This is a genomic window from Bacillus sp. REN16, assembly GCF_020731355.1.
In the GTDB taxonomy this organism is placed as follows: Bacteria; Bacillota; Bacilli; order Bacillales; family Bacillaceae_L; genus Ferdinandcohnia.
This window is the reverse complement of record NZ_JAJFZK010000002.1, coordinates 1-57,106: the sequence shown is the minus strand read 5'-3', so window position 1 is coordinate 57,106 and position 57,106 is coordinate 1. Positions and strand designations below refer to the sequence as shown.

General features: G+C 37.5%; 63 protein-coding genes and 1 tRNA gene. 33 read left to right on the top strand and 31 right to left on the bottom strand.

Annotated elements, in window-relative coordinates:
- Positions 1-53 precede the first annotated feature (53 nt).
- Positions 54-281, bottom strand: coding sequence for a NifU family protein (locus tag LKW28_RS02285; RefSeq protein ID WP_420708795.1), 228 nt, complete (start codon positions 279-281; stop codon positions 54-56).
- Positions 282-499: 218 nt separating this feature from the next.
- Between LKW28_RS02285 and LKW28_RS02280 the strand changes: the two genes are divergently transcribed.
- Entirely contained in the window at positions 500-829 is a 330-nt protein-coding gene (locus LKW28_RS02280; RefSeq protein ID WP_229138716.1) for a YuzD family protein, read from the top strand.
- Between the two features lie 49 nt (positions 830-878).
- Here the strand turns inward: LKW28_RS02280 and LKW28_RS02275 are convergent, their stop codons facing one another.
- The gene (locus LKW28_RS02275) at positions 879-1,946 is read right to left on the bottom strand and encodes an NAD(P)/FAD-dependent oxidoreductase (protein WP_229138715.1); all 1,068 of its coding nucleotides are present in this window, start codon (positions 1,944-1,946) and stop codon (positions 879-881) included.
- A 347-nt stretch (positions 1,947-2,293) separates the two neighbouring features.
- Between LKW28_RS02275 and LKW28_RS02270 the strand changes: the two genes are divergently transcribed.
- From LKW28_RS02270 to LKW28_RS02250, 5 genes are all read left to right on the top strand, one after another.
- Positions 2,294-2,530: a YuzB family protein gene (locus LKW28_RS02270; protein WP_229138714.1), complete on the top strand. Its 237-nt coding sequence runs from the start codon at positions 2,294-2,296 to the stop codon at positions 2,528-2,530.
- Positions 2,531-2,791: 261 nt separating this feature from the next.
- Positions 2,792-3,157 (top strand): iron-sulfur cluster assembly accessory protein, encoded by a 366-nt coding sequence (locus LKW28_RS02265; RefSeq protein WP_324254998.1) that lies wholly within the window; start codon positions 2,792-2,794, stop codon positions 3,155-3,157.
- Positions 3,158-3,501: 344 nt separating this feature from the next.
- Entirely contained in the window at positions 3,502-4,728 is a 1,227-nt protein-coding gene (locus LKW28_RS02260; protein WP_229138713.1) for an NAD(P)/FAD-dependent oxidoreductase, read from the top strand.
- A 300-nt stretch (positions 4,729-5,028) separates the two neighbouring features.
- A complete protein-coding gene (locus LKW28_RS02255; RefSeq protein WP_229139037.1) occupies positions 5,029-5,319 on the top strand; it encodes a YuiB family protein in 291 nt (96 codons plus the stop codon).
- A gap of 378 nt (positions 5,320-5,697) precedes the next feature.
- Positions 5,698-6,381, top strand: a complete 684-nt coding sequence (locus LKW28_RS02250) for a 3D domain-containing protein (protein WP_324254997.1) — start codon at positions 5,698-5,700, stop codon at positions 6,379-6,381.
- A gap of 34 nt (positions 6,382-6,415) precedes the next feature.
- On the opposite strand, the gene LKW28_RS02245 is transcribed toward LKW28_RS02250, so the two are convergent.
- Positions 6,416-6,886 (bottom strand): divergent PAP2 family protein, encoded by a 471-nt coding sequence (locus tag LKW28_RS02245; protein ID WP_229138712.1) that lies wholly within the window; start codon positions 6,884-6,886, stop codon positions 6,416-6,418.
- A gap of 181 nt (positions 6,887-7,067) precedes the next feature.
- Between LKW28_RS02245 and LKW28_RS02240 the strand changes: the two genes are divergently transcribed.
- Together LKW28_RS02240 and LKW28_RS02235 are read left to right on the top strand one after the other, a co-directional pair.
- Entirely contained in the window at positions 7,068-8,573 is a 1,506-nt protein-coding gene (locus LKW28_RS02240) for a leucyl aminopeptidase (RefSeq protein ID WP_229138711.1), read from the top strand.
- Between the two features lie 312 nt (positions 8,574-8,885).
- Positions 8,886-10,223 carry a Na+/H+ antiporter family protein gene (locus tag LKW28_RS02235; RefSeq protein ID WP_229138710.1) on the top strand — a complete coding sequence of 446 codons (1,338 nt, stop codon included), beginning with the start codon at positions 8,886-8,888 and terminating at the stop codon, positions 10,221-10,223.
- A gap of 226 nt (positions 10,224-10,449) precedes the next feature.
- On the opposite strand, the gene LKW28_RS02230 is transcribed toward LKW28_RS02235, so the two are convergent.
- A complete protein-coding gene (locus LKW28_RS02230) occupies positions 10,450-11,061 on the bottom strand; it encodes a biotin transporter BioY (RefSeq protein ID WP_229138709.1) in 612 nt (203 codons plus the stop codon).
- Positions 11,062-11,338: 277 nt separating this feature from the next.
- Here LKW28_RS02230 and LKW28_RS02225 point away from each other — a divergent pair, with 277 nt between their 5' ends.
- Positions 11,339-12,106, top strand: coding sequence for a sulfite exporter TauE/SafE family protein (locus tag LKW28_RS02225; RefSeq protein ID WP_229138708.1), 768 nt, complete (start codon positions 11,339-11,341; stop codon positions 12,104-12,106).
- 81 nt (positions 12,107-12,187) lie between these two features.
- Positions 12,188-12,646 carry a helix-turn-helix domain-containing protein gene (locus LKW28_RS02220; RefSeq protein ID WP_229138707.1) on the top strand — a complete coding sequence of 153 codons (459 nt, stop codon included), beginning with the start codon at positions 12,188-12,190 and terminating at the stop codon, positions 12,644-12,646.
- A gap of 147 nt (positions 12,647-12,793) precedes the next feature.
- Here the strand turns inward: LKW28_RS02220 and LKW28_RS02215 are convergent, their stop codons facing one another.
- The 3 genes from LKW28_RS02215 to LKW28_RS02205 all read right to left on the bottom strand — a co-directional run bounded on the left by LKW28_RS02215 (position 12,794) and on the right by LKW28_RS02205 (position 14,432).
- Positions 12,794-12,955, bottom strand: coding sequence for a hypothetical protein (locus LKW28_RS02215; protein ID WP_229138706.1), 162 nt, complete (start codon positions 12,953-12,955; stop codon positions 12,794-12,796).
- A 111-nt stretch (positions 12,956-13,066) separates the two neighbouring features.
- A complete protein-coding gene (locus LKW28_RS02210; protein WP_229138705.1) occupies positions 13,067-13,498 on the bottom strand; it encodes a hypothetical protein in 432 nt (143 codons plus the stop codon).
- A gap of 79 nt (positions 13,499-13,577) precedes the next feature.
- On the bottom strand, positions 13,578-14,432 hold the full coding sequence (locus LKW28_RS02205; protein WP_229138704.1) for an oxidoreductase: 855 nt from the start codon (positions 14,430-14,432) through the stop codon (positions 13,578-13,580).
- A gap of 117 nt (positions 14,433-14,549) precedes the next feature.
- Between LKW28_RS02205 and LKW28_RS02200 the strand changes: the two genes are divergently transcribed.
- Complete coding sequence (locus LKW28_RS02200) at positions 14,550-15,152, top strand: DedA family protein (protein WP_229138703.1); 603 nt, start codon at positions 14,550-14,552, stop codon at positions 15,150-15,152.
- A gap of 37 nt (positions 15,153-15,189) precedes the next feature.
- Entirely contained in the window at positions 15,190-15,573 is a 384-nt protein-coding gene (locus LKW28_RS02195) for a hotdog fold thioesterase (RefSeq protein WP_229138702.1), read from the top strand.
- Between the two features lie 36 nt (positions 15,574-15,609).
- On the opposite strand, the gene mnhG is transcribed toward LKW28_RS02195, so the two are convergent.
- Genes mnhG through LKW28_RS02160 form a run of 7 tightly spaced genes read right to left on the bottom strand, consistent with a single transcriptional unit; the run spans position 15,610 to position 21,364 of the window.
- Positions 15,610-15,972 (bottom strand): monovalent cation/H(+) antiporter subunit G, encoded by a 363-nt coding sequence (gene mnhG, locus LKW28_RS02190; protein ID WP_229138701.1) that lies wholly within the window; start codon positions 15,970-15,972, stop codon positions 15,610-15,612.
- Positions 15,956-16,240: a Na(+)/H(+) antiporter subunit F1 gene (locus tag LKW28_RS02185; RefSeq protein WP_229138700.1), complete on the bottom strand. Its 285-nt coding sequence runs from the start codon at positions 16,238-16,240 to the stop codon at positions 15,956-15,958. The genes mnhG and LKW28_RS02185 overlap by 17 nt, the downstream gene beginning before the upstream one ends.
- Positions 16,240-16,716, bottom strand: coding sequence for a Na+/H+ antiporter subunit E (locus LKW28_RS02180; protein WP_229138699.1), 477 nt, complete (start codon positions 16,714-16,716; stop codon positions 16,240-16,242). The genes LKW28_RS02185 and LKW28_RS02180 overlap by 1 nt, the downstream gene beginning before the upstream one ends.
- Positions 16,717-16,721: 5 nt before the next feature.
- Positions 16,722-18,203 (bottom strand): Na+/H+ antiporter subunit D, encoded by a 1,482-nt coding sequence (locus tag LKW28_RS02175; protein WP_229138698.1) that lies wholly within the window; start codon positions 18,201-18,203, stop codon positions 16,722-16,724.
- Entirely contained in the window at positions 18,196-18,537 is a 342-nt protein-coding gene (locus LKW28_RS02170) for a Na(+)/H(+) antiporter subunit C (RefSeq protein ID WP_229138697.1), read from the bottom strand. Before LKW28_RS02170 ends, LKW28_RS02175 begins: the two co-directional genes overlap by 8 nt.
- Complete coding sequence (locus LKW28_RS02165) at positions 18,537-18,962, bottom strand: Na(+)/H(+) antiporter subunit B (RefSeq protein ID WP_229138696.1); 426 nt, start codon at positions 18,960-18,962, stop codon at positions 18,537-18,539. Before LKW28_RS02165 ends, LKW28_RS02170 begins: the two co-directional genes overlap by 1 nt.
- Positions 18,959-21,364 carry a Na+/H+ antiporter subunit A gene (locus tag LKW28_RS02160; protein ID WP_229138695.1) on the bottom strand — a complete coding sequence of 802 codons (2,406 nt, stop codon included), beginning with the start codon at positions 21,362-21,364 and terminating at the stop codon, positions 18,959-18,961. The genes LKW28_RS02165 and LKW28_RS02160 overlap by 4 nt, the downstream gene beginning before the upstream one ends.
- 208 nt (positions 21,365-21,572) lie before the next feature.
- Here LKW28_RS02160 and LKW28_RS02155 point away from each other — a divergent pair, with 208 nt between their 5' ends.
- Positions 21,573-21,788: a hypothetical protein gene (locus LKW28_RS02155; RefSeq protein ID WP_229138694.1), complete on the top strand. Its 216-nt coding sequence runs from the start codon at positions 21,573-21,575 to the stop codon at positions 21,786-21,788.
- Positions 21,789-21,850: 62 nt separating this feature from the next.
- Here the strand turns inward: LKW28_RS02155 and LKW28_RS02150 are convergent, their stop codons facing one another.
- Positions 21,851-22,420, bottom strand: a complete 570-nt coding sequence (locus LKW28_RS02150) for a hypothetical protein (RefSeq protein ID WP_229138693.1) — start codon at positions 22,418-22,420, stop codon at positions 21,851-21,853.
- A gap of 123 nt (positions 22,421-22,543) precedes the next feature.
- Here LKW28_RS02150 and LKW28_RS02145 point away from each other — a divergent pair, with 123 nt between their 5' ends.
- Entirely contained in the window at positions 22,544-23,101 is a 558-nt protein-coding gene (locus LKW28_RS02145) for a DUF5366 family protein (RefSeq protein WP_229138692.1), read from the top strand.
- A gap of 17 nt (positions 23,102-23,118) precedes the next feature.
- On the opposite strand, the gene LKW28_RS02140 is transcribed toward LKW28_RS02145, so the two are convergent.
- Together LKW28_RS02140 and LKW28_RS02135 are read right to left on the bottom strand one after the other, a co-directional pair.
- A complete protein-coding gene (locus LKW28_RS02140; RefSeq protein ID WP_229138691.1) occupies positions 23,119-24,984 on the bottom strand; it encodes a transglycosylase domain-containing protein in 1,866 nt (621 codons plus the stop codon).
- Positions 24,985-25,052: 68 nt separating this feature from the next.
- Positions 25,053-26,234 (bottom strand): MFS transporter, encoded by a 1,182-nt coding sequence (locus tag LKW28_RS02135; RefSeq protein ID WP_267497859.1) that lies wholly within the window; start codon positions 26,232-26,234, stop codon positions 25,053-25,055.
- 308 nt (positions 26,235-26,542) lie between these two features.
- Here LKW28_RS02135 and kapD point away from each other — a divergent pair, with 308 nt between their 5' ends.
- The gene (gene kapD / locus LKW28_RS02130; RefSeq protein WP_420708802.1) at positions 26,543-27,121 is read left to right on the top strand and encodes a 3'-5' exonuclease KapD; all 579 of its coding nucleotides are present in this window, start codon (positions 26,543-26,545) and stop codon (positions 27,119-27,121) included.
- A gap of 124 nt (positions 27,122-27,245) precedes the next feature.
- The gene (locus tag LKW28_RS02125) at positions 27,246-28,574 is read left to right on the top strand and encodes a LysM peptidoglycan-binding domain-containing protein (RefSeq protein WP_229138688.1); all 1,329 of its coding nucleotides are present in this window, start codon (positions 27,246-27,248) and stop codon (positions 28,572-28,574) included.
- 164 nt (positions 28,575-28,738) lie between these two features.
- On the opposite strand, the gene LKW28_RS02120 is transcribed toward LKW28_RS02125, so the two are convergent.
- Positions 28,739-29,122, bottom strand: a complete 384-nt coding sequence (locus tag LKW28_RS02120) for a kinase-associated lipoprotein B (RefSeq protein WP_229138687.1) — start codon at positions 29,120-29,122, stop codon at positions 28,739-28,741.
- A 148-nt stretch (positions 29,123-29,270) separates the two neighbouring features.
- Here LKW28_RS02120 and LKW28_RS02115 point away from each other — a divergent pair, with 148 nt between their 5' ends.
- Positions 29,271-29,480 carry a hypothetical protein gene (locus tag LKW28_RS02115; protein ID WP_229138686.1) on the top strand — a complete coding sequence of 70 codons (210 nt, stop codon included), beginning with the start codon at positions 29,271-29,273 and terminating at the stop codon, positions 29,478-29,480.
- Positions 29,481-29,539: 59 nt separating this feature from the next.
- Here LKW28_RS02115 and LKW28_RS02110 read toward each other — a convergent pair whose 3' ends face one another.
- Positions 29,540-30,343, bottom strand: coding sequence for an alpha/beta fold hydrolase (locus tag LKW28_RS02110; RefSeq protein ID WP_229138685.1), 804 nt, complete (start codon positions 30,341-30,343; stop codon positions 29,540-29,542).
- A gap of 154 nt (positions 30,344-30,497) precedes the next feature.
- Between LKW28_RS02110 and LKW28_RS02105 the strand changes: the two genes are divergently transcribed.
- From LKW28_RS02105 to LKW28_RS02085, 5 genes are all read left to right on the top strand, one after another.
- Positions 30,498-30,998 carry an Lrp/AsnC family transcriptional regulator gene (locus LKW28_RS02105; protein WP_229138684.1) on the top strand — a complete coding sequence of 167 codons (501 nt, stop codon included), beginning with the start codon at positions 30,498-30,500 and terminating at the stop codon, positions 30,996-30,998.
- Positions 30,995-32,164 carry an aminotransferase gene (locus LKW28_RS02100; RefSeq protein WP_229138683.1) on the top strand — a complete coding sequence of 390 codons (1,170 nt, stop codon included), beginning with the start codon at positions 30,995-30,997 and terminating at the stop codon, positions 32,162-32,164. The genes LKW28_RS02105 and LKW28_RS02100 overlap by 4 nt, the downstream gene beginning before the upstream one ends.
- A 282-nt stretch (positions 32,165-32,446) precedes the next feature.
- Positions 32,447-32,836, top strand: a complete 390-nt coding sequence (gene yugI / locus LKW28_RS02095; protein ID WP_229138682.1) for a S1 domain-containing post-transcriptional regulator GSP13 — start codon at positions 32,447-32,449, stop codon at positions 32,834-32,836.
- A gap of 89 nt (positions 32,837-32,925) precedes the next feature.
- On the top strand, positions 32,926-34,089 hold the full coding sequence (locus LKW28_RS02090) for an iron-containing alcohol dehydrogenase (RefSeq protein WP_229138681.1): 1,164 nt from the start codon (positions 32,926-32,928) through the stop codon (positions 34,087-34,089).
- A gap of 323 nt (positions 34,090-34,412) precedes the next feature.
- Entirely contained in the window at positions 34,413-35,759 is a 1,347-nt protein-coding gene (locus LKW28_RS02085) for a glucose-6-phosphate isomerase (RefSeq protein WP_229138680.1), read from the top strand.
- A 33-nt stretch (positions 35,760-35,792) separates the two neighbouring features.
- Here LKW28_RS02085 and LKW28_RS02080 read toward each other — a convergent pair whose 3' ends face one another.
- Both LKW28_RS02080 and LKW28_RS02075 read right to left on the bottom strand, forming a co-directional pair.
- Complete coding sequence (locus LKW28_RS02080; RefSeq protein ID WP_229138679.1) at positions 35,793-36,785, bottom strand: potassium channel protein; 993 nt, start codon at positions 36,783-36,785, stop codon at positions 35,793-35,795.
- A gap of 38 nt (positions 36,786-36,823) precedes the next feature.
- Entirely contained in the window at positions 36,824-37,072 is a 249-nt protein-coding gene (locus tag LKW28_RS02075) for an atypical membrane-integrating protein (Mistic protein) (RefSeq protein WP_229138678.1), read from the bottom strand.
- A gap of 126 nt (positions 37,073-37,198) precedes the next feature.
- Here LKW28_RS02075 and LKW28_RS02070 point away from each other — a divergent pair, with 126 nt between their 5' ends.
- The 3 genes from LKW28_RS02070 to LKW28_RS02060 all read left to right on the top strand — a co-directional run bounded on the left by LKW28_RS02070 (position 37,199) and on the right by LKW28_RS02060 (position 38,829).
- Positions 37,199-37,378 carry an H-type small acid-soluble spore protein gene (locus tag LKW28_RS02070; RefSeq protein WP_229138677.1) on the top strand — a complete coding sequence of 60 codons (180 nt, stop codon included), beginning with the start codon at positions 37,199-37,201 and terminating at the stop codon, positions 37,376-37,378.
- A gap of 465 nt (positions 37,379-37,843) precedes the next feature.
- The gene (locus LKW28_RS02065; protein WP_229138676.1) at positions 37,844-38,002 is read left to right on the top strand and encodes a DUF2639 domain-containing protein; all 159 of its coding nucleotides are present in this window, start codon (positions 37,844-37,846) and stop codon (positions 38,000-38,002) included.
- Positions 38,003-38,106: 104 nt separating this feature from the next.
- Complete coding sequence (locus LKW28_RS02060) at positions 38,107-38,829, top strand: CBS domain-containing protein (protein WP_229138675.1); 723 nt, start codon at positions 38,107-38,109, stop codon at positions 38,827-38,829.
- Positions 38,830-38,881: 52 nt separating this feature from the next.
- Here the strand turns inward: LKW28_RS02060 and LKW28_RS02055 are convergent, their stop codons facing one another.
- The 3 genes from LKW28_RS02055 to LKW28_RS02045 all read right to left on the bottom strand — a co-directional run bounded on the left by LKW28_RS02055 (position 38,882) and on the right by LKW28_RS02045 (position 40,671).
- On the bottom strand, positions 38,882-39,091 hold the full coding sequence (locus LKW28_RS02055) for a hypothetical protein (RefSeq protein WP_229138674.1): 210 nt from the start codon (positions 39,089-39,091) through the stop codon (positions 38,882-38,884).
- A 27-nt stretch (positions 39,092-39,118) separates the two neighbouring features.
- Positions 39,119-39,277 carry a hypothetical protein gene (locus LKW28_RS02050; RefSeq protein WP_229138673.1) on the bottom strand — a complete coding sequence of 53 codons (159 nt, stop codon included), beginning with the start codon at positions 39,275-39,277 and terminating at the stop codon, positions 39,119-39,121.
- A 77-nt stretch (positions 39,278-39,354) separates the two neighbouring features.
- Entirely contained in the window at positions 39,355-40,671 is a 1,317-nt protein-coding gene (locus LKW28_RS02045) for a WD40/YVTN/BNR-like repeat-containing protein (protein ID WP_229138672.1), read from the bottom strand.
- 216 nt (positions 40,672-40,887) lie between these two features.
- Here LKW28_RS02045 and LKW28_RS02040 point away from each other — a divergent pair, with 216 nt between their 5' ends.
- Together LKW28_RS02040 and rluF are read left to right on the top strand one after the other, a co-directional pair.
- Positions 40,888-41,598 (top strand): hypothetical protein, encoded by a 711-nt coding sequence (locus LKW28_RS02040; protein WP_229138671.1) that lies wholly within the window; start codon positions 40,888-40,890, stop codon positions 41,596-41,598.
- 156 nt (positions 41,599-41,754) lie between these two features.
- The gene (gene rluF, locus LKW28_RS02035) at positions 41,755-42,462 is read left to right on the top strand and encodes a 23S rRNA pseudouridine(2604) synthase RluF (RefSeq protein WP_229138670.1); all 708 of its coding nucleotides are present in this window, start codon (positions 41,755-41,757) and stop codon (positions 42,460-42,462) included.
- Positions 42,463-42,651: 189 nt separating this feature from the next.
- Here the strand turns inward: rluF and LKW28_RS02030 are convergent, their stop codons facing one another.
- The 3 genes from LKW28_RS02030 to LKW28_RS02020 form a co-directional block, all read right to left on the bottom strand.
- Complete coding sequence (locus LKW28_RS02030) at positions 42,652-43,338, bottom strand: SIMPL domain-containing protein (RefSeq protein WP_229138669.1); 687 nt, start codon at positions 43,336-43,338, stop codon at positions 42,652-42,654.
- Between the two features lie 95 nt (positions 43,339-43,433).
- Positions 43,434-44,198, bottom strand: a complete 765-nt coding sequence (locus LKW28_RS02025; protein WP_229138668.1) for a CPBP family intramembrane glutamic endopeptidase — start codon at positions 44,196-44,198, stop codon at positions 43,434-43,436.
- 387 nt (positions 44,199-44,585) lie between these two features.
- Positions 44,586-45,314: a glucosaminidase domain-containing protein gene (locus LKW28_RS02020; protein WP_229138667.1), complete on the bottom strand. Its 729-nt coding sequence runs from the start codon at positions 45,312-45,314 to the stop codon at positions 44,586-44,588.
- Between the two features lie 311 nt (positions 45,315-45,625).
- Between LKW28_RS02020 and LKW28_RS02015 the strand changes: the two genes are divergently transcribed.
- Both LKW28_RS02015 and LKW28_RS02010 read left to right on the top strand, forming a co-directional pair.
- Complete coding sequence (locus LKW28_RS02015) at positions 45,626-46,147, top strand: hypothetical protein (protein ID WP_229138666.1); 522 nt, start codon at positions 45,626-45,628, stop codon at positions 46,145-46,147.
- Between the two features lie 187 nt (positions 46,148-46,334).
- Entirely contained in the window at positions 46,335-46,949 is a 615-nt protein-coding gene (locus LKW28_RS02010) for a YitT family protein (protein ID WP_229138665.1), read from the top strand.
- 72 nt (positions 46,950-47,021) lie between these two features.
- Here the strand turns inward: LKW28_RS02010 and LKW28_RS02005 are convergent, their stop codons facing one another.
- The 3 genes from LKW28_RS02005 to LKW28_RS01995 all read right to left on the bottom strand — a co-directional run bounded on the left by LKW28_RS02005 (position 47,022) and on the right by LKW28_RS01995 (position 49,837).
- Entirely contained in the window at positions 47,022-48,506 is a 1,485-nt protein-coding gene (locus tag LKW28_RS02005; RefSeq protein WP_229138664.1) for an aldehyde dehydrogenase family protein, read from the bottom strand.
- Positions 48,507-48,684: 178 nt separating this feature from the next.
- Positions 48,685-49,635, bottom strand: coding sequence for a thermonuclease family protein (locus tag LKW28_RS02000; protein WP_229138663.1), 951 nt, complete (start codon positions 49,633-49,635; stop codon positions 48,685-48,687).
- Between the two features lie 130 nt (positions 49,636-49,765).
- Positions 49,766-49,837 (bottom strand) — tRNA-Ala (locus LKW28_RS01995).
- Between the two features lie 180 nt (positions 49,838-50,017).
- Between LKW28_RS01995 and plsY the strand changes: the two genes are divergently transcribed.
- From plsY to LKW28_RS01975, 4 genes are all read left to right on the top strand, one after another.
- On the top strand, positions 50,018-50,587 hold the full coding sequence (gene plsY, locus LKW28_RS01990) for a glycerol-3-phosphate 1-O-acyltransferase PlsY (RefSeq protein ID WP_229138662.1): 570 nt from the start codon (positions 50,018-50,020) through the stop codon (positions 50,585-50,587).
- A gap of 16 nt (positions 50,588-50,603) precedes the next feature.
- Positions 50,604-52,202: an aminotransferase class V-fold PLP-dependent enzyme gene (locus tag LKW28_RS01985; RefSeq protein WP_229138661.1), complete on the top strand. Its 1,599-nt coding sequence runs from the start codon at positions 50,604-50,606 to the stop codon at positions 52,200-52,202.
- Between the two features lie 104 nt (positions 52,203-52,306).
- Positions 52,307-54,202, top strand: coding sequence for a beta-propeller domain-containing protein (locus LKW28_RS01980; protein ID WP_229138660.1), 1,896 nt, complete (start codon positions 52,307-52,309; stop codon positions 54,200-54,202).
- An 81-nt stretch (positions 54,203-54,283) separates the two neighbouring features.
- Positions 54,284-55,195 (top strand): DMT family transporter, encoded by a 912-nt coding sequence (locus tag LKW28_RS01975; RefSeq protein WP_229138659.1) that lies wholly within the window; start codon positions 54,284-54,286, stop codon positions 55,193-55,195.
- Between the two features lie 41 nt (positions 55,196-55,236).
- On the opposite strand, the gene LKW28_RS01970 is transcribed toward LKW28_RS01975, so the two are convergent.
- Positions 55,237-56,193 carry a processed acidic surface protein gene (locus LKW28_RS01970; RefSeq protein WP_229138658.1) on the bottom strand — a complete coding sequence of 319 codons (957 nt, stop codon included), beginning with the start codon at positions 56,191-56,193 and terminating at the stop codon, positions 55,237-55,239.
- Between the last annotated feature and the right edge of the window lie 913 nt (positions 56,194-57,106).

Here is a 57,106-nt window from a genome sequence, read left to right as displayed (position 1 = left end):
ATTTTAGGCATAAAAAAATGCCTCAATAATTTGAGGCATTCCATTATCATTTATTAAAAAACTTGTTCAACTTCGACTACACCTGGAACTTCTTCTAATAACGCACGTTCAATTCCAGCTTTTAATGTGATTGTAGAGCTTGGGCAGCTTCCACAAGCACCTAATAAACGAAGCTTTACAATACCGTCTTCTACATCAACTAAATCACAGTCTCCGCCATCACGAAGTAAAAATGGACGAAGTTTATCTAATACTTCTTGTACTTGCTCTTTAATATCCATTACGCTTGACTCCTTTCCTCATACCTTTATAATTATTATAATCTGTTTACCGGAAAAAATCTATTAAAACGAAGAGAAGCATTTTTTCCAATTTCTAATTACATATGTGTATTGAGAAAAATCTGTGATGTATTCATTATTGCTCTTAGTGTCCATTTTAACAGATTTTTAGTACAATGGAAAAAGAAATGATCGTAAGTGGAAAAGGAGAGCGTGAAATGGATAAGCAAAAGGTTGAAATCTGTGTATACGGTGCTGAAGTACTCTGCCCCAGCTGTGTGAATCTTCCTTCTTCAAAGGAGACCTACGAGTGGCTGGAAGCAGCTTTGAGCAGAAAATTTCCAAACCAGCCCTTTGACATTACACATGTTGATATTTTTGATCCACCAGGGGATGAAGAGAAAAAGACATTTGCTCGACGAGTCATTGAAGAAGATATGTTTTATCCTGTCGTTGTCCTAGAAGATACCATTGTTGGAGAAGGCAGCCCAAAACTTAAAACAATTTATGCTGAAATGGAAAAATACGGATACAAAGCAGCTGAATAATGAAACGAAAAAGCACGGCAGTCATTATGACCATCCGTGCTTCTATTCATCATCCATTATGATATTTGTACATCCATAATACTCCAGATTTTAACATACGTGGGACGCGTCCTGTAAGTGGACGTTCCGCTACCATACCGAAGCCTTCTTTTTTACCTAAAGAACCAAGAACACCTTTTAGTTTGATTTTTGGAAATTCAGCTGGTGGAGCTTCACCCTTCCAACGCTTTTGAAGAACCTGAACAATTTGCTCCGCTTGGCCTTCAGCTAGCTGTGCACTTGGTGCATGTGGCAAGCTTGCGCAGTCCCCAACGACATAGACATGTTCATCATTTGGTAAATTATGTTGCGTTGTTAAAATCACTCGGCCGCCACCGTCTTTTTCAACATCCAAATCCCGTACAACCTTATTTGGTTGAATTCCAGCTGTCCAAACCACAACATCACTTTGAACAGGTTGGTCATTATTAAATAAGACGCCTTCTTCAACTCTTGTAATATTTGAATTATTAATAATTTCTACTTCGTTTTTATCAAACCAATTTTCAACATACATACTCAATTTTTCTGGGAACGCGGAAAGGATATGCTTTCCTCTGTCAAAAATCTTGATCCTTAAATCAGGTCTGCTTTCATGAATTTCACTTGCTAATTCAACCCCACTAAGCCCTGCTCCCACGATCGAAACAGTTGCGCCTGCTGGAAGATTATTAAGTCGCTGATAAGTTTCTCTCGCATTATCAATCGATTGGATGCTGTATGTGAATTCCTTCGCACCAGGCACATTGTGGTACTTGTCCTCACAGCCTAGTCCAATCACTAAATCATCATATTTAATTGATTCTTCATCTTTAATATGAACGAGCTTATCTTTCATATCAATGCCGGTAACTTCCCCAAATTTCACGTGCAAACGGGGGTGCTCTGGAAATGTAACACGTACATGTGAATCAGAAATGGTCCCTGCTGCAAGTGCGTAAAATTCTGTTTTCAAACTATGGTAAGGCGCACGGTCAAGTAAGGTGATTTGAATATCCTCAGGTAATTGATTTGGCAGTAAACGATGTAGGATTCGCATACCTCCATAACCTCCGCCAAGTATTACAAGATTTTTCATGCTGATTATCCCCTTTATGTTTCTCTCTTTAGTTGAACGTTTTCATATTTATATCCGTATCTGTAATCCTTTTCAAAGACACTAAAAGTATAGCGAATATGTGACGAAATAACAACAGCTATCGGGAAAATTGACGAATGGAAAAAAAGAGAGTACGATTGTTAGTTGAATAAGGGTTCAAAAAGGAGGATGAAAAGGACCAAGAAATTCAAGGCGGTGCTGTTTTGAGTAGCGGAACGTATGTAGTTAATACGTGAGCAACGGAAAAATAAACCAACGAAGAAATTCGATGTGTCATTTTCACCGGATTTTTTTGAACATCTTCTTGTAGTGAGGTGAATAAACCAGTGAATCCTATCATAGAATTTTGTGTTAGTAATTTGGCAAGTGGCTCTCAAAAAGCAAAGGAAATCCTCGAACAAGATCCGAATCTGGATGTGATTGAATACGGATGTCTTAGTTATTGTGGACAATGCTTTGAATCACTGTATGCTCTTGTAAATGGGGATGTAGTTACTGGTGAAACAGCTGAAGAGCTTGTTGAAAATATCTATACCTATTTAGAAGAAAATCCAATGTTCTAACTAACATTATATATACATGATTGAAAAAGCAGATCTATACTGCTTTTTCTTATTTTAGACAAAAAGAAAACCCTCCATTAAATAATGAAGAGTCTCTAAAAAAACGGGGGATAATCTCATTTTGGTCAGTAAATTATTATTTTATACTTAAAAAAAGAAAGATTTTACAATGAACGGATTATTTGTAACAAATTCTGTTTACCATTATACTAATAATAATAAATATAAATTTAAACCTTGGAAAAGAAGGAGGTTACTAACGTGACAAATCGTGTCGTTGATATTTCGGAAGCAGCTGCTTTTCAAATTAAAGATATGATGAAACAGAATGAGGAAGAAGGATCATTCCTGCGCGTTGCTGTTAAAGGTGGCGGTTGTAGTGGACTTTCTTACGGGATGGGATTTGAACAAGAAGAAAACGAAGTGGACCTGCATGATGAACAACATGGGATCAAGATCTTAATCAATAAAGAAGATGCCCCGATTTTAACTGGGGTAAGAATAGACTTCAAACAATCCCTAATGGGTGGCGGATTTACCATCGATAATCCAAACGCCATAGCATCTTGTGGTTGTGGTTCATCCTTCCGTACAGCTACCAAGGTCGGAACACCTGAAAATTGTTAGCATAAAAAGTCGGGCTTATTCGTAAGCTTGACTTTTTTTAATTATATATGGCAATTTTTAGTCGGTTAATTTGACATTTTTCTTACAAACGTTTAAAACTGTTGTTTTATAAATATTCTTAAGTATAAAAATGCCCCACAAGTACTTGAAATATCAATATAAAAGCCCTATTATAGAAGTGGATATTAAATAGTAAAGTTTTTTGACAAATGTCGTAATTTTTTATGTCCAGTCATGTTATCTTAAGTGAAAGATATCACAAACTATTTGATCAATAAAATAAGGGATTGCAGTTGAAAATAGGAGTATGATCATTTTTTACTGCAAAAAAAGAAAAGGTGGGCGTGATTACAGTGAGAAGGCCAAAAATCGTCGTTTTGGGTGCAGGATACGGTGGATTAACTACCATTGTTAACCTACAAAAAACATTAGGTGTAAATGAGGCTGAGATTACACTTATTAATAAAAATGATTACCACTATGAGACCACTTGGTTACATGAAGCTTCTGCTGGTACTTTAACCGCAGATCAAGTACGTTATCAAGTTGAAGACGTTATTAGTGGTCATAAAGTAAAATTTGTAAAAGGCTCTGTGCTAAAGATTGACACCGAAGGAAGACGTGTAATCCTTGAAGATGATTCACAGGTTGAATATGATTATTTAGTTGTTGCATTGGGCGGAGAATCAGAGACATTTGGAATTAAAGGCTTAAAGGAATACGCTTTTACAATTTCAAACGTAAATACAGCTCGTCAAATCAAAGAGCATATTGAATATCAATTTGCTACTTATAATACAGAAGAAGAAAAAGACGATAGCCGTCTAACAATTGTTGTGGGTGGAGCAGGATTTACTGGAATTGAGTTCTTAGGAGAACTGGTAAACCGAGTTCCAGAGCTTTGCCGTGACTATGATGTTGATCAAAATAAAGTGAAAATCATCTGTGTCGAAGCTGCACCAACAGCTTTACCAGGCTTTGACCCTGAATTAGTTGAATATGCAGTAAACCACCTAGAAAAAAAAGGTGTAGAATTTAAGATCGGTACGGCAATCAAAGAAGGAACACCTGAAGGTATCATTGTTGGTCAAGATGATGGTACTGAAGAAATTAAAGCTGGTACAGTAGTTTGGGCAGCGGGTGTTCGTGGAAACAGTGTAATCGAAGCATCTGGTTTTGAAGCAATGCGTGGACGTGTGAAGGTTGACAAACAACTTCGTGCTCCAGGACATGACAATATCTTCATTATTGGAGATAGCTCATTGGTAATTAACGAAGAAATCAATCGTCCATATCCTCCAACTGCACAAATCGCTATGCAACAAGGCGCACTAGTAGCAAAAAACATCTCAGTTCTAGTCCGTGGACAAGGTGAGCTGGGTGAATTTGGATTCGATAACAAAGGAACAGTTTGTTCACTAGGTGAACATGATGGAATCGGAGTTGTTTTTGGCAGAAAAATTTGGGGTTCAAAAGCAGCATTCATGAAGAAAGTGATTGATAATCGTGCATTATTCATCGTGGGTGGTCCTGGACTTGTTCTTAAAAAGGGTAAATTAAAATTCTTATAAGAACGTCTAAAAGGAATGTGAGGATACTCGCATTCCTTTTTTATTTTTTTATTATATTTTCGAAAGTAAAATCAATTGACTTACGTTCAATCCCTTTAGTACACTAGGAAGGGATTTGTACTCGTCTAGCTTAAGCGCCTAGCCCCTCGAGGTCACAATCCAATCTGTCAAGAAGGTCAAAGAACAACCTTCTAGCCAGCTCGTCTTGTGCTTGTCGGGGCTGATCAAGGCGCTTGCGCATTTGTAACTAGGAGGTGAGTGGCTTTGTCACTCAGTTTTTTACCGATTTTTTTAATTTCAATGGTATTGTTTTTCGTATTATTTTTTGGAATTGGATTCATTCTTAATATGCTGTTACGGATGTCGTGGATCATGGCTATTATCTACCCAATAATTGCGATTGCAATAATTCAAGAGGTTTCTTTCCTCGATTATTTCACTTCGCCAGGAACTTCATTTCGCTCTTTAGGGAATAGCATTATGACTTTGGCTCCTTTAGATATTGCCATCCTGCTTAGTGGTCTTGCTGGAGCGATACTATCAGGAGTGGTCATTAAGCTCCTACGAAAAAAAGGATACAGAATGTTCTAGAAAGCCTTTTCCATATAGCTGTTGATATAAGAAACGCAAGGATTTTGTAATAGAATTCTTGCGTTTCTTTTTTATATGAAAATAAAGTATATAATTTTTACGTAGTTTTTGCTGTCTATTTTCAGTTCTTAACCCCTCGAGGTCACAAGCCAATCGCTTCTGAAGGCAAAGAACGCCATCTACCAGCGCTTGTCTTGTGCTTGTCGGACTTGCACAGGATGTGCTGACATCGACGTTTGCCACTGGACGTGGCAGTCTTTAGTTGATGTTCCTCTTTAAAGGCACTTGCGCTTTTCTTAAAAGAATTATTTTCCATCCATAAACGAATAATTTCTTACCGTATTGGAAAGAAATAGAGTCGTGAGAGGAGTGGAAAATGTGTTTCATTTAAACACAATCACAAGAAGATGTGCAATGACCATCTTAGTTGCATTTGCACTATTTACTACGTTCCAATCTTTTTCAGGAGTGCAGACAAAGGACCTTGCAAACTGGGCAAGCGACCAAATAAAAAATAAATCGCAAACGGTTGTATTCAAAAGTATCGGCCTGTTCACAAAATTTGTGTTTTTCACAAATGGAAATCAGACGGTGATGGCTTCGGGTGTCGAAAGCACATCTCCTATTGAAGAAGCGATTGATTTCTCAAAATATCCGAAACAAACAGTTGTCGCGACTGGATACACGGCGGGAGTAGAATCAACTGGTAAGGATGCCGATCACCCATCCTATGGGATTACCTACTCAGGTGTAAAGGTAAAACGCGATCTATACTCTACTATCGCAGCTGATTTACATGTATTTCCAATTGGGACTATCCTGTTTATACCGGATTACGGTTATGGTGTAGTTGCTGACAAGGGTGGCGCCATTAAAGGTAATAAAATTGACTTGTATTATGAAACAGTAAATGATGTTTATAACAAATGGGGCAAGAGGACTCTTGATGTATATGTGATTAAAATGGGTGACGGTAAAATATCCGAAGAAGAAATCGCAGCAATGAATGAGGATAAATCGATGCAAGTATTTCGTCAACAAATATTAGGTGAAAAAAGTTAACAGGCTAATCGTGCTGATTAGCCTGTTTTGTATTTTATAAAATATGAAGGATTAGTGTTAATAAGATCCCGGTCAAACCACCAAAAAAGACTTCAATTGGTTTATGCCCCAATAACTCTTTTAACTCACTTCTTTTTTTAGCGTCGTCAAGGTTTGGCCAAAGCTTCGCATCCTCTGTGAATTTTTGAAAATCTGCAACAAGCTGGTTAAGAACTGTCGCCTGTTCACCCGCATGTCTGCGAACGCCAGAGGCATCAAACATAACAATTACGGCAAATACTGTTGATATCGCGAAAAAAGGTGATCCGGCTCCTTGCTCAAGAGCAATTCCGGTTGTTAAGGCTGTTACAGCAGCTGAATGGGAGCTTGGCATACCACCAGTGCTTGTAATTAGGGACCAATCAACTTTTTTAGTCACAATAAAATGCAGAGGGACCTTAACAAATTGTGCAAATCCAATTGCAGCAAGGGCGGCCCAAAGGGGGAAATTTGTAAAAAGCTCCATGTAACTACGTCCTCTCGTTAAAATACGCTTTTTCTCTTTATTGGATTGGAAACGCTTCTTTACATTATAAAAGAATTTACGGCAGCCTGCAAAATGAAATCTGCATTAAATGTTTGTTAGATGAAATTTAGTGTCCCGAAGTATATAATAAGAGAGTGAAAAAAAGTTGGAGGTGTAGTTATTGTTTACAGTTGAAAATGAAGTTAAGGTACAAAATAAACATGAAGCCGTACTAATTGGTTTATTTTCCAAAAATCAAAAGACAACGGGGCTTACACAGGAGTTGGATACACTACTAGACGGCCAAATTACGGAACTGTTAAAAGAAGGGGATATATCAACAAAGCAAAATATTGTTTCCAAGGTACATACATTAGGAAAATCACCGTTTAAACGAGTTTATTTTCTAGGGCTTGGAAAGGAAAATAAGCAATCCTTTGAATCTCTTAGGGAAGCATTTGGTAAGGCGGTAAAAACAATTGCTGAAGCAAGAATAGAAAGCTTTGCCATTGAAATAGATTCCTTTGTAACAGAAGGAATCGAAGCCGCTGATGTTGCTCATGCATTCGGGGAAGCATTTGCATTGTCTGCATATCAATTTGCTGATTATAAGCAAAAGCCGAATGAACCAGAAAAGAAAATTGAGAAAATTGTTGTTTATACACAAGCAGATCTTGATGAAGTCGAAGCTAGTTTAGCAGTAGGATATGCCTATGGAAAAGGGACAAATTCTGCGAGAACACTTGTAAATTTACCAGGCAATATGCTAACTGCAACAGATTTAGCAAGTTATGCTGCAGAACTTGGCAATAAATATGGATTTGAGGTAGAAATTCTCGAAAAAGAGGATATGGAAAAACTCGGTATGGGTGCTCTATTAGCAGTAAATAAAGGTTCTGTAGAGCCGCCGAAAATGATTGTCCTTAAATATCAGGGCAAAGAAAACTGGGAAGATGTGATTGGTCTAGTTGGAAAAGGAATTACCTTTGATACCGGCGGTTATTCGATCAAACCAAAAGACGGCATTGTTGGTATGAAATCAGATATGGGTGGAGCAGCTGCTGTATTAGGTGCGATGGAGGTTATCGGTGAGTTACGTCCTGAAAAGAATGTTGTTGCAGTTATTCCATCAACCGATAATATGATCAGTGGTGAGGCATTTAAGCCGGACGATGTGGTGACATCAATGAATGGCAAGACAATCGAAATCTTAAATACAGATGCGGAAGGTCGACTTGCTTTAGCAGATGGCATCACATATGCGAAGTTCCACGGTGCCTCCTATTTGGTCGATGTTGCAACATTAACTGGTGGGGTGATCGTGGCTCTTGGCAATGATATTACTGGCGCGATGACAAATAATGAACTCTTTTTTGAAGAAGTTTTAGAGGCTTCATTAGAAGCCGGCGAGCCAATCTGGCGTTTACCAATTACAGAAAATCATAAGAAGCGTGTACGTAAGAGTCTGGTGGCAGACTTGAACAATTCACCGGGACGTGACGGGCATGCGATTTTTGCAGGTACTTTTATTGGAGAATTTGCAGAGAATACACCTTGGGTGCACCTGGATATAGCGGGAACCGCTACGACAACATCTGCTCATAACCTAGGCCCAGCAGGTGCAACTGGCGTCATGGTTCGTACCCTGGCAACATTAGTAGAAAGATTTGGTGAAACAAACGAATAATAATTGAAGTCTACCTTTGGGTAGGCTTCTTTTTTAAAAATAATCTGCAAGACGGATTTTGCGATACATACTTAGGGCTAAAACAGAGGTATCGTGTACCGCAAGAGTGCTTTCACGGTACTTGTACCAAAACAACCGCAATTGGTACGCGAGCACATTACCAATCCCAACCCTCCCCATACAATCTCGCAAAATATTCCATTGACGACTTCTTCATACCTATGGTAAGGTAGTTTGGTAATTTAGTTCTCTACCAATTTAGCAAACTAAAGCAAAAATAAAAACTAACCAATCTAAGAAGGAGTTTTCGCCATGAATGCAGTTGTTATAGCCGTTCTAGTCATGCTTATTTTAAGCTTATTACGTATAAATGTTGTGGTTGCTCTCGCAGTGGGTGCTATAGTTGGAGGGCTCGTTGGTGGCCTTGATATCGCAACAACTATTTCAGCCTTTACAGAGGGTTTAGGCGGAAATGCCACAGTCGCTTTAAGCTATGCACTACTAGGTAGTTTTGCAGTAGCTATTTCCAAAACAGGATTACCGGATGCAATGGTAGACCTTGCAATAAAAATGGTGGGGAAGCAGGAAGACTCTAAACGTAAAACTTATTCAAAGGTTTTGATCATCTTAATTATTTTAGCAATCTCTATTTCTTCCCAAAACCTTGTACCTGTTCATATTGCATTTATCCCTATTTTAATTCCACCCTTATTGAAGGTATTTAATGAACTTGAAATCGATCGTCGACTTATTGCCACTGTTATTACATTTGGTTTGACAGCACCGTATATAGCATTACCAATTGGATTTGGAGAGATTTTTCAAGGTTTATTACAGCAGTATATGGCTGAAAGTGGTTTAGAAGTAACAAAAAGGGATATACCAATCGCAATGTTGATTCCAACTGCTGGGATGGTTGTTGGTTTACTTATTGCAATCTTTTTTTCTTACCGTAAGCCAAAAACATATAAAGAAATTAAAATAACAAATGAGACAGAACTAAAAACAGCTTACACAAAAAAGAGTCTTACCTTCGCACTACTTGCCGTTATTGCTACTTTAGGTGCACAGCTAACACTTTCTCAAGTATTTGATGTAGATGGTATGATTTTTGGGGCATTAGCGGGTATTGCAGTCCTTTATTTCAGTGGTTCAATAAAAGTAAATCAAGCTGATGAAGTAATCACTGGCGGTATGAAAATGATGGCATTCATTGGGTTTGTCATGATAACAGCCTCCGGATTTGCAGCCGTTATTAATGCAACAGGAGATGTTGAAGAGCTTGTAAAGCAATCAGCAGCCTTAATCAATGGCAATCAATCACTTGCCGCTTTAATGATGTTGATTGTAGGTTTAGTAATTACAATGGGAATTGGTTCTTCATTTTCAACGATTCCAATCATTGCAACGATTTTCGTTCCCTTATGTATAGAGCTGGGTTTTAGCCCAATGGCGACACTTGCCATCTTTGGTACAGCTGCAGCTTTAGGCGATGCGGGTTCACCAGCTTCTGATAGTACGCTTGGCCCGACAGCTGGATTAAATGTCGATGGTCAACATAATCACATTTGGGATACATGTGTACCGACATTTTTACACTATAATATTCCGCTCATTATTTTCGGATGGATTGCTGCTATCGTTCTATAAAATACACCCCCACAAATAAATGTGGGGGAATTTAACTTTATTCAGCAGAAGTCTCGACTTCCGCTGAATAAAGTTAAGCCTCCGGCGGATGCCACAGATTTTTAAAGGAAGTTTTTCGAGCGAAGGATCAAAGACTAAGAACGCCACGTCCTGTGGCAACGTCTTTGTGACCCACCTCATGTGGGCCTAAAAAATCTGGGCGCAAATACGCTTGGGCGCATTTGATTTAGGATGCCTTATTTGATAATTGATTGATTGAATTTCTTGTGACTGCACGATAAATTCTTGGCGAAATAAGAGCGGCAAAAATTGTGAAAGCAAGATCTTTTACAATAAACCAGGCCATTACTGCCCATGCCGCACCGTAGCTCATTTTAACATCAAGCCAAAAATTGTATGCAAAATACATGTAGTTTGTACCAATGAAATAGTTCATGAAAAGTCCAACAAAAGCAGCAATCATAAATGTGATTAATGAGGGTGCCCCATTAGAATATTCAACTACTTTTCCAGCAAAATAAGCTGTTGCAATGAACGATAATATAAATCCGCCTGTGCCCCCAATGATTGGTGCTATTCCCGCCTCAAAGCCTGAAAAAACAGGTGCTCCAGCTAATCCAATTAACATATATACAGTCATTGAAATGGCCCCAAGTCTGCTCCCAAGTAAAAGTCCTGCTAATACGGCAAAAAAGGTTTGCATTGTTAATGGAACACCAGCGACCTGTAAAAACGGTGCCATTGACGTTATGTTTGCACCAATAGCCATTAGGGCCGCAAACATCCCGACGTATGTAATTTCTATTGCTCGAATTCGTGGTTTCGAAACTGCTGTCATTTTGTGTTAACCTCCGTGAATTTGTAGTTAACAAAATCGTAAAACAAGAATAATTATATGTCAACATAAAAAATAGATAAGTTAACAAATGAAAGTAAAGTCATATGAGTTAGTGACTGTTGATAAAATATTTATAGACGTTTTCCATTTTAAGTTATGAAGCTATAAAATTGTTATAGTTAAAAAATAATTTAACTGTCTATTTAAAGAAATATGTGTCAAAAGGGATGTACTGTAAATATAATGCCCATATCCGAAAATGTTGGGAGCGGTCGGAATGAGTATTGGAATTGTATTAATGGGCCTTTTTGTCGGTTTTCTGGTCGGATTAACTGGTGTTGGTGGAGCGGCATTATTAACCCCATTTTTAATCTTAATTGGCATCAATCCGCTAATTGCTGTCGGAACTGACTTTGTGTATAACTCAATCACAAAATTTTTTGGATCTGTTCAGCATTTTCGGCAGAAAACAATCAATTTTAAGCTAGTGAAATATTTGGCAATCGGCAGTGTTCCAAGTGCTATCATAGCGGTAACTACTTTGCATTTTGCTGGTGGAGATAAACTTCTGCAAGGAGAAATTGTGAAGCACGCCCTTGGTTATGTACTCATGATGGTTGCCGTTGCGACAGTCATAAAGACATTGTTCAGCACCCGATTTTCACAAAGCTCTTACAGTTTAAAACCCATCGAGGATAAAGCAAAAGCCACCATTCTTCTTGGCGCTGTCCTTGGTTTTATTGTCGGTTTAACATCCGTTGGTTCTGGGTCACTTTTTGCACTTGCCATGCTATTATTTTATCAATTACGAGCCTCAGAATTAGTTGGAACCGATATCGCTCATGCATTTATTTTAGTTACGGTGAGCAGTTTTTTTCACGTAGGCTTTGGAAACGTTGACTTTCTCTTAGTCACAAATTTACTTTGTGGTTCGATTCCCGGGGTAATCATTGGAAGCACCTTGTCAGCAAAGGTCCCGATGAAACCGCTGCAAACGGTTATTGGGATCATCATTTTTATTAGTGGATTGAAATTGATCTATTAAAAATTGCGATATTGTGGACCTTGGTGTAAAATTACACTAAGGTTTTTGACGTTTTCTCTAAATAAAAAATAGGTGATGAATATGGATAAGGAACAGTTAACCCAAACGCTCTCGGAAAAAATGAAGCTAATTCGGATTGAAAAAGGATATACACAGGATAAAATGGCTGAGATTTTGGGAATTTCAAAAAAGACGTTAGTTCAGATTGAAAAAGGAAGAATTCAAGCAGGTTGGACATGCATCGTAGCCGTTTGTGCATTATTCCGCGATAGTGAAATTATCCAATCTATTTTAGGGGAGGATCCGGTTGATGTCATTGAAATTATCGGACGAAATGGAATTGATCGCGCAAAAGAACGGACATTAGGTGGGAAGGTTTGGTGGAAGGATCTCAAAAAGGAGGGAAGGTTTCGTCTCCAGCAAAATATGATTAGTCAACACTATCGTATTTTAGACGATTCCAATTTTAGGTGGTATTCTTCGTTTGAGAAAGAGGAAGCCTATAACAGGCTAAAAGAAATTTCGATTGAACCCAACTAAAAACGGGGCACAACCTACTTGGCCCCATTTTTTTCTTCTTTGCCGTTTTGCTTTTTGAATACGTAGAAGAAGTTAAGTTATTATTCATAGCTGCTTCTTCGTTAAGACGTTCTTTTTTAGCCATCTATAACTTCCTCCATGTATTTTTTAGTGATCGATAGAAAAATCATCGAAGCGTTCGTTTAAATATTCATTTTCGCCAGTTGCGAAATTTATATTTCGAAGGTCGAGCTCAGGATCAAGTTGATTCACAAGCTGTTCATCCTTGCTTTGTGTAAGTCTAAGTGTGTCTCTATCTTTTACTTCCATTGATTTTACCTCCTCGTGCTTTTATCATGTCCTAAACCGTATAAATTTCATTCTTATAATTAAAAAAGAACGATAGGCTAATTTTTACCTTCGTTCCCACATAGATTTGGATTAGCGCCATCTTAAGGCAATTGTTAACAGACTGGATTTAGTGCCGGCTATACTTGCTTCTAATTGAAGATTTAACCCATCAGGATTAAAGGTCGCTTTAACATGTGACTGAATTCCAGTTGTTTTTAACAGTCGATTTACTTCCTGATCATTCGATGCCTGTGCAGCAGCCATTACTTGTTTGGCAAAATCCTTTGAATCAGCTAATTTAGCAAGGATAACGCTTGCATCCCTCATTAGAATTCTCATTTCCTCTGCTGATTCTTTAAATAAAGTTGGGTCAACTTCGGGCAATTTTCGATAATATGCGTATGGGTCATAAGAGTTGGGGCCAGTAAATACAGAATGTCCTGCCATGTTTGAGTAATAGCCTGGATACAAAACAGTTCTTGGTGGTCCTTGACAGCCATAGATAAACGGATGATGGTACAACGCGAGACCTCCCTTATCAAATTTTCATTACAATATATGTTAATTTTTTGATAAGGTTCATTTGACTCAGCCTTTTGACCTACTTCCTGTCGATGTGTAACATCTTTAAAACAATTCCCTCCCACACCTTCCAGGGCAGCGATTTTTTAAGAAAAAAGGACAATCTCGTTCCTTTTCCTATCGGATAACGAAGTTTAGTTAAAGAAGGCTTTTCAGCAAGCCCAGTGATAAATTTTGCCACCTCAAGCGGGTCTCCGTACGATTCTTGATTTTTTTCAAGTCTTGCTTCAATTTTTTTCATCATTTCATGATAGGGAGATGTGGAAAGCATCGATTTTTCTGCTATCTTTTTTCCGCTGCTCCAAATATTCGTTTGATACGAGCCAGGTTCGATAAGAGCGATATCAATACCAAAGGGTCTAAGCTCAAGCTGTAATGATTCAGACCAGCCTTCTAAGGCATATTTGGACGCTACATAAGGGGAGAGTCCTGGAAAGCCGATTTGTGCACTAATGCTGCTTAGATTGATTATTTTACCTGACCGTTGCTGTCTCATAAAAGGCAGAACTAGCTTCGTCACTTCAATTAATCCGAAAAAATTCGTTTCGAACTGGGTCCGGTACTCTGATATTGAAATTTCCTCGGCAAACCCACCGGTAGCAAATCCGGCATTGTTTAGCAAAATGTCGACACGGCCAAGCCTTTGTAGGATAACTTGAAAGGCTTGTAAAGAATCAGCATCAGTTACATCCAATTGACAAAAAAGAAGATTCCCTTCTAAAGTCGGATTATGTAATTGATGAATGACCTGTTCTTTTTTTTGTATATCTCTCATCGTCGCAACAACAAAGTATCCTTTTTTCAAAAATTCAATCGAGCTTAATAAGCCAAAGCCGCTCGAAGCACCGGTAATAATCACAACGGGTTTGTCCACAATTTTCTCTCCCTTTTATAAATTCAAAAATGGTTTCTATTATTATCCATTCATCTTATAATAGAAAATGATAAGTATCTAGAATTAACTACGTACCCGGTGAAGGCGGGATTATTATTGGATATCAATGAAGTAGTCTCAATTATTCAGGAAAATGGTTATTTTGGGCTTTATTTATGGTTATGGGTTGGGGCATTTGTGATTCCCATCCCAAACGAAGTCATCGTATCAACTATTGGTTTTTTTACAGCTGAGGATGCATTCATACCTTGGCGGATTTTCCTTGTTACCTACCTGGGAATCCTAACTGCTGTCACAACAAGCTATGGATTCGGGCGTTTTGCAGGACATGCAATGGTTTTACTTCTTAATAAACAAAGCAAAACGAAAAGAAAAATCATCCGCGCTTTATCCATTATTGAAAAATACAACACATTCGCACTAGTATTTTGCTACTTTGTACCGGGCTTTCGCATTTTATTTCCGTTCTTATTTGGCTTTAGTAAATTTTCCTTTATAAAATTTGCATCAACCCTATACCCGGCAATCTTTATTTGGGTTTCTTTGATCTTTTCAGTCGGTTATTTTGCAGGGGAAGAATTCATTGAAGTGTTTATTAAATACTATGATATTGCCATTGGCGGAGTTGTGCTGGTGTTGATGGGATATGTATTGCTTAAGGTCAGGAGAAGCCGGAAGTTACGTAAGTTTTCACATTGAGAGGAATAAATAAGGTAGATGATTAGGGGGATAAAAAATGTTAGAAAATACATTAATCCAAGCATTGGGAATAAAAGTTGAAGAAGTAACACCTGAGCGGGTAATTGCAACTATGCCGGTTGATGAGCGCACTCGCCAGCCATTTGGTTTTTTACACGGGGGCGCGTCTGTTGCTTTAGCAGAAACGGTTGCAAGTGTGGGTACATACAATCTTGTGGATAAAGAAACCGAAGGCTGTGTCGGATTAGAAATAAACGCCAATCATATTCGTGCTAAAAAAGATGGAATTGTTAAAGCAATCGGCACTCCTCTTCATAAAGGTAAAACAACGATGATTTGGGATATTAAAATCTTCGATGAAGAGGATAACCTCATTTGCGTATCGCGCTGTACCATGGCCGTTTTAAAATTGAAAAAATAATGAAAAAACGAGGACTACAGTAGTCCTCGCCCTTTATTATTGACTTAATTTTTTTGCATGCTTATCTTTGTCTTTTAGATCATCACGTACGCTTTTTTCCCAAAGTGGAACCTTTGAATTATACGCGGCACGGCTGATTAAATGACCGGCAACAGGTGATGTCATAAACAGGAAGACAAATCCCAAAATCACCCTAAAGTTCATATATCCTTCAATAATCCAAAAGTATAGAAACGTTCCAAGTAAGATTGATAAAACCCCTAATGTCGCACTTTTTGATACCGCATGATTTCGTGTGTACACATCTGGTAATCGAACGATCCCAATCGCACTTAAAACACTTAGAAGCGCTCCGAACAAGATAATAACAGCAAATAAAATCTTAAGCATCTCGATCATGTTCAATTACGACCCCTTTCTCAAGGAACTTAGAAAATGCTACTGTACCAACAAAAGCTACAATTGCGATCAATAAAATAACCTCAAGGAATGAATTTGAGCGTAGGATAATCGAAATAATCGAAGTTATTCCCACTAAATTGACCCCAATTGCATCAAGTGCAATGACTTTGTCAGGAATTGATGGACCTTTTATCACTCGGAATAGGTAAGCAACTGTTGAAACCGATAAGCAGACGAGTGCAATATTAAGTATAGCTTCAAACATTATCGGCTCACCTCCATAATTGCTTTTTCAAATGAATTTTTAATTGAATCAATAGCCTCATCTACATCTTGAATATCCATTGCATGAATGTACAATATCTTTTTATCATCTGAAATGTCCACAACTAGTGTTCCAGGTGTTAAAGTGATCAGATTTGAAAGTGTCATGATTTCCCAATCTTTTTTCAGTTCAGTTGGCATTGCAAAAATTCCGGGTTTTACATCGAGCTTTGGATTTACGACAACCTTCATGATTGAATAGTTTGAAAGAATTAACTCTCTAAAGAAAATTAAGATGAGCTTAATCACTGCCCACAGATTAATGAGATAAAAACGGTGTGAGAAGGAACGACGTAAAATGAAAATAAGAAAAAGGCCAATCAAATATCCGCCAAAAAAGGCCCCAAAGTCATAGGAATTTGAGATAAACATCCATGAAACGGCAATAAAAATATTTAAAACTAATTGCAACAACATAATATCTACTCCTTTAAAACAGCTTGGATATAGTTAGATGGATCCGTCAAATCTTGAGCTGCTTGAGAGATATACGGATAGAACCATTCGGCGCCAAATCCAAGTACAATTGAGAGTGAAAGTAGAAGAGTAATCGGAAATAATAGTCCCTTTGTTGAACCTTTTTCTTCATCTTTCCTAAGTTTTGCTTCACCCCAGAACCCGTTAATGAAGATTTTCATTACCGAATATAGGACAAGAAGACTTGAAATTAATATTGCCGCAACCAGTGCATAATGTTCAGTAGCAAGGCTACCTTTAACAATTAAAAGCTTTCCGATGAAACCACTAAATGGTGGTATTCCTGCAAGTGATATGGTTGCAATGAAGAACATCCAGCCTAAATATGGATGGTGGTTGATTAACCCGCCCATTTTCTTCAAATTGCTTGTCCCCGTTATGACAATCATAGCCCCAACTAATAGGAAGAGGGCAGCCTTAATGATCATGTCATGAATTAAGTAATAAATCGAACCAGTTATTGATGTAGGTGTCAGGGTTGCAACACCTACTAAAATAACACCAACGGCTGTTAAAATATTGTAAATAATAATTTGTTTAACATCCCAGTAAGCAACAGCTCCGATAACTCCAACTACAATTGTAAATCCTGCGAGTATTCCGATTAAGGTATGAGTAAAAGCTGTATCGTGATAGAAAATAATCGTGAACGTACGAATGATCGAATATACGCCGACCTTTGTTAATAATGCTCCAAATAGAGCTGTAATTGGTGTTGGGGGCGCATTATAGGAACCAGGCAACCAGAAAAATAGCGGGAAGATGGCACCTTTTAACCCAAACACGATTAAAAATAGGATCGAGATGACAGTGACAATACCAGGTTGTCCAAGTTCACTGATTTTTGCAGATAAATCTGCCATATTAACTGTTCCTGTAACTGCGTATAAATAAGCAACTGCAATAACAAAAAGGGCAGATGAAATCACGTTCACCAGGATGTACTTTATCGATTCTCGTAATTGTGGCTTTGTTCCACCATGGACGATTAAAACATAGGAAGCCATCAGCATAACTTCGAAAAATACGAAGAGGTTGAAAATGTCCCCTGTTAAAAATGCGCCAAGTACTCCAACCATTAAGAATTGTACAGCAGCATAGTAAAAGAAAGCTTCTCTTTCTTTTCCGATATTCTTGAACGAATATAGAGTACATGCTAAGACTACAATGCTTCCTGTAGTAACAAGTAAAGAAGCAAGCATATCTGCTACTAATACAATGCCAAATGGCGCATCCCAACTGCTAAGATTAAGGGTTTGAATGCCATTATTGTATACCTGATTGACAAGTATCAATGACATAATGACTGTTAGTATTGTGGATAGTAAGCTAATCCACCTTGACATTATTTTATATTTATTTACAAATATGAGTATGATTCCTGTCAGAAGAGGAATCAGTACTGGAAGGATTACAAGATTATTCATTGCTATCATTTCCCCTTAAATTATCCATGTTATCCGTTCCAAGCTCTTGATAGGAGCGATATGCAAGCACCAGTATAAACGATGTTACCCCAAAGCTAATTACAATCGCTGTTAAGATAAGAGCCTGTGGAAGCGGATCAACATAAGCCTTCGTACCATCTACCAAGATAGGTGCAGCACCTTGCTTTAACCCACCCATTGTTAAAATCAATAAATGGGCTCCGTGACTAAGCAAACCCGTCCCAATAATGACTCGAATGAGGCTTTTCGAAAGCATCAAATATGTTGCTGCTGTAAATAGAATACCAATGACAATTGCCATTAAAATCTCCATTAATCATCATCCTCCCCGATTGTTTGAATAATGGTCAAGGTTACTCCAACAACAACTAAATACACACCGGTATCAAATAACACAGCAGTAGCAAGTTCAGTATCCCCAAAGACTGGTAAATCAAAGTGGCCGAACGTATGTGTCAAGAATGGAACATCGAATAAAAACGAACCCATCCCAGTTAAAGCAGCGATTAATAAACCAAGTGCTGCAACCTTTTTAAAATCAAAAGGTAGAATTTTGTTAACAGTTTTCATATCAAATGCTAAAAGGAGAAGGACGATTGCCGCAGCGGAAATCAGTCCGCCGATAAATCCTCCTCCTGGAGTATTATGACCTGCAAAAAAGAGATTCAAGGAATAAGCAAGAATGATGAAAACAGTTATTTTCGTTGCTGTTTGTAGAATTAAATCATTTGTTTTCATCCTTCTTTCCTCCTTGTTAAGCGTAATTTGATCATTGTGAAAATACCAAGCGCTGCAATGCCAAGAACAGTTATCTCAAACAACGTATCAAACCCACGGAAATCTACTAAGATAACGTTGACAATATTTGTTCCTCCGCCTTTTGTGTAGCTATTTTCCACAAAATAGCTAGAGATGGAATCAATCAGTCTTGTACTGTTTGCTGAGATTGCGAGCAAAGTCACGATTGTTCCGACCCCTAATGAAATGATTAGGTTTGTTAAACGAAAACGCATTGGTTTTTCCTTTTTCTGCAGTTTCGGAAGGTGATAGAAGCATAGTAAAAATAGGGCTACTGAAACAGTCTCAATGACTAGCTGAGTCAACGCTAAATCAGGTGCGCGGAATAACACAAAGAATAATGATACGCTATAACCAACAGATCCAAGTGCAATAATCGCAGTAAGTCTTGATTTAGCAAAAATAGTAGTAGCCACTCCCCCAACAAGTACAAATGCAAGCACGGCCTCAAAAAGACGAACTGGTGCAACATGTGTTAAATCAAAAGCAAATCCATTTTTAATAATGAGCGCACTTCCAATTGCCAAGATAAAGAACGCAAATATAATGATCAAATAGTCACGGATAACTCCTGTCATATAGAAGCGATTTAATCTTGATGCTGCCCTCTCCATTGTGACAAGACCATGGTCATAAAGGTTATTTAAAGTTAAACGCTTGGAAAAAACATTATAAATGCCTGTCCATTTTGCAGGGGAAAGAAACAAAAGTGTTCCTAACACGACAACCCCAATTGACATGAAGAGTGGTGCATTCCATCCGTGAAAATACTCAAAGTGAACATGATAGTTGAATCCACCTTCAATCAAACTTGGATGAATGGCTGCCACTGCAGGTTCGATTACACTATTTGCTAATATATTTGAAAAGAATCCAAAAATGATAACAAGTGAAGCTAGAATAATTGGTGAAATTAACATCCCAATCGGTGCTTCATGTGGTTTCTTATCTAGCTTTTCAAACTGTGCTTTTCCGGTAAAGGTTTTAAAGACAAGAATCATACTGTAAATGAATGTGAATACACTAGCAACCCAACCAATGATAGGGAAGAGAATCCCTAATGTTTCCATATTAAATACATCAAGTGTTGTTGCATTCACGATAGCTGTAAAGAATGCTTCTTTACTTAAGAAACCATTAAATGGCGGCAAACCTGCCATTGAAAATGCACCAATTGCAGCCAATGTGAAGGATATGGGCATAACAGTCATTAATCCACCTAGCTTGCGAATGTCACGCGTACCAGTTTCATGGTCGACAATACCGACCACCATAAACAAGCTTCCCTTAAATGTTGCATGGTTAATTAAGTGGAAAATAGCCGCAACAGTTGCAGCCAAATAAAGATTTGGACTAAGTTCATCATAGTGAAGTGCAGCTGAACCGATTCCGAGTAGGGACATAATCATCCCAAGCTGACTGACCGTCGAAAACGCAAGGATTCCTTTTAAATCGGTCTGTTTGACCGCGCTAAATGAGCCCCAGAACAAGGTGAAGATTCCGAAGGTTGAGATAATCCAAAACCATTCACTAGATCCAGCAAAAATAGGACTTAATCTCGCAACCAGGTAAATACCTGCTTTAACCATTGTGGCAGAGTGCAGATATGCACTGACAGGTGTTGGTGCTTCCATTGCATCTGGCAACCAAATATGGAATGGAAATTGTGCTGATTTTGTAAAAGCACCTAACAGGATTAAGAGCATTGCAGGGATGAACAATGGATTAGTTGGCAACATATCCATTTGAGCAATCATCTCACGAATACTAAACGTATTTGTCATGATTGATAATAAAACAAATCCTGCTAGCATTGATAAACCACCGAAGACAGTAATCAACATCGATTTTTGTGCACCATATCTTGACTTTTCACGATTATGCCAGTATCCGATTAACAGAAATGAAGAAAGACTTGTTAATTCCCAGAATGTATAAAGCACGATCAAATTATCCGAGAGAACAACCCCGAGCATGGCTCCCATGAAACAGAGCAAGTACACATAAAAGTTATGTAAAGATTCCTTTTCCTTCGATAGGTAATAGATAGAATAGAGGACCACTAATGCCCCAATACCAGTAATCAATAAAGCGAATAACAGTCCCAATCCATCAATATACGCCGTAAAGTTTACGCCAATGGAAGGCATCCATTCGGCAGTATGGATTATCGGATTTCCATTCATCGTATCTTTCATGAATGAAAAGAAATAGGAGAATAGGACTGCTGGCAGAACTAAAACAAACCATCCTGTATGAATCCCTCGCAAATATTTGCGTAAAAAAGGAATAAAGATAGCCATTATAAATGGAGATAAAATGGCCCAATGTACAAGTGACAAAACAGAACCCCCTCAATATTTTTAATCTTACTAAGAAGTATATAACAATTGTAAGCAAGTTGCATGCGATAAACACCTTGGTATTATTGACATTTTCGATTCTTATTAAATATGTAGGGACGCATCTTTTTGACCCGTAAAAATTTTTTTACAAAATTGTATAAAAGGTCCTATTAAAATGAATGCTAGTAGCAAGAGGTGAGGTTTTGTGAACGCTAAAAAAGGAATTGTGGCAATCGCTATTTTTGCCTTTCTGTTTATCGGAGCATGGGTGATCCATGAACATACGAAGAGAAATTATGGAGAAGGACAAGTGGATAATCAGAATCAATTTCAAATACAAACCATAGATTCTACACAATCAAACGAAAAAACGATTTATCCTAAATTTAAGCCGCGTGAGTATATTCGAATTGAACGTTAGCATAAATTGCATAACCTAATTTAAGCCAGACAACAAAAAAGGATGAGAGGAAGCATCTCATCCTACACCGCGCTATTTTTCCGCACCATTGGAACTGGAATAGATTTGTTATGGAATATCATGATTAACACCGGTACAACAAGAACACTAAGGAGCAATAATAAGCTGAATAATAAATTTGATGTTAATGTGATCCCCGCCTTATGATCGGCATCCATATAATCGTTGAAAAGGGAATTAATTTGTTGATCCCCAGGAAAATTTCCCAGCATCAGAAATTCCTGATTGTCGACATCATAATAAAAAAATTCATGCTTTTGGATATAAAAAATACTGTCACGCTTTAATTTATAAGCTACATGCCCAACAACAATATTTGCCTTATACGTATCGATTTCCTCTTCATTTTCCTTTGTCTCCGGATCATCCGCAGTTACAACCTTTGTAATTTCAGCTTCCTTTGAAATTGAATCGACTACTTTTGCTGAGCCATCTGCATAATAGTTGATTTCCTTTAATTTTTCATTAACCGCTTTTGTAAAATCCGATCCTCCAGCAGCGCTGGCTGAACCTAAGAAGGTGAAAAATGCTAAACAAGAAACAAGCACCATAAACAAGAATCCTTTTTTCATAGAACCCCTCTTTCATAAAAGTAGTCTTTACACTATATGTATTTTCGAAAAAGAGATTTACTACAAAAAAGTTTATGATAAAATCAGAAAAGAAATTACCGTTTTGTGATTTGAGGAATTGAAATGAAAAATACATATTTTACAAGCTACTTTCCGCTCATTTCTATCATCTTATTTAGTATATCGATTGCAATCCTGACTGAATTGAAAACCTTGGCTTTGTTAAAGCAGATTGGCATTTATCGTGGTATGCAGGAGTTTTTTTCGCCAACATGGATTAATTTTGCGATTTTCTTTGTGTTTTTCCTACTTTATTTCATGGTGTTTGCTGCCTTGAAATTAATTGCCAATACATTGCTAGAGCTATCGCTATTGTTTTTCACGAAGGACCACAATGGAGAAAGTTTACGAAAAATAAGAGCGGGGTCTTTTTTTTATCTTGGAGGAGGAACTCTATCTCTTGCGTTTGTACAATCCTTTTATGGTATTATAATTGTGCTTTTGTTAGCTACACTTTGCTATTTTATTTTTTTCGTTTATAAAATTCAGGACACATTAACCTTTGGCGGATTAATAGGGCTTGTCTTTTTTCATACGCTTAGCTGGTTTACCTTTTTTATGACCGTAACCTATGTCTGCATTCAGCTATACAACAGTATCGTCGCAAGCCTTCCCATCTAAAAAAGCGAGCCAATTCATCATTGTTGGCCCGCTTTCATTATATCCTTCCAAATATGGATTTGAGGTTTTCGTGATTCCATATAGTAAATACTTTTATTTTGATCATTACCAACCCATACCCCAGCGGTATATTGATCAGTAAGACCGATAAACCAAAGGTCTTTTACATCATTTGTCGTACCAGTCTTCCCGCCTATATACCCGCTTGAAAAATTAGCTTCTTTACCCGTTCCTGATTGAACAACATCTTCAAGTAATGTTCGTACCTTTTGATTAGCAGAATCGTCCCATACTTCAATGGGTTCCGCATTCCACTCATAAAGGATATTTCCTTTTAAATCAGTCACCCTTGTAATTCCGTGCGCTTGGATAAATTGACCATTGTTGGCAAAGGTTGCAAAGGCATTTGTCATCTCCAATGGGGACATTCCATAAGAAAAACCGCCAATAGCAGCTGGTAAACTATGGTCTTCTTTTACCACATTCGAAAAATGAAGTTGGTCTAAATAGGAAAAACCTTGTTCAATCCCAATTCTTTCAAACAATCTGATAGCGGGAGTGTTGTAGGAATATTTAAAAGCGGTCCGTAAGCTGACATTACCATATTGTCCGCCCCCATAATTTCGCGGGCAATATCCATTTTTACAATAATTATTGGCATCAATGGTCTGGGAGATAGAGGCACCGGTTTGATCGAAATAAGGCGCATAAACAAGCAATGGTTTAATTGCGGAACCTGGTTGTCGGAACGCTTGATAAGCTCGGTTGAACGAAAACTTTTCATAGTTTTTTCCGCCAGCAATAGCGACAATTTGATTTGTCTGATTGTTTATAACAGCTGCGGCTCCTTGAACATTTGCATTTGGCAGATAGAGCTTTAAAGCTTGTACTGCCTCTTGTTGAATGTTTTCATTTAACGCCGTTTCAATGATGATACCTGATTCAAGAACCTCTTTTACTTTTTTATCCAAACGCTTTTGAAGCTTTTTCTTTTCAGTATCAAGAGCTGATGTCATCCTTTTATTAAAACCTTCTTTTTCAGCTATTAACTCTTCAAACTCATGAAAAATATAGGTTGTGTAATCAGGAAATTGGTCGATACTTTTACCCATGGTTAGCTCAATCGGTTCCTTTACCTCGGCCTCATATTCTTCAATTGATATTTTCTTCGCCTCTACTAGACTTTGTAAAATACGTTCTTGTCGTTCTTTTGTATTTGAAAAATTCGTAATGGGATTGTAGTGGGATGGATTGTTCGGGATTGCACATAAAAACGCAATTTTCGCGAGTGACGCATCCTTTATGGGTTGGTTAAAATAAAACTGGGATGCTGTTTCAATCCCATATGCCCCGTTTTGAAAATAAATAGCGTTTATGTACAAAGTTAAAATTTCCTCTTTTGTAAGTGTCCGTTCCAATTGATACGAATACAAAAGTTCGCTTAGTTTCCGGTTATAGGATTTTTCAGTTGTTAAATAGAGATTTCGCGCAAGCTGCTGTGTGATTGTACTGCCACCTTGATCAATCGAGTCATTTTGCAGATTAATCAGAGCCGCCCGGCCAATTCCGGAAATATCAAATCCTATATGTTCATAAAAATGCTGATCCTCAATTGTGATAAACAAATCCTTCACAATTTGCGGAATTTCGTCAGCAGAAAGGGTGGTACGTTTCTCACTGTGATGAATCTCGGAAATTACATTCCCTTTACTATCCTTGATATAGCTCGTTTGTGTTAACACAACCTTTTCAATCGGAATTTTCTCATCCAGCACAGCAGGAAAGCTTTTAGCGACCTTCAATTCACTTGTAACTTGGAAAAGTACTAACAGAAACAAAATAAAAAGTAAAAAAGTGATGAAATAGCCAGTGTGTCTTCTCATATAAAACTCTCTTTCAAAGATTACTATTCTCTTATTATAAAAGAAAACAGACGGCGAACGCCATCTGTTTACGCTGCACGTTGGGTTGATTTTTCTGAATGTCGCGCAACACTAAGCCATAAAATAATTGCCCCTGTTAAAAAGAGCCCGCTTGTTACGAAAAAGACGGTCGAGATTCCGAAAAAACCACTAAGGATTCCACCGGTAATCGGGCCAATCACATTACCTAAAAAACGAAAACTGACATTATAGCCCTGAACCTCACCCTGCATGGAAAATGGTGCAACCTGGCGGATATAGGCTGTCATGCATGGGATTAACCCTCCAACCGCCATACCGAATAAAAATCTGCACAGAACAAGCTGCCACAACTCGTTTACCAAGCCTTGCGGGATAAACATAACCGAACATGCAAGAAGCAGGATTGTTAAAATTTTTTCATGGCCAATCCGGTCACCTAATTTACCCCATTGCCTCGTAAATAATAAATTTCCAAAACCAGTCGCGGAAAATGCCATCCCTGCCAAAAAGACAATATTACTACTTTCCGTTAAATGCGTAACATATAATGCAAGTAAGGGCTGAATACTGAAATTGGCTACTTGGATAAGTGTAGAGATTAGCATGACTGTCAATAACACGGGATGTTTGAAGATATGGATTAATACCTCTTTACGTGTGTATTTTTTGACGGCAGTACTGGATTCATTTTGTCGTACCTCTTTAATCCCAACACCAACTAGCAGGACTGCGCCTAAAATCACCACTGCGGTAAGAACAAAGGTATACTTAAAACCAACTGCATCAGCCAGCAAACCACCTAATAAAGGACCAAATAATGCTCCGGAAACATTACCCATTTGAAGGGTACCTAATGTTTTTCCTGCAACTTCCTTCGGTGTTTGTGCAGAAATGAGGGCAAGGGAGGTAGGAATAAAACCAGTAACCGCACCCATGAAGAGTCTTAGGAAAAATAATTGCTCAACTGAGTTCACATAACCCATTAAAAAAATGCTAATGGCAATGCCTGTTCCTGTAATTAAAAGAATCTTTTTGTATCCATTCCGATCACCAAAACGTCCCCAGATTGGTGAAATAAAAAAAGCTGTGACAAAGGTTGCTGCAAAGACTAAGCCGGCCCACCGCTGCACATAGTTATCTGAGTACTCTCCAAAGGTTTCGATGTATAAAGACAAAAATGGCATAATCATTGTTGCACTTGCAGCAACAAAAAAATTGGCAAACCACATAATCAATAGATTTCGCTTTGCTGTTTGAATAAATAACACCTTCTCAATTCGAATGTTTCGGTTTACTAAATATTATAAAATAATATTTTACTTTATTAAAGGATAAATAGCATATATATTATAAATATATTCTGAAAAATGAAAGAGAAGGTGTTATAATAATAAAAAAGATGTTCGTCTAATATGGTTCTATTCATCAGATGCCCAGTGAATTCTTAAAGAAAAAGTTTGATGGTGAGTTACAAGACAAAGGAGGGTTAGTAGTGGAGAATCAGCATCAATATTTGTTCATTGACTTTGAATTTACAATGCCTGAGGGAAAAGGCAACCCACAAGGATTTTACCCCGAAATAATCGAAGTTGGTCTCGTTTCTGTAAAGAATCAGAAAATAATCGATCAATACTCATCCTATGTAAAACCTATAAAATTTCCTTCATTAACAAATCGGTGCAAATCTTTTTTACACATATCCCAGGAACAGGTTAATGGTGGGATATCGTTTCCTGATTTAGTGAACAAGCTCGCTGAATATGAAAAAACATCCGCAAGTACGATTATCACGTGGGGAAATATGGATATGAAAGTTCTTCGTCACAATTGTCAAAGAGCAGGGATCCCATTTCCTTTTAAAGGAAAACAGAGGGATTTATCGATGGAATATAAACGCTTTTTTGGGGACCAAAATCAGACAGGTCTTTGGAAGGCTGTTCAGGAGTATGGTAAGGAAGGGACAGGCAAGCACCATCGTGCCCTTGATGACGCACTTACAACCTTTAATATATTCAAGTTAGTTGAAAATGATAAACGTTATTTAGAAAAACCAGAGCCAACAACAATCGGGGATCGTGTCGACTTCTCAAAAGTCTTAAATAAATTCGCATTATAAAAACCAATTCGCTCAAAACGTGAATTGGTTTTTATTTTAAATACGACTGTTGAAATTTTACAATTGATTCAAAAAATAATCGCATCCCGATAGGATATCCTAATTGGAAAAGGAGGGATGCTTCATGTTTTTAGGCCATAAAATAGAAAATCCACAAACCATCATTTTATATATAGACCCTCAATTGGAAGAGTTTTCAAGTGAACTTGGTACACAGGAAAGAGGGAAAAAGCTTCATTTGAACGAAGGCATTCGAATCTATCTGAAAGAAAAGGCCCCCAACCTAAATCCTAATTTCGTAAAAGTTGTGATGGGGACAGTGGTTATTGCAACTGTCACATTAGTTGGAGGTCACCATTCCTCTAAAGTAGAAGCAGCAAGTAATGGTCAAACAAATACTCAAACTCAATTGACACATACAGTTGCGAATGGGGATACATTATATGGAATTTCAAAACAATATAATTTAACCGTCTCCCAGCTGAAACAGCTAAATCATCTCACGGGAGATATGATCTACCCTGGACAAACACTGGTCATAAGTGAGGCGCCACCACAAAAGAAAACTGCGACTTATACCGTTACTCGTGGTGACACATTATACTCTATTGCCAATTCGTATAACATGAGTGTAGACCAGTTAAAGCAATTAAATAATTTAACTTCGAATACAATTCAAGTGGGGCAGACCCTAAATGTCATAGGTTCAGCACCACCATCCACACAAATACAATCACAAACCTATACAGTTCAACCGGGGGATTCCTTATACTCGATTGCCCAGCGAGCCAATACAACTGTTGACCAAATCATGAATAACAATAACTTAACCTCATCAATGATCTATGTTGGCCAGACATTACAGCTTGGAGGTCAAGCAAAGACTCCACTGCAAAATGTTGCGGGTGCTACTTATACGGTAAAAGCTGGAGACACTTTATATGGAATTGCACGAACTTATAATATGAGTGTTACTGAACTTAAAAATAACAATAATCTTACAAGCAATACTCTTTCAATCGGACAAGTACTAAATGTAAATGAAAACGGTCAGGCCGAATCTAATGTGGAAAATAGGGACCAGGTTCTAAAAGGGTTGGTTTCGGATAGCTATAATTTTATCGGGATTCCGTACCTTTGGGGTGGGTCCACTACGGCTGGTTTCGATTGTTCGGGCTTTGTTTCCTTTATGCATGCTAGGCATGGAATCGACATTCCAAGGAACACTTCTGTGGGATACTACACAATGGGGACTGCTGTTTCAAACGCAAATCTCCGACCAGGTGACCTAGTATTTTTTGCTGTCAATCAACCTGGCCAAATTTCTCACGTTGGTTTTTATGTTGGCAACAATGAATTTATATCTGCTACATCATCGAAGGGAATCGCGGTTGTATCAATGGATAATCCATATTGGTCTAAGTATTATGTGGGGGCAAAGCGTGTCTATTGAGAAAAGAACCTACGGAAAATAAGACCTCCGTAGGTTTTTAATGGCTTAAATTCAATTTTAGTCCAATAAATTTGATTTATGGCTGATACGGAAAAAATATGGCCAATAAATAAATTTTATGGTCAATAAATCAATTTTACGGACAATAACAGCATTAGAGAAGGTTATTTAAAATAATCCTTCTCTAATACTTTCATGTTCTCGAGGCTACGCAGTGCCCATTCTGTACCTTCTGTTTCCAGATCATTCTTTGTTTTTTCCACAACCTCTTTTAAAGAAGCATTATATTCCGGAACATCTCCTGTATATGCGCGCACCATCTTTTTGGGTATATTGGTCTGCTCATGATAAGCAAGTGCTCTCCGTTCTTGGAAAAACGCCACATTCGGATCTTTTGGTGAATGAATATCCCCCTGCATTGGATGTTTTAAGACAGCCTTTACCTTTACAAGATAGTGCTCAGGCTTAATCGCTGTAATTTCGCCAATATATTTTCCGGTCTTATAAATCCCTGTTACAAGGTCACCGATTTTGAATTCCTCAGACATTAAAATCACTCCTTTCATTAATTCCTTTCATTAATTCCTTTCATTAATTCCATTATAACCAACTCCAATCGAACAAGCATCTATAACGCGCTCAAAGGTTTGTGATATAATGACATAAGTTATTATTTCGGTTGAAAGGTGTGTAGAAATGCTGCTTTTACCAATATTGAACCTGTTTTTATATTTTCCTGAGGATAAAACAGAATATATTCCAGCTGCCATAAAACTGGTTATCTGCATAATTATTGCGATCTTCGTGTTTCGCTTAATTATCAAGCACTCGAAAAAAGAACAAGCCAAAGCTGAAGAGCTTGAAAAGCAACTAATGAGCCAAGATAAGAATAAGAGTATGAAGTGATTTTTGAGCGAGTATATAAAAAATTTGTACATTGAAAAAGATGGGGTACCCCATCTTTTTTATATGAAGTTTTTAATATATTGGTATACCTTCTCAGGGCATTCTTCTGGAACTAAATGACCAGTATTTTTAATCGAAACGAACGTCGAGTTAGGTAAATCCTGATGAAGCTTTCTCCCAACAGAAATAGGGACAACCCGATCCTTTTCACCCCAAATTAACAAAGCAGGGTGCTTAATTTTTTTCAAATCCTCAGATGTTAAATCCCCTTCCCGATGACGGATCATTCTTGTTAAACCCATAAAAATCTGATTATCCAAAAATGGTTCTGTGTATCCATCTATCATATCTTGATCAATGAGGGCATGATTATGAACGACATTTTGTAAATTATGCAGGACACCCTGCTTTGCAAGCTTCTTCTTCACAATAAAATGAAAATAGGGAAGATAGGAAGAATAGATTAAGGACTTCGGCATTCTTTTCATATAGCCGGAACTGCACAGTAATACTAATTTATCCACTAAATTTGGTGATTGTTTTGCCATGTATAAACAAATTTGGCCCCCCATTGAATGACCGATTAAATTGATTTTTGTGAAATGAAAGGAGCGAATTAATTCAGTTACTACAAATGCTATATTGGAATATGAGTAAGTGAATCTTTTTGGTTTTTCACTTTTTCCAAATGGGGGAAGGTCCACTGATAAAATCGTAAAGTCTTCTTTTAGAAATGGAATCAGTCTTCGAAAGCTGAAAGATGATGATAAGAAGCCATGTAGTAAGACAAGAACCGGCTTATTTTCGTCTTGTTGGTGTAATTCATAATGAAGGTTAATTCCTTTTATTTGTAAAGTATTCATCGATGGGAAATCCACATCCTATATAATAGATTTATCCCTATTTTTACCAAAGGGTGAAGAAAAACTCATAAAGTTTCGAATGAATAAAAAATTTTTCAATATGCTGTCCATTTTTCTGATATAATAAGTGACAAAATTATTAGGGGTGACCTATATGCAATTGCAGGAAAATGAAATTGAAATTCTTGAGATTATTGAAAATAATGGACGGCTTCCTGTTGAAACAATCGCAAAATTAGTTGGCAAAAATGTCGAGGAAGTCGATGGTATTATTCGCAAGCTAGAGGAACTAAAGATTATTGTAGAATATAACACAATCGTTGACTGGAAGAAAGTTGCAGGTCATGAAGGTGTTACAGCCATGATTGATGTGAAGGTAACCCCGAAAAAGGGCGTAGGCTTTGATGAAATTGCAAAGCGCATCTATCATTTTAAGGAAGTAAGGTCAGTTTATTTAATGTCTGGTGCTTATGACTTATCTGTCGTAATCGAGGGAAAAACGATGTCAGAGGTTGGGTCCTTTGTTTCTGAAAAACTGTCAACTCTCGATTCTGTTCTTTCGACAACCACCCATTTTATTTTGAAAAAATATAAGCATGATGGAACTATTTTTGACCAAGGCGAAGATGACAAACGGATTGTGGTGACACCATGACCTCCCAATATCTTTCAAAAAAAGTGCAAGAATTAAAACCATCTGGAATCCGCCGATTCTTTGATTTAGCGGTAACGATGGAAGGGGTCATCTCTTTAGGTGTGGGTGAGCCTGATTTTGTAACACCATGGTCAATTAGAGAAGCAAGTATTCAATCAATTGAAGCAGGGATTACCTCCTATACAGGAAACGCGGGTTTGCTTGAATTAAGACAGGAAATTTCGGAATATCTACATAGATCCTTTGGTGTGGAATATTCACCACAGAATGAGATCATTGTTACTGTCGGCGGAAGCCAAGCAATTGATTTGGCGATTCGAGCACTTGTTGACCCTGGTGACGAAGTAATTATTGTGGAACCAACCTTTGTCGCGTATAGCCCAATCGTTTCACTTGCAGGGGGTATCCCAGTACCCGTTCATACGAAGGCTGAAAATGAGTTTAAGCTGCAGCCGGAAGAAATTGAAAAAGTGGTAACAGATCGTACAAAAGCCATTATTATTTGTTCACCAAATAATCCAACAGGTTCGATGCTAAGGAAGGAAGAACTTGAAGCCATTGCAAAAATTGTTGAAAAACATGATTTGATTGTGATTTCGGATGAAATCTATGCAGAACTTTCCTATGAGGGCAAATATACAAGCTTTTCGAGCATTCCAGGAATGTTTGATCGTACCATCCTCGTTTCAGGATTTTCAAAAGGATTTGCGATGACAGGGTGGCGCTTAGGATATTCAGCAGCTCCAAGGGCCATTTCTGAAGCAATGTTAAAAATTCACCAATATACGATGATGTGTGCTTCTACAATGGCTCAATATGGGGCAATCGAGGCTCTTCGCAATGGCCTATCCGATGTAGAATATATGAGAAAAAGCTATCGTCAGCGCAGAAACTTTTTTGTTTCTTCCTTACAGGAAATTGGCCTATCTTGCCATTTACCAGGCGGAGCTTTTTACGCGTTCCCATCCATTAAAGAAACAGGATTAACCTCAGAGGAATTTGCACATCGTTTATTGATGGAGGAAAAAGTGGCGGTTGTTCCCGGCAATGTCTTTGGAGAAAGTGGAGAAGGCTATATCCGTTGCTCCTACGCTTCATCATTAGAACAACTCCAAGAAGCCGTAAAACGCATGGGAAGATTCCTAAAAAATAATAACCTTGTATAATGCAAAAAAATGGACAAAACCTATTTTGGTTTTGTCCACATACAAAAGGGAAATACTAGAAAGCATTGAAACTAGTTTACCCATTCTTCTCCTTTTTTAATCACCCTCCCTATTCCCTTCTTGTTTCGATTGATAATTATTACCTGCTTCATAATTTCATCCCAAAATGGCAAATCTAATGAATGTAAAAAGAATTTTTTTGAATAAATGGCTAGTTTGTGGTATAATTATTTATTGCGTATATAAATAGTGAATAAACTAAAGTTTTAGGAGTTGGGTAGCATGACAGAAAAAATTGAAGTAGGAAGTGTTATTAAGGGTAAAATTACAGGGATTCAACCTTATGGAGCATTTGTTGCTTTAGACGAAAATACACAAGGTTTAGTTCATATTTCAGAAGTAACCCATGGTTTTGTTAAGGATATTAACGAGCATGTTAAGGTTGGCGATGAAGTAGAAGTCAAAGTTTTATCGATCAATGAAGAAGCTGGCAAAATTGGTCTATCTATTCGTGCAACACAGGAAGCACCAGAAAAGCCAGTAGCGCAAAGAGCTGCAAAGCCTAAAAAGCGTCCGGCACAACAAGCACAAGCTAGTTCTGATTCACAACAAGGATTCAACACTTTAAAGGATAAGCTTGAAGAGTGGATTGAACAATCAAATTTTAACTAAAAACAACAATGAGAAAAGAGACGATGATTGAATTGTCTCTTTTTTTACATACACTAATATGGGATAATCTTTTTCAGGAGGCGAGTTTAATGGAAAACTTTACATATTATAACCCAACGAAGCTTATATTCGGAAAAGGTCAATTACAGGAACTGAAGAATGAGGTCCCTCATTACGGGAAAAAAGTATTGCTTGTTTACGGTGGGGGCAGCATTAAGAGAAATGGATTGTATGACCAGGTAATCGCTCTATTAGCAGAAATCGGTGTAGAGGTTCACGAACTTCCAGGAGTCGAACCTAATCCACGATTATCAACTGTCCGAAAAGGTATTGAAATTTGCCGTAAGGAAGGAATTGAATTTATCCTAGCTGTAGGAGGCGGAAGTGTCATTGATTGCACAAAAGCAATCGCAGCTGGTGCAAAATATGACGGAGACGTATGGGATTTCATGACACGTAAAGCAGTAGCTAAAGAAGCTCTTCCGATAGGTACGGTGTTAACTATAGCAGCGACAGGTTCAGAAATGAATTCAGGCTCTGTTATTACGAATTGGGAAACAAATGAAAAATACGGTTGGGGAAGCCCAGCAGTGTTTCCTAAGTTCTCCATTCTAGATCCTGTTAACACCTTCACCCTACCAAAAGACCAAACCGTATATGGTATGGTGGATATGATGTCACATGTGTTAGAACATTATTTTCATCAAGTCCCGAATACTTTAACGCAGGATCAGTGGTGTGAGTCAATTTTACGTACGGTAATCGAAACTGCACCAAAACTCATCAATGATCTTGAAAATTATGACTACAGATCAACTATTATGCTTAATGGAACATTGGCATTAAATAATATGTTAAACATGGGATATCGAGGAGATTGGGCAACTCATAACATTGAGCATGCGGTATCTGCAGTATATGATATTCCTCATGGTGGCGGTCTTGCGATTATTTTCCCGAATTGGATGAAGCATGTCCTCGATGAAAATGTAGCTCGCTTCAAACAGCTAGCCGTTCGTGTATTTCATGTGGAAGTGGAAGGAAAAACGGATCGTGAAGTGGCTCTTGAAGGAATCGAGAAGCTCAGAGAATTCTGGGATAGTATAGGTGCGCCGTCTAAACTTGCTGATTATGGTATCGGTGAAGAAAATCTTGAAATTATGGCTGATAAAACAGTCGTTTATGGAGATTTTGGCCGCTTCAAAGTACTAAACAAACAAGATTCCCTTGAGATTTTACGGGCATCTCTCTAACTGCGAAAAAAAGATTCTTATATTCCGTAAAAAAGGCTCATACTACATGTGTGAGTCTTTTTTATTTGCTCCTAAGGAGTACAAATTCAATTTTCTAATGCTAAAACGCAATTCCGGAAAATAATGCGCAATTCTGGGTAGCTAGAGCGCAATTCCAAGCAGCTAAAGCGCAATTAATTCAAGCGCAAATCTGTCTAAAAAGAGCTAATTTAAAAAAGTTTTAATTGGTTGCGCTTACAGCAAGTCAGTGGTCTTGATTTCACAGAAAAGTTTGGGTAGAGTGAAAAAGAGACTTGGAAAATACAAGGGTGGAGGTATAGCAAATGACACATGTTCGTTTTGATTATTCAAAAGCTTTAACTTTTTTTGGAGAACATGAAATTACATATCTGCGTGACGCGGTTAAGGTCGCTCACCATTCCATACATGAAAAGACTGGCGCAGGTAGTGATTTCTTAGGATGGGTGGACCTTCCTTCAGAATATGACAAAGAAGAATTTTCACGCATTCAAAAAAGTGCTGAAAAAATCAAATCAGATTCTGATATCTTACTTGTGATTGGAATTGGCGGTTCATATCTTGGCGCAAAAGCTGCTATTGATTGGTTAAATCACTCCTTTTACAATGCTTTATCAAAAGAACAACGCAAGACACCACAAATCGTATTTGTTGGAAATAACATCAGTTCTACATATATGAAAGACCTAATGGATTTACTAGAAGGTAAGGATTATTCCTTAAACGTCATTTCAAAGTCTGGTACAACGACTGAACCAGCACTTGCTTTCCGCATTTTCCGTAAGATGTTAATTGAAAAATACGGAAAGGACGAAGCACAAAAACGTATCTATGCGACAACTGATAAAGCTCGTGGCGCATTGAAAACTTTAGCAACTGAAGAAGGCTATGAATCATTTGTTATTCCTGATGATGTTGGCGGCCGTTACTCTGTATTAACTGCCGTTGGTCTACTTCCGATTGCTGTTAGTGGTGCAAATATTGAGGAAATGATGAAGGGTGCACAGGCAGCAAGTGTTGATTTCTCTAAATCAGAGCTTGAAGAAAACGCTGCTTACCAATATGCTGCAGTGCGTAATGCTCTTTATAACAAAGGAAAAACAATCGAAATGCTCATCAACTATGAGCCGGGACTTCAATATTTCTCTGAATGGTGGAAGCAATTATTCGGTGAAAGTGAAGGAAAAGATCAAAAGGGAATTTACCCATCGTCTGCAAACTTCTCAACAGATCTTCATTCCCTTGGACAATATGTACAAGAAGGCAGACGCGATTTGTTTGAGACAGTCATTAACATCGAGAAATCCCGTCATGAACTCATTGTTGAGGCAGAAGAAAATGATCTTGATGGACTAAATTACTTAGCTGGTAAATCAGTTGATTTTGTAAATAAGAAAGCATTCCAAGGTACGATGCTTGCTCATACAGATGGTGGCGTACCAAATCTTATTGTTCATGTACCGGAGATGGACGAGTATTCATTCGGATACCTCGTGTATTTCTTCGAAAAAGCATGTGCAATGAGTGGATACCTATTAGGTGTTAATCCTTTCGATCAACCTGGTGTTGAAGCATACAAAGTCAATATGTTTGCATTACTCGGTAAGCCTGGCTTCGAAGAGAAGAAAGCTGAACTAGAAAAGCGATTATAAGATAAAAAAAGGGATTCCCAGTTGTGGAATCCCTTAGCTTTTTAAAATCAAAATTTGATCGTTCTTCCTTATTTCTAAGGATAACGGGGGATTAATCGATATTTCATTCTCACGCTTGATCCCGATTAAAATTTTTCCTTCTTTTAATAAGGTTTCGCTTGCCTTTTGAAATGTCATCCCTATTAAATCAAAAGTAATATCCAAGAACTGCAGTTTTCCCCCTTTTAAGTCCACCAACATTGAAAGTAAAGCATCAGATACTCCGTGTGATAAAATACTATTCACCATCACTAAGCTTGAAATCCTATTTGTTTGGATAATTTCATCCGCACCCCCACGCTTTGCATTTTGGATCTGATGCGTTGTAAGGATTTCCACGATTGTGTATACGGTAGGATTAAGACCTTTTATAGCCAATAAAGTAAGGATTGAAATCATGTCAGCGTGCAATTCGTCTTTCCCTTGGTCAGCTGTCACTAAGACCATTTCCGCATCTTGAATATTTGCTTGCTTCAACGTCTCATCACGAGTTGGATCTCCTTTTATAAAATGAAAGTGATTTCCGGGCATCGGATTTTTTTCCAAAGAATCGTCAATTAATAGAATATCAACGACCGAACCTGGCGTTTTAAGAAATGATAAGGTTTCCCTTACACGTTCATTCCAACCGATGATGATAATATGTTTCTTACCATGGAAACCTGAAGTACCTTCCAGATACGCATTTTGTGCAACCAAGGTTGAGGTGGATATCGCGGCAAAATATCTCGTTACAATCCCAGCACCGATAAAAATAAGGAACATCCCAACGATTCTTCCCCAAAATGTGGTAGGTGCATAATCTCCATAACCAACTGTTGCGGCGGTGACAATTGACCACCAAACACCATCAAATATAGTAGGAAAGGTTTCAGGTTCTATTAAGTGAATAATTGCCCCGAAGATAATAATGACCAATAAAACAATACTTATTAGCTTTGCAATTAAAAAGCGTTTGAATAAGGAAGCAAAGATACTCGGTATCAAATATGCCACTCCTTTCGGGATAATGATGTTTCTCGGAATTATTTTTTTTCATCCTTAGGGAGAAAGGCAAAAATCTCTTTTATAATCGTATTAATCCTTCGGGTAATCTCTTCATCTCCAAAGGTTTGCTTTGCTTTTTCAATGGCTTGTATAACATCCTCATCAAATTGGATTAATGGTTTATCTTCTTCTGCTTCATTATAAAGCTGAATGACAACATCCAAGCCCTCATTTAATTTATCAATGGAATCACTAAGTGACTTTTTCTCATTTTCATTTAGCTTCATAGGTTTGCTCCTCTTTCTGCGTCCTGTCATTTTTAGTGTGTGCAAAACCTTTCTATTTTTGCATAAAATTCCTATATATTCGGAAACTATTGGAGGGTTAAAATAAAAAATGAGGAGTGAAACAGAATGGATATTCGTAGAGCGAAGCAAATTTTGTCTTCTTCGAATGAGGTAACCGTTCATTATCAAGGAACTTCAGTATGGATTGACAGCTGTGATGAACACGGGAATATGTGCACAGTGCACTTAAGAGGTCGGGAGCATGAAAAAAATATTGTTCCCGTGGCTGAGTTAGAGGAAATGTAAAACAAAAGCTCCCAACATTACGCATTGGGAGCTTACTTAATCCCAAAATCCACTGATAAATTTAACAATAATATCATTACTAAAGTAAAAATATGAGTATAGAAAAAAAGCAATCACAAGTCCAGTTACTACCCAACTGAACGTCTCCTTTTTCATAAAATCACCCCTTCAATTTACTATTTGTAAATCTTAAGGTGTTCATACATGCAAAAATCCCGAGGAAACCCTAGGGATTTTTTACAATATATAAATGATAGGGAAAACTGAAAAAATGTCTCTAATTATGAGAGAGTAATTAGAGACAAGAGAGAAATGAAAACTTCATAGAATTAGACGCAGTGTTTCACAATAAGTTACAACTTTATTAAAAGTTTTTTACTAGATTCTGTATCCCTATTTGTGTCATTCTTTTCCTCCCTTTAGCATACATATAGGACAAGCGAAAAAAATGAGGGGGAATTGTATATGGCTTATCCGGGATCAAAGGGTTGGTATGTCAAAGAATTAAAGGAAAAGGGAATTCATCAACATCCAGTTGAACGTAAAAAGCTGGAAACCTACAAAGCATATATCCTAAGGCAATTATATTTTGAATTAGTGGTTGATAAACAAGAGAAAAAATAAGATTAAAAAAGCGGCCACACACTGTGGCTGCTTTTTTATGCAAATTTCCTCCAACTCTACCCATTTATAAAATATAATAATAATAGAGTAGGAGGGTAAAGAAAGTGGAAACTGTTGAAATAGATTTATCAGAACGTTTTGAGATAGCTTTCAATCGAATTCATAAAGCATTAGGTAAAATGGTCAAGAACATCCAAGGGGATATATTTACTCAATTGGTGGCACATGGTTCAAAAAGACATGCTGTTATCCGTTCTTATAAGGATGAACTCTTTCAATTTGCAAAGCTAAGAAATGCCATTGTTCATGAGAAATTAAGAGCTGATTTTTATATTGCCGAACCGCATCAGGATGTTGTCGAAAGAATTGAAGAAATTGCAGAGCTGTTGGAAAAGCCGGTTACAGCGTTATCTATTTCAAGTAACCCTGTTCTCTATTTTAATTATCACTCTTCGATTAAAGACGTGATTCTTGCGATTCATAATAATACGTATACAAAATTTCCTATCTATAAAGATGGTTCATGTGTCGGAATATTGACGTCTGGTGCCGTTTTAAAATGGATGGCCAAGCATCTAGCTAATGATATGATCGACTTAGCCAATATTCGTGTGGGGGAAGTAACTCCCTTTGAAACAAAACATCTCATTGATTTCGTTGATAAAGATCGAGATATATTTGATGTGGAAGAGATGTTTGAAAAACGACATGCCCATGGGAAAAAATTAGAAGCAGTTATTATCACCGACAATGGACAAATCAATGAAAAACCATTAGGCATCATTACTTCATGGGATTTAATTGAAATTGATTCTATTGTGAATTAAATTCGATTGCGTGCACTCTCATGAGGGTGCATTTTTTTGTAATATGCTTTTATCAAAGGGTAAATTTAAGGATATCGTAATCCCAAGGTGCTAAAGCGCAATTCCATACCGTTAAAGCGCAATTCCAAGCACTAAAGCGCAATTCCAAGCCACTAAAACGCAATTCCAGAAAATAAAACGCATTTCCAAAAAAAAAAGCACATTTTCGGAATTCATAGCGCAAAACACATCTGTCTCCAACAAAAAAGGCAGTTTCCTTCAAAAGGAAGCTGCCTCCTATACCATAATGCTATCCTCTCTTACCAACAAACAGCAGGATTAGTGTAGCCAATGGACCTAACAAAAGAGAAAGCAAAAACCAGTTTAATCCAGTTCGATTCTTCCCTTGAGCAAGTGCAGCGTTAATCAACGCAAGTGTACCCCAACCAACAAAATATTCGTTCTCCATTATGTTTACTCCTAATTCTTATTATTTTAAAAAGTCGTACGTAAATTTATCTGTTATATTAATACAAAATATCCTCATCACCTTGGACGAAGCACCCCATCAGGGTCAACTAAACCTGCAAAGGACCATGTATTTCCTTGATCCTGTGAGCTAAACTTGGCCAATACCTTTCCGCCTAAATAATCACCTTCCGGACCTTGGTTGACTAGCAAGGTTCCTTCCGTTCCTTGAAAGGTTGGAATCTCAGCTACGGTGAAGTAGCCTAGATACTCTTCAGGTATCGGAACCTCTACGCGCTCCCAGTTCAATCCACCATCGCCAGTTCGGTAGAAGTCCGGCACGGGAGGTTGTGATTCATAGCGAAGTGCGCCAAATGACATAAATCCTAATTGGTCATCAATAAACCCTCCATCTGTCACTAACCGATAGGTGCCATCCACCGATCCGACATCATACCATGATTCGCCACCATCATTGGTTTTAAAGATAATATGTGCTTCGCTACTCATTGTTTTATCACCAGTAAAGATGAGATAACCGTCTTTCTCTGAGGTGAATCCTAGTTTTAGCAGCCGCGGTGCTGGAAGCTCATTTGAAACCAACACGTCGTTCCAAGATTCACCTTGATCGCTGCTAATCAGAACTCGAATTTTTGAATCATAACCTGCATATTCCTCGAGTACAAACGCTGTTTTCTTAGGTGTAATCACATAAGTTCCATCTACTAAATTTGAATTGTACCCATCAAGAATTAAATCATCGATTTCAGTAGGGACAACCTTCCAATTTTGCCCATTATCATAAGAGACCCTTAGCGTTTCATCCTTAATCTCGTAATGAAAGTTGCCCGATGGTTCCTCTATTCCAGCTTTCAGACGATACTCTTCCAATGAATCGACAGGGGGTAACCCGATTTGGGTATCATCTGTTCTTTCAATTTTAGATAAAGTGTATGTTAAATTTTCAACCTTATCGATGGTTATTTTCCATACAATATTAGGAATGACTCCATTATCCTGAGCCTCTCCCCATCCGTAATCGATTAATTGTTCTTTTTCAGGTATGTAAACATTAAAAACAACCGCGACTACAAAGGAGTTTTCATCTCCTGATAGCTTCGTAAATCTAATAAAGCTTGCACCGTCAGTCGCACCTTCATTCTCTAGACCTTTCATGAAGTCAAACATGATACGGTAAGCAATGATATCAGGTGTTTGATCATCCTCTTGAACTTGTACGGTGTAGGGTAATTTACTATCGATATTTACTTTTTTTACTTCAATTGGCTTGGGAGTAATCGGCTCTTCTTTATCGTTGTTTAACATCTCAAAAGCAATAATAATAACCACGCAAAGTAAAATAATGAGTGGAAAGCGAAGTTTCATCTTTTTCATGGGAATCACCCTTATTTATTTTATCTTAGATAATATTAACATATTTTTCCTGATTCCATCTAAACCTATTTATTTTTAAAATTCTTATAAAACGAAACCTAGTTGTTTAATTTTCAGTATATAATCATGCTTATTGGAAGCACCTCGTAATAGTTACGACCTATGTGTAAATGTAACAAATTAACTTAGTTTTCCGTCTTATAGTTAAGGGGGGTGATGTCAATTAAGAAACGAAGTATGTTTATTTTAGTTTGCATATTGCTATTATTAACAGGTTGCCGGTCAACCCCATTTGGTGGTCATAGTATCATTGATTGGGTTGATTTTATTAAAATGGATGGAAAAGAATATAATGGAATCCATTCTGGGGTTTTGGCTGATGAACAATTTGTTGGAGAAAAGATAGGTTCGGTTAAATTTAAAGTGGCTGACAATGTAACAAACCCAAGTTATAAAATTAGAGACGGCGATGCTGCCTTCCACGAGAAGGGGACTGAGATTTTTAAAATAAAGGACCAACCTCATTTAATTGCCGTTAAGGATACTCACTCCATAAATGGATACAGAGTATACTATTCAAAAGATGATATTGAATATCAATGGCATTTTAAGAATATGCCTATCGAAAAAGTCAAGAGGATTGAAATTTATCAAGTTTATACACCACTAGGAAATAAACAAGTTTCTAAATTGACAAAGAACGCGGAAGTGAAAAGCTTCCTTCAACTATTAGAAAATAGTAAGACGGATCCTAATTTCCAGCCTGATACGGAAAAAGGTGATCCGATATATTATGAAATGATTTTTTATACTGACGAACCAATTGCCTATAAATACAACATGCAGTTTGATGGATCTGTCTATTTTTGGCATCCATGGGATACCGCTATTCTGCCTGATGGTATTAAGATGTTTATGGGAAAATAGCGATAGAGTACAATTCATGAAACACGTTGCAAATTGCCTAAAAACACCTTATTATATCGTTTATCTAATTTTAGAGATTGTGATTCATCCAAAAAATAATGTATAGTTAGTATCAATAAATCAATAATAGTACCGCGATATTAAGGATGTGTAGTCATGCGAATTAATAAATACATAAGTGAATCTGGAAAGGCATCTAGACGGGGGGCTGATAAATTAATTACCGATGGGAGAGTCTTTATTAATGGAAAACGTGCAACTATCGGTAGCCAAGTTGAACCTGGGGATGACGTTAAAGTAGATGGAAATCCAATCCGAGTAGCAAGGAATAATGTCTATATTGCCTTAAATAAACCTGTAGGTATTACCAGCACAACAGAAAAAGGGGTAAAGGGGAATATTGTTGATCTGGTCAATCATCCATTAAGGGTATTTAATATTGGCCGCCTTGATAAGGATTCAGAGGGCTTAATCCTTCTTACCAACGATGGTGACATTGTTAACGAAATTCTGCGTTCTGAAAATAAGCATGAAAAGGAATATATCGTTTCAGTAGACAAGCCAATTACCCCTGAATTCTTGAAGAAGATGTCAGAAGGTGTGAAAATATTAGGCACAAAAACACTTCCTTGTGAAGTAGTACAATTATCAAAATTTGATTTTCAAATCATTTTAACCCAAGGACTAAATCGTCAAATTCGCCGCATGTGCGCTGAATTAGGATACGACGTTTATCGATTGCAAAGAAAACGAATCATGAATATTCATTTAGGCAATCTTCCTCCTGGACAATGGAGAGATTTATCAAAAAAAGAACGAACTGAATTATTTAGATTATTAAACTATGAGCCAAAAGAATGGTAAAACTATGTAATATAGGGTTTAGTTAGAATGTTCATTGGAACACCTTTATTCCTAAATGAGGAAAAAATGAAAACAGCACCGTCCAAATATGTGGGAACGGTGCTGTTCTGTTTTTAGAAATCTTAGTCGTTATAACCTCAATACTGGTTAGCCACACACTTTGAGGCCTGTAAATGGGTTGAATAGGTGTTAGTGCACCTGACCGTATAAAAATGTCGCTTCAATCCTAGCGGTTATTGTTAATTCTCCTGGTTGAATGGGTGTTGCAGCTTCACTTTTGGCGAACATCGTTGTTTGAAATGGGATGGGTGGAGATTGCTGAGATAGTTCTTGTATTTGAAGCGGGATTTCTTGAAGCTGGACTCCTAATTTTTTAGTAATAGTTCTTGCTTTTTCTTGAGCATCTTGAACAGCGTTTTGAAGTGCTTTTTCATAATAAGCCTGCGGGTTGCGAACTGTGAAATTGATGCTTGCGACATTATTAGCCCCGTTTTGAACGGCTGTATCGACAATGCTGCCAACCGATTGGATGGCCACATCCGAAATTTGCAGCATATGTGTTACTCGATAACCTCTTACGGTTTGTTTCGAGTTTTCATAGTTATAGAGGATTTCAATTCGAAAATCCACTGTTTTGATATGTTCTTTAGGTACCCCTAGTCCTAAGATAGAATCAATCACCTTTTTGGTAAGTTGGTTATTTTCATTCTGTGCCTCTGTAACTGTACTGCTTTCAGTGATGACCCCTAAAGTAATCGTCGCAGAATTTGGCGCAGTCGTTACGATACCTTCACCATTCACTTTAAGTCTATTCGAATTGGTACTATTGTTTGATTTTGGCTGAGTGCGCATCATCCATGGTTCATAATAATACATCATAGTGCCCCTTCCCTTAAATAGCTTTGCTCTATTGTATTAGTTTAGGTAATTTTCGGTGTGTAAAAAAGAAAAAGCTCACGAAATCTCGAGAGCTAATTTGCAAATTTTTTTCTAAAAAATGGTCCAATTATGACGTGTAAAAAGATATCCCCAGTAAAGTGAGCGACCATTGCGATTTCAATTCCATATTTCCAAAACAAATACCCAAACAGGATACCTGGTATCGTATTTAGTATAATCATACGCCAAACAACAATCTGTGTTTTTCCGAAAAGCCCAAAAGCAGCTGGTAAATGCCCAACTCCAAATAAAAGAGCTGCTAGCAGAATGCCAATCCAATAGGAAGCATTTCCTAATCCCAGAAGGTTAGTGACATAAACTACCGCCGTCATTATGAATAAGCGAGTTAAAACTTCCTCTGAAATACCTCCATAAAACGAAGCGATAAATGCTTGAAATTTTGAAGGCTCATCGATGTCGACTTTGGGCATTTTTTTCATAAACAAAATGTCCAATCCGAAAATGACAAATGCTGCAATAGCACCGACAACAATGCTCAATAGAATTGTCCCGGAAATGTTATATGGAACAGCAGTGCCATTTAACCATCGATCAAGTAACCACCAATGTAAATCGACCTTTGGAGCCAGCCACGTTCCAATGAATGCTGAAACACCCAAAAGTATAACACTTTGTAAAATGCTTAATAAAACAAGTACAGGAGTAGGTGGAATCTTTTTGGTTGGATTCTTTTTCGCTTCCTCCTCAATTTTTCCTTTAAGCATTTTAAATTGATATGGCATTACGGCAATTGACCCTATGGATGCGGCAATCCAAAAAATAAAAAATACTGTCATTGTAAACACCTTCATTCATAGTTATCTTTTTATTCTGCAGATAATACGAATGGGGGGATAAAAAAGTTCACTTGATAAAAACAAAATAATAATTTGAATTCCTAACTAGAACCTTAATTTGACTTTTCTTGATTTCATGTTCTTTTTGATAAGGCTTTTTAAAATATTTATTTCTTCCTTTGAATGGAAGAAACTAATGGGCAGGACGATTGCTTTATGCTTAGAAACATATAATCGAAACATTTCTTACACTATTTTAACATTCTTCAATCGATAATTTACTGCTTTATTCAAGTTTTAGATGCTTTAGTTAAAGTTCTGATAAATAGAAAAATGCTCAGAGTTTATCTACCCTGAGCATTTTTTAAAACCGATGCTATTATCTCATTATGCTTGTTCTTCTTTAACATCGTTCATGATGGATACAATATTTTTTACCCAGTGATGATTTAAACCATTTGCATCATTTGCAGCTTCACTTGGAGCATATGATAATTGAATTTCACCAATTGTTTCTTTTCCATTCTCTACATAATATTGCTTTAAATAAATCGCCTTAAATTGAATACTATCCTCGATTGAAAGGAATTTTTGCCAATTTGTTCCGCCCTCGACTAATTGTTCGCAACCAGGGTTTGGATAATCATCACCAAAGATATTTGCATAAATTTCGGGCATACAAGTAATTCCGCCAATATTATTCCAATGAGAACTTGCAATATCAGAATTTCCCCAACCAGTTTCCTGTGCAGCCAATGCCGCTAAAAAGACAGGATCAATATCTTGTTCTTCACCTGATTTTACAAAGTCAGTTCCAAGACCTTTTAAATTTCCCTTTAAATGCTCGTCCAGCTCTGAACCGGAAATTGTATTTTCCTGTTCAACATTATAATGTTGAGAAGCCATTTGAACGGGTTTATTCTGAACTGTTTCACTTTGTTGTTCCCGCTGATCTATTTTTTCTTGCTTTTGTTCTTGTACTTGCTTGTCTTTTTTTTCGATGGTTTCAGCATTTGAATGATGCATTGTAGCAAAAATACTAATTCCCATAATGAATAGAACACCAAATAAATAGAGAAGTGATGTTTTCTTTTTAATAAGAGTTGAGATTTTCAAAGTATCCTACCTCCTTCATAAGACCTTTTTCCTATCTAAGAAACCATCCTAACATAATAAAATGACAACTATGTTACAAAGATGTTATAAGGATTTAATAAGAATATGACAGAAGGAAAGTATTGTTTGCAAAAATGCTATATGTCTAGTATAATCGAAAACTGTATGTTTGTTGTAAGAAACGTATATATTTTCCATTTTTATCAATTTAGTGGAAAAAATTTGCATCTCACGATCAAAGACTAAGTACGCCACGTCTTGTCTTTGTGACCCACACGTGAGCCTAAAATATACAATGAAAGGTGTTTGTAATGTATTTTCAAAGTTTGCTAATGAAAGAGGATCTGAATAAGAACCCGTCAGAGGTCAAACAGGATTTAGAGGATTTGCAGTTCCAGATTTATCGCATGCAGGACAATATTAAAGAAATTTCAAAAAAACACCAAGTCATCGGGATTGATCAGTCGAAGGACGAAAAATGGGTAATCGTCTCAGCCTTTGATGATGGAAACCGATGTCAAATAATGGTGAACGATTGTGAATCAGCCTACAAAGGTCACTGGGATTTTTCAATCCATGCTCAGTACCAGGATGAGGAGAATGCGATTCACATTGGTGACATAAGAGGACCTGCCAATCAAGGCTATGGTTCAATCTGCATGAATCATTTAAAAGAAATCGCTCGTGAACAAAACATTCCTGTTATTAAAGGTGATATAGCAAAAAGAGACTGGGATCATGTTGACCGCCTCGTTTATTTTTATGAAAAACACGATTTCGAAGTTGAAATCGATCCTACAACAAAATCGGGTGAAATTATTTGGAAAGACTAATTAAGAAGAAGGTCTGCTTACCATTATGATAAGGTAAAGCAGACCTTTTTATTTGTATAGATGAAGCTTTTAAAGTGAGGCCGTATGAATTACTTGCAAGATTTGAAGGAGATTAAAGATTGTTTGCTTAGATAGGTAATGATACCATTGTAGTAGAATCATAGGATAGGACGTAGGAGCTTACATGATGAAAATAATGAATAAAGCTTTAATCCTTGGAATTGCAGCAATGATTCAAGGATTTGCAATGGTAACATTTCTATTTCCGCATTTTATTCCAACAGGTGGAGCTGCAAGTGTCGCAGTCTTATTTAATTATGTAGCGGATACCCCTTTTGATATTACACTTTGGATACTTAATGCTGGCCTTTTATTTGCAGCCATTAAGTGGCTAGGGAAGGGAACAGCGATTTGGACGCTGTATTGTGTCACGGTAACAGCGATTACCATTCGAATCTTCACTCCATATATCACAAACCCGATTTCAAATGTAATCGTTGATTTACTTGCAGGCTCTATGATTTTTGGAGTGGGAATTGGGATTTTATTTCGCATGGGTGCCTCATCAGGCGGAATGGATATTTTAGCGTTAATTATTTCAAAACTGAAAGGATTTTCACCGGAAAAAACGCTGTTTGCGATTAATGGTACGATTTTGCTAACGACTGGTATTGTAGTGGATTGGAGAATTATTATTTATGCGATTGTAGGCCAATTCATCAGTACGAGGATTCTAGACCTTGTATGTAAAGTGCAATTACCAAAACAGCAGAGCCGTAAAACAGATGCAACAATTAGCTAACAAAAAGGCGAGAACCTATTTCGGGTCCTCGCCTTTTGCTTATTTGGCTAAAGAAGCTATACGCTTTTCTAATTAGTTCATCGCAATCCAAACACTTTTAACTTCTGTGTAGTTATTGAGTGCATAGGATCCCATTTCACGGCCAATACCTGACTGCTTGTATCCGCCAAATGGAGAAGCTGCATCAAATGCATTATAGCAGTTCACCCAGACAGTTCCAGCACGCAGGTTGTTGGCGATATAATGAGCTTTAGATACATCTTGTGTCCATACTCCAGCTGCCAAACCATACGCAGAATTGTTTGCACGAGCAATTAATTCATCTAAGTCATCATATGGCATTGCCGAAATAACAGGACCAAAGATTTCTTCCTTTGCAATTGTCATTTCATCGTTAACGTTTGCAAAGATTGTTGGGGACACAAAGTAGCCTTCTTCGTATGGTTGTTGACCGCCTACTACTAGTTCTGCACCTTCATTAAGTCCCTTTTCAATATAGCCTAAAACGCGTTTTTGTTGCTCAATCGAAACTAGTGGTCCGATTTCTGTATCAGAGTGAAGACCGGCACCTTGTTTGATTTTTTCAGCATGGCTAGCCATGTCTGCCACAACATTATCAAATTGTTTCTTTTGAATAAAGACACGTGACCCAGCACAGCAAACCTGCCCTTGGTTAAACATAACCCCATTTAATGCACCAGGAATCGCTTTTGAAAGATCTGCATCCGGTAAAATAATATTTGGTGATTTTCCACCTAATTCCAATGTTACACGTTTTAATGATTTTGAGGCTCTTTCCATGATACTTTTTCCAACCTCAGTTGAACCAGTGAACGCAATTTTATCAACTAATGGATGATCCACAAGCGGCTGACCAGCTGTTTCACCAAAACCAGGAACGATATTCACAACCCCAGCCGGGATTCCTGCTTCTTCCATAAGCTCAGCTAAATATAGAGCAGAAAGAGGTGTTTGTTCGGCAGGCTTTAATACAACTGTACAACCAGTTGCAAGAGCTGCACCAAGTTTCCACATGGCCATCAATAGCGGGAAGTTCCAAGGGATGATTTGTCCGACAACCCCAACTGCTTCATGGCGAGTATAGTTAAAGAATGGTCCGTTTACAGGAATCGTTTGTCCAACAATTTTCGTAGACCATCCAGCATAATAACGCATATGTTCAATTGCTAGAGGAATGTCTGCATTTGACGTTTCACGAATCGGTTTTCCATTATCCAATGTTTCCAATTGTGCCAGCTCATCTTTATGTAGCTCCATCAAATCTGCCAGTTTATACATGATACGGCTTCTTTGGGCTGCGGTCATTTTTTGCCAAGGACCTTCGTCAAAAGCTTTGCGGGCTGCTTTTACAGCGCGATCGATATCCTCTGGACCTGCTTCACTTACAGTAGCTAATACTTCTCCTGTTGCGGGATTATAGGATTCAAACGTTTTTCCAGAAGCACTTTCAACAAATTCACCATTGATATAAAGCTTCTTTGTCCCATTTAAAAATGACTCAACCTTTTCTCGTAATGCAAAAATTAATTGGCTCATTTGCTTCCTCCTTTTAAATATAAAACTAGCAATATACAGGCTTTTGAAAACGCCTACAATACTATGTTAACATTTTAAAACTAGTAATCAACCAACTTTTGGCAAAAGATTCCGACGGTTTGCGACAGCATTTTTCGACGCAAAAAAAGAATGATTGGAAATCAATCATTCTTTCATTTCATGATGCTTTTTCACATGCCCAATTGTCTTTGTCTCGGTCATGCTTAGATTCATATGCTGGATGTGTTGATGGAACACCTTCAGGATAGACGATTCGGAGTTCAGTACAGTTTTTATAGGATTCAGATCCTTCATTTTTTCCGCTTCCCGCTGTTGTTGTTTTATTCTTTGGTGCAACAGGTTTTGAATTGTTTTTGTCGAGGTCCCCTTTTGTTGTCCCGTTTTCTCCGTATGCCCAAAGACCAATTCCATTCGATCGAGCTTCACGTGCAAACTTTACAAAATAATCGCTATAAGTGACATCTGGTGGATAGGTAGAGGCTTGAGCATACCCATTTAAGACGAGTTGTGCATTGAACATTTTTGAACGAATTTCCGATTCATCCATGAGATTTAATGGGACAGAAATCCAGATGAGACGTAAGTATCGATTATAGCGATCTTTATTAGATACATCCTGTTGAAGCCATACTTTTTTTCCTTCGAGTTCTGAGGTTGTGTAGTCGCTCGCTTCTTTCCCGTATACTTCATGTCTTGTTGTAGATTCGGGTGTGTTTACACCGACCAAGCGAATCTTCCGTTTATCAGAAAGTTCAACTGTATCTCCATCCACAACCCTGGATATGATCACTGCCTCTAAGCCAAGTGCTTGAGCCTTTTCGTCAGTTGTTTGCTCAGCTTGCTTTTGGCGTACACTTTCTTCTTTTGCCTTTTGTTCAGCTTCCTCTTTTAGTCTTGCTTCTTCAGCCGCCTTTTGTTCAGCCTCTTTTTTAGCTAATTCTTGCTCTTCTTTTTCCTTAGCAACTTGTTCCTCTTTTTCGCCTTGTTCTGTTCTTTGTTCTTTCTGCTCATTCTTTGCGGTTTCATCGTCATTAATTGCCAATCCTATAATTGCCGCAATGAGGGTAATCAGCAAAAGAATTCCTAAACAACCCAATACATTTTTCACCGTTTTTCCCCCTGAAAATAACATTATGTTCAGCGTATGTAATTAAAGTAAAGATAAATATTATCAAAAAATATGCTTTCTATACAAGAAAAAAGCCACCCTAGTTGAAAACTAGAATAGCTTTTGTTAATGGAGTTGATGGGAATCGAACCCACGACCCTTTGCCTGCCAGGCAAATGCTCTCCCCCTGAGCTACAACCCCGAATGAATTTAGAAAGATTATATCATGAGATTATATAATAGACAATCACTTTTTTTGCATGAGGATGTCCCAGAGTTCATATATTTCTATTACAAAAGTATTAAGCAATCCTATAATTTCAATGTTAACATTCAGAAAAAAATGGTAAAATTTAATTAATCCTTAAATGGCGGTGAATTTGTGACTTATTTATACATACTAGCTTCATATTTTATTGGAACAATAATGACTGCCTATGTGGTTATGAAGTTTATGAAAGGTGAAGATATTAGGAAGCTCGGAAGTGGAAATGTTGGTGCCAGGAATGCTGGTAGATTGCTAGGGAAGAAGGGCTTTTTATTAACGGCGCTAGGTGATGTACTGAAAGGGTTGTTTGTTGTTGCGGGGGCAAAATACCTTGGCTTTTCCTTTGAAATTCAGATATTGTCACTTATCGCAGTTGTTGTCGGACATATTTGGCCGATTACGCTAAAATTTAAAGGTGGAAAAGGAATTGCGACAGCCGCAGGTGGACTCGTGTTATTAGCGTATCAGCCATTTCTGGTATTCGCTGGAATCTTTCTCCTTTTATTAGCGATTTTGAGAAGCTTCACAATTGCCGGAATGACAGCCTTTTTTACAATGCCATTTATTTATTGGTTCATGGATTATTCGATCCGTGAATGCATACTCATTTTTATTGTAATCGCCTTATTACTATTTGCACACCGAGATAATCTAAAAGAAAAACTAGGGAAAAAAATCAATTAAGTGGAGTGATTCCATCATGACATTTGTCTATAAAATTGCAAGGACAAAACAAGAGTTTAATCAAATCCATCGCTTAAACTATAAAACCTTTGTGGAAGAAATTCCTCAGCATGATCAAAATGAAGAAAAAATGTTAGTTGATAAATTTCATGATCAAAATACGTATTTAATTTGCGTAAAGGATTCAAAAGTAGTAGGTATGATTGCTGTAAGGGCGACTAGACCGTTTTCACTAGATTATAAGCTGCCAAATCTTGATGAACAACTACCGGTAAAACCGAAACAGCCTTGTGAAATTCGTTTGCTATCGGTTGAAGAAGAATATCGTAATAATGGTAGAATCTTTTTCGGACTGGCACAGCTCATGTCTAATTTTTGCTTGAAGAAAGGCTATGACGTTGCCTTGATTTCTGGGACAACCAGACAAGAAAAATTATATCGGCAGTTAGGCTTTAAACCATTTGCCTCTTTAACAGGAACAGCAGAAGCATCGTTTTGGCCAATGTATTTAACGAAACAAACCTTTGATGAGTCACTTGCTGGAAGAATTCTAAAAGAACCGGTAAGCTTTTTACCTGGCCCGATTAAAATCCATGAAAATGTGAAAACAGCACTTAATCAGGAGCCGATTTCACATCGTTCAAACGAATTTTCAATACAAATGAGATCTGTAAGAGAGAAACTTTGTACCATGACTAACTCAACGTATACGGAAGTGTTAGTTGGCTCTGGAACACTCGCTAATGATGTGATCGCTGCTCAGCTTGCTCTTTTAGGAGGAAAAGGTTTAATCGTAAACAATGGGGAGTTTGGTTCGAGATTAATTGATCATGCTAATCGAGTGGGCTTAGCTTTTGAAAAGCTAGAAAAAGAATGGGGAGTACCCATTTTTGAATCAGAGATTAAGAAGGAGCTAGAGACGGGAGGTTATACCTGGTTTTGGGCGGTTCATAGTGAAACCTCCACGGGAATGCTTGCAAACTTCAAAACTCTAAAGGAGATTTGTCTTTCAAATCATGTGAAACTATGTCTTGACTGTATCAGTACGATTGGTGCCGTTAAACTAGATTTACAGGACGTCTATTTCGCATCGGGAGTTAGTGGAAAAGCGGTTGGTGGATATACGGGATTATCCTTTGTATTCCATAATCATGAAGTGTCACCTAACCAGTCCATTCCAAGGTATCTCGATCTTGGGATGTACACCTATCATGAAAGCATTCCGTATTCCCATTCCTCGAACATGCTAGAGGCGTTACATGAAGCACTACAAAAATACGAGAATGATGATTTCTATTTCGAGATTAAAGAAAGATATAGTATGATTCGTGAGCACATCGAAGGTATGGGACTTGAGATTTTGACTGCTCCTGAATATTCATCACCCGCCATTATGACAATCCTATTGCCAGACCATATCACTTCGAAGGATTTTGGTGATGATATGGCACTACAAGGATTTTATCTTCATTATGAAAGTGGTTATCTACAAGAAAGGAAATGGATTCAAATCTCATGCTTGAGCAGCCATGATGACAAGCAAATTTTAAAAATGTTACATACATTTAAGCTGTTATTAAATCAATATGCAGTAACTGGGGAGCCTTCTTTGTAAGAGGGTTCTTCTTTTCTTTGTCTAGTTCCAGGCGCCTTGCACTTTTCTTTTCTATGTAACCATTTCATACCAGTTTTCGTCTAAGTGGAAAAGGGGTGAAATGAATGAAGAAAAGATGGATTTTATATATGACATCTGTCATCTTGATACTTGCTATGACGGCTCTATTTACTAGTTCTAAGCCAAAAGTTGTTAGCCAAACGGAGACCGACATACAACCTGTTACAAAAGAAAAGCTAACAGAAATCTTTCAGGAAGCAATTAAAGAAGAGAAACGCAATCAGAGGTTTACTATTTTTTCAAGAGATACTGCACAACAGGAAATGTCTGCATCAAATGAATCTCCTAAAGCTGATAGCGCTGTAACAGGTGGAAATGAGCACTCAGAAACAAATACTCAAGTTCAAGGTGTCGATGAGGCAGATATCGTAAAAACGGATGGTGAATATATTTATCAGATTATAGATGGAAAACTAAATATTATTCAGGCAGTTCCTGCGAAGGAAATGCAGTTAGTTACAGCAATCCCATTTTCTCAATCCTTTTCGCCAAGCCAAATGTTTTTATATGCAGACCAGCTTGTTGTGATTGGCTACACATTTCATGATATAACCCCACATCAAAGTCAAAAACAACGTACCATGATCTATCCACCAAGACATTATGAAGCAACTACAGCCATTGTTTATGACGTAAAGGAACCACAAAATCCTGAGGAAATACGTAGAGTAGAGGTTGAAGGGAACCATGTAACCTCACGAAGAATTGATAACTATGTGTATCTGGTCACGAGTCATTATCCGAATTATTGGATCATGGAAGATGCTAGAGATGAGGATGTCGAACTTAGACCGCGTTACTCAGATACAGCAAATAATGAAGAAATTTCCTTAGTGCCATATGAAAAAATTCATTACATCCCTCATTCAAGTGAGACGAATTTTACGTTAATTTCTGCTTTTGATCTGGACGATCCCAAAAAAGAAGCTTCGATTACTTCTTATTTGGGTAGCGGGAATTTAGTGTACATGTCAAAGGACAACATTTATATCGCAGTCGCAAACTATCAGGCGATCCCATTTAGGGAAGGTGGCTTTGATTCGCCTGATACGAATATCTACAAATTCTCGGTGGAAGGGGACAAAGTCGAATTTCATAGTTCAGCTGAAGTACCGGGAACTATTTTAAATCAATTTTCAATGGATGAATTCAATGGTACCTTCCGGGTAGCCACAACAAAAGGGGACACATGGAATACCAACAAACCGTCCGCCAACCATTTATTTATTTACGATGAGAATTTAAAGCAAATTGGTTCTTTAAGTGATTTGGCACGCGGAGAGCGAATCTATTCGGCCAGGTTCATGGGGGAACGCATCTACATCGTCACCTTTAAACAAGTTGATCCATTGTTTGTCATTGATGCAAGTAATCCAAAAGCCCCAAAGGTGCTTGGAGAGCTTAAGATTCCCGGTTTTAGCAACTACCTGCATCCATATGATGAAAACCATGTAATCGGCTTTGGGCAGGATACAAAGGTTGTTGCTGATAATAAAATGATGAGTGAACCAATGGTCTATACAGATGGTGTTAAAATTTCGTTATTTGATATTCGTGATGTGAATAACCCAAAAGAGAAATTTACAGAGGTCATTGGTGGACGCGGAACATACTCTCCGTTAAATTACGATCATAAAGCACTTTTATTTAATAAGGAAAAAGGAATTTTTGCCTTTCCAATTACTGTCTATCAAAATCTAGAAGGGAAAATGTATGAGCAAAAATTTGAATTTCAGGGGGCTTATGTATACGAAATCCATCTAGACGGAATTGATTTAAAAGCAAAACTATCACACGATACTGGCCCATATGAAACATGGGAAGGGGAGATACAGCGTGTTCTGACGATCAACGATACATTGTATGCCATCTCACCGACTAAGATTTCAGCATATGACACTAAAAATTATCAGCAAATTGGAGAAGCCACAATCCGTTAAAAGGGTAGAATTTTCTTCTATCCTTTTTTGGTGCCAATCTTATATACTTAATAAGATTATATAAGAAATGAAGTGACAAACATGAATCAACCAAAAATAAATCCTTACTTGGTGTTGGCAATTGGAGTCGTTGCAGTATCGACCTCGGCCATTTTTGTGAAATTAGCAAATGCACCTGCACCGGTTATTGCGTTTTACCGGCTGTTTTTTACAGTCTTACTGATGCTGCCCATTTTTTTATGGAAAAATCGAAAAGAACTACGGGTCATTACAAAAAAAGACTGGCTTTTTTCCACTATCTCGGGTGTGTTTTTAGCACTCCATTTTATCCTTTGGTTTGAATCGCTCAACTACACATCAGTCACGAGCTCAACAGTATTAGTCACGATGCAGCCAGTTTTTGCTTTCATCGGAACTTATTTTTTATTTAAAGAAAAAATTGGTTTAGGTGCGATACTAAGCACCATTCTAGCTTTAGGAGGAAGCATCATCATCAGTTGGGGCGATTTCCAAGTGAGTGGGAGTGCTTTATATGGTGACTTCTTGGCAATTGTTTCGTGTGCGATGGTAACAGCCTATCTTTTATTTGGTCAAACTGTTCGAAAACGGATCTCACTTGTCACATATACATTTGTTGTTTACAGCATAAGTACAATAACCTTGTTTTTATATGTAGTGATCTTTAAATATCCATTGGGAGGGTATGCCGGGCAAGACTGGATGTATTTCTTACTATTAGCAATCGTTCCAACTCTACTTGGTCATAACCTTTTCAATTGGTCATTAAAATGGGTAAGTACCTCAACCATTTCGGTAAGTATCTTATTTGAACCAGTTGGTGCAGCAATCCTGGCCTATTTTATACTTGCGGAAAAAATCATCCATACACAGATTATTGGGGGAGTCATAATTGTAGTCGGTATTTGGCTTTACTCCGTAGGTGAAAGGAAGAAAAGTCAGCAGGTATCTTTATCAGAACAAAGTGCTGGGTAATAAGCAAAGCCATGTCTAGCAATCGTAGACATGGCTTTCTTTTAAGCATACTTACGAGTCATGAATACAGCAGATATTCCAATCACGATAAGTAAAGCGCCAATTAATAGAAGGTTCGTATATGGACTAGCCGTAGTTGGAAGCTTATTCCCCTGAACTTTAACACTCATTTCTGTTGCAAGTGTGGCTACGGTTAGAAGTTTTTCGCCTCGTTCAATAATAAAATCAGAAGCTAGCATTTCCTCTGAAACCTTAAGGTCAAGTAAGTACTCATCATTAGCCCGATATAATTCTACCAGTAATTCCGCATTATCAAGAGAGTCCATTTGAAGTAGCTGATTATAAGCTATCGCTTCCCTAGCACCATCTTTTAATAGATAGTATCTTGGTTGTAATTCGAAAACTTCAATCATTTTATCATACATTACAAGAAGCTCTTTTTGCTGTTCTGATGATAATCCATCTGAGTTATTATAGGAAAAATATCGCTCCAAATTAGAGCTTATCGATTTCATCTTCTCCTCAAGGTTCAAATCATCAAGACTTAAAAAATGAAGAAATAGCCCATTAATCTCATCTTCTGTTAGTCCAACCTCCGAAAGCATCCGCTCCGCTTCCACTAGTACCTCCGCGTGATTTAGGTAGAAATCAACGGTTGTTTCAAGATCCTTAATGAATAAATAATCCTGAACTGACTCACCAAAACCACCTAGGATATGATGTAGTTCATCCTCGTTTATATGGTGCTTTGATAATAGAGTTTGGACCGTCTCGTTGTTAACGGGCTCACCTAAATAAGAAACGAGTTCATTCACATTTTCAAAATCCTTTAAGGATAAGTCATAAACAGCCAAATAATCCTCAAGATCACCCTCAGTTAAACCGGTTTGGGATGTATAGTTCTTTAATTCCTCAGGGGTAACCTCAGCAAACACCCCAACAGACAAAAATGCAAGCTGGAATAAAAAAATAACCCCTATAAATAAAAACTTCTTCATTCCTCTTCCTCCAAGCCATTATATTCATAGGTGTAGTATTTTCAACTTTTACCAAATAATGCATGGAACAACAGAAATTAGGTCATAAAAGAACTGACATCCGATTAATAGGAGTGTCAGTTTGATAGTAAATTAATAAAATGAACTAGCAAAAAAACTAAAGACGAAGGCCATAATGATAGAGGAAACAAAAGTAATGAACCTACTTGATTCAATTTTTCCTTCCTTGTTACTAATTTTTAAACCCTCTATGTAAACAAATGAAAACAAAAATAAACACATCGCTAATGATAAAAACATACCAACTGCTTGAAGAAACTCATAAAACAAAACCCTTCCTCCTCACGTTTCACTTTTAATTAAATATATGAGTAAATCTAGCGAATATGATCAATATAGTAGAGGAATGATTGAAAAGATATAAAAATATTCCATAAGAAAACTATTTCTTGTATAATAATTATGATCTCTTCGAAGGATGAATTAATAGGGAGAAGAGATTATTTTTTTGTCTTTCAAAACTTTTTTTAAAAAAGTCTTGAAAAAGAATTTTAGAGATGATATATTAATTCTTGTCGCCAAAACGAGTGACAAAATGAATGAGTGAGAAACAAAAGCTTTCAAAAAAAGTTGTTGACACTCAAAAATGAAAATGTTATATTGATAAAGTCGCTTCTGAGCGGCGAACCAATAATGGTAACGAAAAAAGTCTTCGCTAATTTGAAATTCGCACATTGACATGCGCTTGCGATTACTCAGCGCAAAACTGCGAAGAAGATTATTCGAGTAGTTGCTTAGTTCTTTGAAAACTGAACACAATACAAGCGTCAACGTTTTAATTCTAAGGTAACAAAACTATTGAGCAATCAATACTCTTATTGGAGAGTTTGATCCTGGCTCAGGATGAACGCTG

What these genes read in the sequence shown, in the direction of transcription:
- LKW28_RS02105 (WP_229138684.1), top strand. Translation starts at nt 30,498, where the DNA reads ATGCAATTGCAGGAAAATGAAATTGAAATTCTTGAGATTATTGAAAAT.
- LKW28_RS02275 (WP_229138715.1), bottom strand. Translation starts at nt 1,946, where the DNA reads ATGAAAAATCTTGTAATACTTGGCGGAGGTTATGGAGGTATGCGAATC.
- LKW28_RS02225 (WP_229138708.1), top strand. Translation starts at nt 11,339, where the DNA reads ATGAGTATTGGAATTGTATTAATGGGCCTTTTTGTCGGTTTTCTGGTC.
- kapD (WP_420708802.1), top strand. Translation starts at nt 26,543, where the DNA reads ATGCCTGAGGGAAAAGGCAACCCACAAGGATTTTACCCCGAAATAATC.
- LKW28_RS02235 (WP_229138710.1), top strand. Translation starts at nt 8,886, where the DNA reads ATGAATGCAGTTGTTATAGCCGTTCTAGTCATGCTTATTTTAAGCTTA.
- LKW28_RS02050 (WP_229138673.1), bottom strand. Translation starts at nt 39,277, where the DNA reads ATGGAGAACGAATATTTTGTTGGTTGGGGTACACTTGCGTTGATTAAC.
- LKW28_RS02245 (WP_229138712.1), bottom strand. Translation starts at nt 6,886, where the DNA reads ATGGAGCTTTTTACAAATTTCCCCCTTTGGGCCGCCCTTGCTGCAATT.
- LKW28_RS02065 (WP_229138676.1), top strand. Translation starts at nt 37,844, where the DNA reads ATGGCTTATCCGGGATCAAAGGGTTGGTATGTCAAAGAATTAAAGGAA.
- LKW28_RS02180 (WP_229138699.1), bottom strand. Translation starts at nt 16,716, where the DNA reads ATGTTGTTGCAATTAGTTTTAAATATTTTTATTGCCGTTTCATGGATG.
- LKW28_RS02140 (WP_229138691.1), bottom strand. Translation starts at nt 24,984, where the DNA reads ATGAGAAGACACACTGGCTATTTCATCACTTTTTTACTTTTTATTTTG.
- LKW28_RS02185 (WP_229138700.1), bottom strand. Translation starts at nt 16,240, where the DNA reads ATGTTTGAAGCTATACTTAATATTGCACTCGTCTGCTTATCGGTTTCA.
- LKW28_RS02195 (WP_229138702.1), top strand. Translation starts at nt 15,190, where the DNA reads ATGTTAGAAAATACATTAATCCAAGCATTGGGAATAAAAGTTGAAGAA.
- LKW28_RS02085 (WP_229138680.1), top strand. Translation starts at nt 34,413, where the DNA reads ATGACACATGTTCGTTTTGATTATTCAAAAGCTTTAACTTTTTTTGGA.
- LKW28_RS02120 (WP_229138687.1), bottom strand. Translation starts at nt 29,122, where the DNA reads ATGTCTGAGGAATTCAAAATCGGTGACCTTGTAACAGGGATTTATAAG.
- LKW28_RS02010 (WP_229138665.1), top strand. Translation starts at nt 46,335, where the DNA reads ATGAAAATAATGAATAAAGCTTTAATCCTTGGAATTGCAGCAATGATT.
- LKW28_RS02075 (WP_229138678.1), bottom strand. Translation starts at nt 37,072, where the DNA reads ATGAAGCTAAATGAAAATGAGAAAAAGTCACTTAGTGATTCCATTGAT.
- LKW28_RS02215 (WP_229138706.1), bottom strand. Translation starts at nt 12,955, where the DNA reads ATGGAAGTAAAAGATAGAGACACACTTAGACTTACACAAAGCAAGGAT.
- LKW28_RS02280 (WP_229138716.1), top strand. Translation starts at nt 500, where the DNA reads ATGGATAAGCAAAAGGTTGAAATCTGTGTATACGGTGCTGAAGTACTC.
- LKW28_RS02100 (WP_229138683.1), top strand. Translation starts at nt 30,995, where the DNA reads ATGACCTCCCAATATCTTTCAAAAAAAGTGCAAGAATTAAAACCATCT.
- LKW28_RS02150 (WP_229138693.1), bottom strand. Translation starts at nt 22,420, where the DNA reads ATGAAAAAAGGATTCTTGTTTATGGTGCTTGTTTCTTGTTTAGCATTT.
- LKW28_RS02170 (WP_229138697.1), bottom strand. Translation starts at nt 18,537, where the DNA reads ATGGAGATTTTAATGGCAATTGTCATTGGTATTCTATTTACAGCAGCA.
- LKW28_RS02015 (WP_229138666.1), top strand. Translation starts at nt 45,626, where the DNA reads ATGTATTTTCAAAGTTTGCTAATGAAAGAGGATCTGAATAAGAACCCG.
- LKW28_RS02115 (WP_229138686.1), top strand. Translation starts at nt 29,271, where the DNA reads ATGCTGCTTTTACCAATATTGAACCTGTTTTTATATTTTCCTGAGGAT.
- LKW28_RS02145 (WP_229138692.1), top strand. Translation starts at nt 22,544, where the DNA reads ATGAAAAATACATATTTTACAAGCTACTTTCCGCTCATTTCTATCATC.
- mnhG (WP_229138701.1), bottom strand. Translation starts at nt 15,972, where the DNA reads ATGATCGAGATGCTTAAGATTTTATTTGCTGTTATTATCTTGTTCGGA.
- LKW28_RS02070 (WP_229138677.1), top strand. Translation starts at nt 37,199, where the DNA reads ATGGATATTCGTAGAGCGAAGCAAATTTTGTCTTCTTCGAATGAGGTA.
- LKW28_RS01975 (WP_229138659.1), top strand. Translation starts at nt 54,284, where the DNA reads ATGAATCAACCAAAAATAAATCCTTACTTGGTGTTGGCAATTGGAGTC.
- LKW28_RS01970 (WP_229138658.1), bottom strand. Translation starts at nt 56,193, where the DNA reads ATGAAGAAGTTTTTATTTATAGGGGTTATTTTTTTATTCCAGCTTGCA.
- LKW28_RS02165 (WP_229138696.1), bottom strand. Translation starts at nt 18,962, where the DNA reads ATGAAAACAAATGATTTAATTCTACAAACAGCAACGAAAATAACTGTT.
- rluF (WP_229138670.1), top strand. Translation starts at nt 41,755, where the DNA reads ATGCGAATTAATAAATACATAAGTGAATCTGGAAAGGCATCTAGACGG.
- LKW28_RS01985 (WP_229138661.1), top strand. Translation starts at nt 50,604, where the DNA reads ATGACATTTGTCTATAAAATTGCAAGGACAAAACAAGAGTTTAATCAA.
- LKW28_RS02090 (WP_229138681.1), top strand. Translation starts at nt 32,926, where the DNA reads ATGGAAAACTTTACATATTATAACCCAACGAAGCTTATATTCGGAAAA.
- LKW28_RS02285 (WP_420708795.1), bottom strand. Translation starts at nt 281, where the DNA reads ATGGATATTAAAGAGCAAGTACAAGAAGTATTAGATAAACTTCGTCCA.
- LKW28_RS02125 (WP_229138688.1), top strand. Translation starts at nt 27,246, where the DNA reads ATGTTTTTAGGCCATAAAATAGAAAATCCACAAACCATCATTTTATAT.
- LKW28_RS02005 (WP_229138664.1), bottom strand. Translation starts at nt 48,506, where the DNA reads ATGAGCCAATTAATTTTTGCATTACGAGAAAAGGTTGAGTCATTTTTA.
- LKW28_RS02030 (WP_229138669.1), bottom strand. Translation starts at nt 43,338, where the DNA reads ATGTATTATTATGAACCATGGATGATGCGCACTCAGCCAAAATCAAAC.
- LKW28_RS02220 (WP_229138707.1), top strand. Translation starts at nt 12,188, where the DNA reads ATGGATAAGGAACAGTTAACCCAAACGCTCTCGGAAAAAATGAAGCTA.
- LKW28_RS02045 (WP_229138672.1), bottom strand. Translation starts at nt 40,671, where the DNA reads ATGAAAAAGATGAAACTTCGCTTTCCACTCATTATTTTACTTTGCGTG.
- LKW28_RS02025 (WP_229138668.1), bottom strand. Translation starts at nt 44,198, where the DNA reads ATGACAGTATTTTTTATTTTTTGGATTGCCGCATCCATAGGGTCAATT.
- LKW28_RS02230 (WP_229138709.1), bottom strand. Translation starts at nt 11,061, where the DNA reads ATGACAGCAGTTTCGAAACCACGAATTCGAGCAATAGAAATTACATAC.
- LKW28_RS02040 (WP_229138671.1), top strand. Translation starts at nt 40,888, where the DNA reads ATGTCAATTAAGAAACGAAGTATGTTTATTTTAGTTTGCATATTGCTA.
- LKW28_RS02175 (WP_229138698.1), bottom strand. Translation starts at nt 18,203, where the DNA reads ATGAATAATCTTGTAATCCTTCCAGTACTGATTCCTCTTCTGACAGGA.
- LKW28_RS02135 (WP_267497859.1), bottom strand. Translation starts at nt 26,234, where the DNA reads ATGTGGTTTGCCAATTTTTTTGTTGCTGCAAGTGCAACAATGATTATG.
- yugI (WP_229138682.1), top strand. Translation starts at nt 32,447, where the DNA reads ATGACAGAAAAAATTGAAGTAGGAAGTGTTATTAAGGGTAAAATTACA.
- LKW28_RS02110 (WP_229138685.1), bottom strand. Translation starts at nt 30,343, where the DNA reads ATGAATACTTTACAAATAAAAGGAATTAACCTTCATTATGAATTACAC.
- LKW28_RS02255 (WP_229139037.1), top strand. Translation starts at nt 5,029, where the DNA reads ATGGTATTGTTTTTCGTATTATTTTTTGGAATTGGATTCATTCTTAAT.
- LKW28_RS01980 (WP_229138660.1), top strand. Translation starts at nt 52,307, where the DNA reads ATGAAGAAAAGATGGATTTTATATATGACATCTGTCATCTTGATACTT.